Source organism: Vicinamibacterales bacterium, assembly GCA_036496585.1.
In the GTDB taxonomy this organism is placed as follows: Bacteria; Acidobacteriota; Vicinamibacteria; order Vicinamibacterales; family 2-12-FULL-66-21; genus JAICSD01.
Genome location: DASXLB010000009.1, coordinates 1 through 57,671, shown reverse-complemented (window position 1 = coordinate 57,671; position 57,671 = coordinate 1). Strand labels below are relative to the sequence as shown.

At 67.5% G+C, this 57,671-nt stretch carries 46 protein-coding genes (1 of these 46 running past the window's edge); 22 read left to right on the top strand and 24 right to left on the bottom strand.

The annotated features are described in order from the left end of the window. Nucleotides 1-890: the final stretch of an ADOP family duplicated permease gene (locus VGI12_03005; protein ID HEY2431615.1), read on the top strand. Its footprint begins 1,519 nt before the window's first position; only the last 890 of its 2,409 coding nucleotides appear in the window; its start codon lies off the left edge, out of view; its stop codon occupies nucleotides 888-890. A 37-nt stretch (nucleotides 891-927) separates the two neighbouring features. Here VGI12_03005 and VGI12_03000 read toward each other — a convergent pair whose 3' ends face one another. The 3 genes from VGI12_03000 to VGI12_02990 are packed head-to-tail and all read right to left on the bottom strand — an operon-like array spanning nucleotide 928 to nucleotide 4,498. Further along, nucleotides 928-1,854, bottom strand: coding sequence for an orotidine 5'-phosphate decarboxylase / HUMPS family protein (locus tag VGI12_03000; GenBank protein ID HEY2431614.1), 927 nt, complete (start codon nucleotides 1,852-1,854; stop codon nucleotides 928-930). An 8-nt stretch (nucleotides 1,855-1,862) separates the two neighbouring features. Continuing rightward, nucleotides 1,863-2,921: a glycosyltransferase gene (locus tag VGI12_02995; protein HEY2431613.1), complete on the bottom strand. Its 1,059-nt coding sequence runs from the start codon at nucleotides 2,919-2,921 to the stop codon at nucleotides 1,863-1,865. 5 nt (nucleotides 2,922-2,926) lie between these two features. After that, on the bottom strand, nucleotides 2,927-4,498 hold the full coding sequence (locus tag VGI12_02990) for an NAD(P)/FAD-dependent oxidoreductase (protein HEY2431612.1): 1,572 nt from the start codon (nucleotides 4,496-4,498) through the stop codon (nucleotides 2,927-2,929). Between the two features lie 258 nt (nucleotides 4,499-4,756). Here VGI12_02990 and VGI12_02985 point away from each other — a divergent pair, with 258 nt between their 5' ends. The 4 genes from VGI12_02985 to VGI12_02970 all read left to right on the top strand — a co-directional run bounded on the left by VGI12_02985 (nucleotide 4,757) and on the right by VGI12_02970 (nucleotide 9,247). Continuing rightward, nucleotides 4,757-6,421, top strand: coding sequence for a glycosyltransferase family 39 protein (locus tag VGI12_02985; GenBank protein HEY2431611.1), 1,665 nt, complete (start codon nucleotides 4,757-4,759; stop codon nucleotides 6,419-6,421). Nucleotides 6,422-6,425: 4 nt separating this feature from the next. Continuing rightward, entirely contained in the window at nucleotides 6,426-7,292 is an 867-nt protein-coding gene (locus VGI12_02980) for a glycosyltransferase (protein HEY2431610.1), read from the top strand. A 14-nt stretch (nucleotides 7,293-7,306) separates the two neighbouring features. Further along, the gene (locus tag VGI12_02975; GenBank protein ID HEY2431609.1) at nucleotides 7,307-8,803 is read left to right on the top strand and encodes a lipopolysaccharide biosynthesis protein; all 1,497 of its coding nucleotides are present in this window, start codon (nucleotides 7,307-7,309) and stop codon (nucleotides 8,801-8,803) included. 147 nt (nucleotides 8,804-8,950) lie between these two features. After that, on the top strand, nucleotides 8,951-9,247 hold the full coding sequence (locus VGI12_02970) for a DUF5658 family protein (protein ID HEY2431608.1): 297 nt from the start codon (nucleotides 8,951-8,953) through the stop codon (nucleotides 9,245-9,247). Nucleotides 9,248-9,336: 89 nt separating this feature from the next. On the opposite strand, the gene VGI12_02965 is transcribed toward VGI12_02970, so the two are convergent. After that, complete coding sequence (locus tag VGI12_02965; GenBank protein HEY2431607.1) at nucleotides 9,337-9,516, bottom strand: hypothetical protein; 180 nt, start codon at nucleotides 9,514-9,516, stop codon at nucleotides 9,337-9,339. 385 nt (nucleotides 9,517-9,901) lie between these two features. On the opposite strand from VGI12_02965, the gene VGI12_02960 reads away from it, so the two are divergent. From VGI12_02960 to VGI12_02950, 3 genes are all read left to right on the top strand, one after another. Continuing rightward, entirely contained in the window at nucleotides 9,902-11,212 is a 1,311-nt protein-coding gene (locus VGI12_02960; protein HEY2431606.1) for a phospholipase D-like domain-containing protein, read from the top strand. A gap of 54 nt (nucleotides 11,213-11,266) precedes the next feature. Further along, nucleotides 11,267-12,595 carry a glutamate--tRNA ligase gene (gene gltX / locus VGI12_02955; protein ID HEY2431605.1) on the top strand — a complete coding sequence of 443 codons (1,329 nt, stop codon included), beginning with the start codon at nucleotides 11,267-11,269 and terminating at the stop codon, nucleotides 12,593-12,595. 239 nt (nucleotides 12,596-12,834) lie between these two features. Continuing rightward, nucleotides 12,835-13,149, top strand: a complete 315-nt coding sequence (locus tag VGI12_02950; protein ID HEY2431604.1) for a KGG domain-containing protein — start codon at nucleotides 12,835-12,837, stop codon at nucleotides 13,147-13,149. A gap of 4 nt (nucleotides 13,150-13,153) precedes the next feature. Here VGI12_02950 and dinB read toward each other — a convergent pair whose 3' ends face one another. The 5 genes from dinB to VGI12_02925 are packed head-to-tail and all read right to left on the bottom strand — an operon-like array spanning nucleotide 13,154 to nucleotide 16,580. Continuing rightward, nucleotides 13,154-14,266, bottom strand: a complete 1,113-nt coding sequence (gene dinB, locus VGI12_02945) for a DNA polymerase IV (protein ID HEY2431603.1) — start codon at nucleotides 14,264-14,266, stop codon at nucleotides 13,154-13,156. Nucleotides 14,267-14,323: 57 nt separating this feature from the next. After that, on the bottom strand, nucleotides 14,324-14,539 hold the full coding sequence (locus VGI12_02940) for a hypothetical protein (GenBank protein HEY2431602.1): 216 nt from the start codon (nucleotides 14,537-14,539) through the stop codon (nucleotides 14,324-14,326). A gap of 11 nt (nucleotides 14,540-14,550) precedes the next feature. After that, nucleotides 14,551-15,264: a peptidase inhibitor family I36 protein gene (locus VGI12_02935; GenBank protein HEY2431601.1), complete on the bottom strand. Its 714-nt coding sequence runs from the start codon at nucleotides 15,262-15,264 to the stop codon at nucleotides 14,551-14,553. A 25-nt stretch (nucleotides 15,265-15,289) separates the two neighbouring features. Next, nucleotides 15,290-16,180, bottom strand: coding sequence for a DUF1684 domain-containing protein (locus tag VGI12_02930; protein ID HEY2431600.1), 891 nt, complete (start codon nucleotides 16,178-16,180; stop codon nucleotides 15,290-15,292). Further along, nucleotides 16,134-16,580, bottom strand: coding sequence for a cupin domain-containing protein (locus VGI12_02925; GenBank protein HEY2431599.1), 447 nt, complete (start codon nucleotides 16,578-16,580; stop codon nucleotides 16,134-16,136). Before VGI12_02925 ends, VGI12_02930 begins: the two co-directional genes overlap by 47 nt. 24 nt (nucleotides 16,581-16,604) lie before the next feature. On the opposite strand from VGI12_02925, the gene VGI12_02920 reads away from it, so the two are divergent. Beyond that, entirely contained in the window at nucleotides 16,605-17,585 is a 981-nt protein-coding gene (locus VGI12_02920; GenBank protein HEY2431598.1) for an aldo/keto reductase, read from the top strand. 11 nt (nucleotides 17,586-17,596) lie between these two features. Here VGI12_02920 and VGI12_02915 read toward each other — a convergent pair whose 3' ends face one another. Both VGI12_02915 and VGI12_02910 read right to left on the bottom strand, forming a co-directional pair. Next, nucleotides 17,597-20,344 (bottom strand): ADOP family duplicated permease, encoded by a 2,748-nt coding sequence (locus VGI12_02915; protein ID HEY2431597.1) that lies wholly within the window; start codon nucleotides 20,342-20,344, stop codon nucleotides 17,597-17,599. A 25-nt stretch (nucleotides 20,345-20,369) separates the two neighbouring features. Then, on the bottom strand, nucleotides 20,370-20,708 hold the full coding sequence (locus tag VGI12_02910; protein HEY2431596.1) for a PadR family transcriptional regulator: 339 nt from the start codon (nucleotides 20,706-20,708) through the stop codon (nucleotides 20,370-20,372). 94 nt (nucleotides 20,709-20,802) lie between these two features. Between VGI12_02910 and VGI12_02905 the strand changes: the two genes are divergently transcribed. After that, on the top strand, nucleotides 20,803-21,597 hold the full coding sequence (locus VGI12_02905; protein ID HEY2431595.1) for a cyanophycinase: 795 nt from the start codon (nucleotides 20,803-20,805) through the stop codon (nucleotides 21,595-21,597). A gap of 23 nt (nucleotides 21,598-21,620) precedes the next feature. On the opposite strand, the gene VGI12_02900 is transcribed toward VGI12_02905, so the two are convergent. Next, entirely contained in the window at nucleotides 21,621-21,974 is a 354-nt protein-coding gene (locus VGI12_02900; protein HEY2431594.1) for a helix-turn-helix transcriptional regulator, read from the bottom strand. 108 nt (nucleotides 21,975-22,082) lie between these two features. On the opposite strand from VGI12_02900, the gene VGI12_02895 reads away from it, so the two are divergent. Further along, nucleotides 22,083-24,269, top strand: coding sequence for a glutamine synthetase III (locus tag VGI12_02895; GenBank protein HEY2431593.1), 2,187 nt, complete (start codon nucleotides 22,083-22,085; stop codon nucleotides 24,267-24,269). A gap of 3 nt (nucleotides 24,270-24,272) precedes the next feature. On the opposite strand, the gene VGI12_02890 is transcribed toward VGI12_02895, so the two are convergent. Further along, nucleotides 24,273-24,830 (bottom strand): YetF domain-containing protein, encoded by a 558-nt coding sequence (locus VGI12_02890; GenBank protein ID HEY2431592.1) that lies wholly within the window; start codon nucleotides 24,828-24,830, stop codon nucleotides 24,273-24,275. 195 nt (nucleotides 24,831-25,025) lie between these two features. Here VGI12_02890 and VGI12_02885 point away from each other — a divergent pair, with 195 nt between their 5' ends. Further along, the gene (locus VGI12_02885; protein ID HEY2431591.1) at nucleotides 25,026-27,395 is read left to right on the top strand and encodes a DNA topoisomerase IV subunit A; all 2,370 of its coding nucleotides are present in this window, start codon (nucleotides 25,026-25,028) and stop codon (nucleotides 27,393-27,395) included. A 52-nt stretch (nucleotides 27,396-27,447) separates the two neighbouring features. Next, nucleotides 27,448-28,395, top strand: a complete 948-nt coding sequence (locus VGI12_02880; GenBank protein ID HEY2431590.1) for an NmrA/HSCARG family protein — start codon at nucleotides 27,448-27,450, stop codon at nucleotides 28,393-28,395. A 49-nt stretch (nucleotides 28,396-28,444) separates the two neighbouring features. Here VGI12_02880 and VGI12_02875 read toward each other — a convergent pair whose 3' ends face one another. Next, the gene (locus tag VGI12_02875; GenBank protein ID HEY2431589.1) at nucleotides 28,445-29,221 is read right to left on the bottom strand and encodes a glycoside hydrolase family 16 protein; all 777 of its coding nucleotides are present in this window, start codon (nucleotides 29,219-29,221) and stop codon (nucleotides 28,445-28,447) included. Nucleotides 29,222-29,363: 142 nt separating this feature from the next. On the opposite strand from VGI12_02875, the gene VGI12_02870 reads away from it, so the two are divergent. The 5 genes from VGI12_02870 (at nucleotide 29,364) to VGI12_02850 (ending at nucleotide 38,891) form a co-directional block, all read left to right on the top strand. After that, the gene (locus VGI12_02870) at nucleotides 29,364-32,183 is read left to right on the top strand and encodes a 2-oxoglutarate dehydrogenase E1 component (protein HEY2431588.1); all 2,820 of its coding nucleotides are present in this window, start codon (nucleotides 29,364-29,366) and stop codon (nucleotides 32,181-32,183) included. A 100-nt stretch (nucleotides 32,184-32,283) separates the two neighbouring features. Continuing rightward, complete coding sequence (gene odhB, locus VGI12_02865; protein ID HEY2431587.1) at nucleotides 32,284-33,528, top strand: 2-oxoglutarate dehydrogenase complex dihydrolipoyllysine-residue succinyltransferase; 1,245 nt, start codon at nucleotides 32,284-32,286, stop codon at nucleotides 33,526-33,528. Then, entirely contained in the window at nucleotides 33,529-34,002 is a 474-nt protein-coding gene (locus VGI12_02860; protein HEY2431586.1) for a DinB family protein, read from the top strand. A gap of 25 nt (nucleotides 34,003-34,027) precedes the next feature. After that, nucleotides 34,028-36,976 carry a protein kinase gene (locus tag VGI12_02855; protein ID HEY2431585.1) on the top strand — a complete coding sequence of 983 codons (2,949 nt, stop codon included), beginning with the start codon at nucleotides 34,028-34,030 and terminating at the stop codon, nucleotides 36,974-36,976. 10 nt (nucleotides 36,977-36,986) lie between these two features. Next, the gene (locus VGI12_02850; GenBank protein ID HEY2431584.1) at nucleotides 36,987-38,891 is read left to right on the top strand and encodes a DNA topoisomerase IV subunit B; all 1,905 of its coding nucleotides are present in this window, start codon (nucleotides 36,987-36,989) and stop codon (nucleotides 38,889-38,891) included. A 214-nt stretch (nucleotides 38,892-39,105) separates the two neighbouring features. Here the strand turns inward: VGI12_02850 and VGI12_02845 are convergent, their stop codons facing one another. From VGI12_02845 to VGI12_02835, 3 genes are all read right to left on the bottom strand, one after another. Continuing rightward, on the bottom strand, nucleotides 39,106-39,699 hold the full coding sequence (locus VGI12_02845) for an outer membrane beta-barrel protein (protein ID HEY2431583.1): 594 nt from the start codon (nucleotides 39,697-39,699) through the stop codon (nucleotides 39,106-39,108). Between the two features lie 15 nt (nucleotides 39,700-39,714). Beyond that, entirely contained in the window at nucleotides 39,715-43,686 is a 3,972-nt protein-coding gene (locus VGI12_02840; GenBank protein ID HEY2431582.1) for a TonB-dependent receptor, read from the bottom strand. Between the two features lie 121 nt (nucleotides 43,687-43,807). Then, the gene (locus tag VGI12_02835; protein HEY2431581.1) at nucleotides 43,808-45,589 is read right to left on the bottom strand and encodes a glycosyltransferase family 39 protein; all 1,782 of its coding nucleotides are present in this window, start codon (nucleotides 45,587-45,589) and stop codon (nucleotides 43,808-43,810) included. Nucleotides 45,590-45,647: 58 nt separating this feature from the next. Here VGI12_02835 and VGI12_02830 point away from each other — a divergent pair, with 58 nt between their 5' ends. Then, nucleotides 45,648-46,763, top strand: coding sequence for a DUF763 domain-containing protein (locus VGI12_02830; protein HEY2431580.1), 1,116 nt, complete (start codon nucleotides 45,648-45,650; stop codon nucleotides 46,761-46,763). A 175-nt stretch (nucleotides 46,764-46,938) separates the two neighbouring features. On the opposite strand, the gene VGI12_02825 is transcribed toward VGI12_02830, so the two are convergent. The 4 genes from VGI12_02825 to VGI12_02810 all read right to left on the bottom strand — a co-directional run bounded on the left by VGI12_02825 (nucleotide 46,939) and on the right by VGI12_02810 (nucleotide 50,933). Next, entirely contained in the window at nucleotides 46,939-47,922 is a 984-nt protein-coding gene (locus VGI12_02825; GenBank protein HEY2431579.1) for an NAD(P)H-quinone oxidoreductase, read from the bottom strand. An 85-nt stretch (nucleotides 47,923-48,007) separates the two neighbouring features. Next, nucleotides 48,008-48,460 (bottom strand): hypothetical protein, encoded by a 453-nt coding sequence (locus tag VGI12_02820; protein HEY2431578.1) that lies wholly within the window; start codon nucleotides 48,458-48,460, stop codon nucleotides 48,008-48,010. Then, complete coding sequence (locus VGI12_02815; protein ID HEY2431577.1) at nucleotides 48,457-49,719, bottom strand: hypothetical protein; 1,263 nt, start codon at nucleotides 49,717-49,719, stop codon at nucleotides 48,457-48,459. Before VGI12_02815 ends, VGI12_02820 begins: the two co-directional genes overlap by 4 nt. Continuing rightward, on the bottom strand, nucleotides 49,716-50,933 hold the full coding sequence (locus VGI12_02810) for a hypothetical protein (GenBank protein ID HEY2431576.1): 1,218 nt from the start codon (nucleotides 50,931-50,933) through the stop codon (nucleotides 49,716-49,718). Before VGI12_02810 ends, VGI12_02815 begins: the two co-directional genes overlap by 4 nt. Before the next feature lie 93 nt (nucleotides 50,934-51,026). Between VGI12_02810 and VGI12_02805 the strand changes: the two genes are divergently transcribed. Together VGI12_02805 and VGI12_02800 are read left to right on the top strand one after the other, a co-directional pair. Then, entirely contained in the window at nucleotides 51,027-51,653 is a 627-nt protein-coding gene (locus VGI12_02805) for a VTT domain-containing protein (protein ID HEY2431575.1), read from the top strand. Nucleotides 51,654-51,746: 93 nt separating this feature from the next. After that, nucleotides 51,747-52,964 carry an FAD-dependent oxidoreductase gene (locus tag VGI12_02800; protein ID HEY2431574.1) on the top strand — a complete coding sequence of 406 codons (1,218 nt, stop codon included), beginning with the start codon at nucleotides 51,747-51,749 and terminating at the stop codon, nucleotides 52,962-52,964. Nucleotides 52,965-53,004: 40 nt separating this feature from the next. On the opposite strand, the gene VGI12_02795 is transcribed toward VGI12_02800, so the two are convergent. Then, nucleotides 53,005-53,940, bottom strand: coding sequence for a TIGR01777 family oxidoreductase (locus VGI12_02795; protein ID HEY2431573.1), 936 nt, complete (start codon nucleotides 53,938-53,940; stop codon nucleotides 53,005-53,007). Between the two features lie 64 nt (nucleotides 53,941-54,004). Here VGI12_02795 and VGI12_02790 point away from each other — a divergent pair, with 64 nt between their 5' ends. Continuing rightward, the gene (locus VGI12_02790) at nucleotides 54,005-55,963 is read left to right on the top strand and encodes a prolyl oligopeptidase family serine peptidase (GenBank protein ID HEY2431572.1); all 1,959 of its coding nucleotides are present in this window, start codon (nucleotides 54,005-54,007) and stop codon (nucleotides 55,961-55,963) included. 527 nt (nucleotides 55,964-56,490) lie between these two features. Here VGI12_02790 and VGI12_02785 read toward each other — a convergent pair. Both VGI12_02785 and VGI12_02780 read right to left on the bottom strand, forming a co-directional pair. After that, the gene (locus VGI12_02785) at nucleotides 56,491-57,009 is read right to left on the bottom strand and encodes a hypothetical protein (GenBank protein ID HEY2431571.1); all 519 of its coding nucleotides are present in this window, start codon (nucleotides 57,007-57,009) and stop codon (nucleotides 56,491-56,493) included. Nucleotides 57,010-57,017: 8 nt separating this feature from the next. Beyond that, entirely contained in the window at nucleotides 57,018-57,554 is a 537-nt protein-coding gene (locus tag VGI12_02780; protein HEY2431570.1) for a hypothetical protein, read from the bottom strand. Between the last annotated feature and the right edge of the window lie 117 nt (nucleotides 57,555-57,671).

The window sequence follows — 57,671 nt, the reverse complement described above, 5'->3', positions numbered from 1 at the left end:
CGCATCCAGACGTGCCCGTGGACCGGCGCCCGAACGCCCGGCTTCGTCTGGTGACGCCTGACTTCTTCCAGACGATGGGCATCCGCATGCTCGACGGGAGACCGCTCACGCGCGCCGACGACACGCATTCCCAGATCATCGGCGTAGTCAACGAGGCGTTCGCCAGGCGCAATCTCGGCGGCGCAAGCCCGATCGGCGAGCAAATCAAGGGCCTGCACGGGCATCGTGAGGGGAACGGGTTCGTCGACGACTACGTCCGCGTCGTGGGTGTGGTGCGCGACGTGAAGTATTCGGCCCTTTCGGGTCCGACCGAGCCCGTTCTCTACGTCCCGTTCGCGCAGTTCGTGGCGGCACGCGCGTCGATCGTGATCGCGACCGCCGACAACGCTCCCGAGCGGCACGCCGCCGGGTTCGTAGCGGCGCTGCGCAAAGTCGAGCCACGCCTGGCGATCGAAGCCACGCCTCTCTCGGCCATTGTCGCGGCGTCGCTCGATCGCGAACGTCTCGGCATGTGGCTGATGCTCGGGTTCGGCGTCGCGGCGCTGTTGCTCGCGGCCGTGGGGATGTTCGGCGTCATCGCCTATGTCGTGTCGCAGCAGACCGCCGAGATGGCGGTCCGCCAGGCGCTTGGCGCCACACGGGGACACGTCGTGCGGAGGGTGATGCGGGAGGGCGCAGGTGTCGCGTCGATCGGCCTGGCGGTCGGCGTAGGGGTTGCGTGGTGGACAGGCCGGCTGGTCGCCGGGTATGTGTTCGGCGTCAGCGCGCGGGATCCGGTGGTGCTCGGCGTAAGCGCCGCCAGTGTCGGCTGCCTGGCGTTGGCGGCGACGTGGCTGCCGGCGCGGCGGGCCGCCGCGCTGGAGCTGGCCCGCGCGCTGCGTGAAACGTGACGACGACCGACGGCGATCCCGCGGCGAGCGTCGCGGTCTACCTGGCGCCTGAGACTTCGGCGATGAAGCCGGCCACCTTGCCTTGGATCTGATCCGGCGGCAAGTCGTAGCGGGCGCGGGAGTCCGGTTCACCGAGATTGCCGCTGATCACGAAGCACCGCAGCCCCGCCTGTGCCAGGCCTTTGGCTTGAGGGCCGGTCAGTCCGCCGACGATCTGCACCGGAGCCGCGCCGTTGACGCGCTCGAAAATGGCGCGGGCCATGTCGTCGAGATAGTGGCGGGCGAGGAGCGACGGATCGGCGCGTCGCGCGTCGGCCTGCAGGTGCACGCCAATTCCGTCGACGCCGGCCTCGATCATGCGGAGCGCGACCTCGCCGGCCTGCTTGGCCGGGCCCTCGTGCGGCACCATGATGTCGGTGAAGACGAGCCGCGGCAGATCGCGATCGCTGCGCCTGAACTCATCGCGTACGCCACAGATCGCCTTCGCGGTATCGACGCCAGCCAGTGCGAGGAAGTCGAAGATGTTGCCGCCGCCCGCGTAGACGGCCCGCGCCTCGAACGCGCCACCATCCATCGTCTTCATGTCGGCCAGGAGCAGCGCGTCAGGGAATTTCCTGCGGAAGGCCGGTACGACATTGGCCACCCCCTGGTTCTTGAGCAGCGGCGTCCCCATCTCGACGATGTCGACGCCGCCGGCCAGCGCGGCGGCAGCGACGCTGAGCCCCAGCTCGATGGTGCCCACGTCGACCGAGATCTGGAACATGAAACGGCTCTTGAGTCGATCGAGCACGCGGGCGGACGCCGGGTGAGCCGTGTTCGTCGCGTCCTGCGCCCAGGCCGCGTCGAGCCGCAGCCCGTCCGAGATCGCCCCGAGCGACAGCGCGCCCGCGGCGAGCCTGCCGGCCGTGTCGAGGAACGATCGCCGGTCGATGTGATCCAAGCGGTCCGCCTTTCCGCGCGCCATGAGGAATCTTACACGCCCGCCACGCTGCCGGCTTTGTCCACCGGGGGAGGCCACGGATCGAGAGGCAGCGCGACGAGCAGGCGTCCGTCGCACAGCCGGTTCGCCAGGTACAAGGCTGTGCCGACGGCGAACGAAAGACCGTTGAAGAGATGGTGCAGTACGTGAACGGGAAACACCCGGATCGCGAACAGGACGCCGCGCTTTCGGCTGAAGAACGAGTAGTACTGACGACCGAGCGCGGCCTGGCCCGCGAACAAGATCGCCGCGATCCAGGCGAACCGGATGTCGACGAATGCCAGCGCCAGCGCGGCGACCGCCGCGTACGCGAGCCCGACCGCCAGACGATACCCGTGACGGAGATTCAGGTCATCGTGCATCCCGCCGTATCGGTGCAGCAGCTGCGTCCATGGAATCCCGCGATCGCGGACATCGGAGACCACCATGGAGGCGAAGGTCCAGCGCTTCAGATGCGAGGCGCTCAGTGCCGGATCGAGCACGACGCGGTGCCCCGCCGCCGTCAGGCGGTATCCGAAATCGATGTCCTCGACCGACGGGCGCCCGAAGCGCTCGTCGAAGCCGCCGACCGCCAGCAGACTCGCGCGGCGCACGGCACCGAAGCCCGCCCAGAACGTGCGCGTGGACGTCGCCGAGGTCCGATGCACGAACGCGTGCGCGAGGTTCTTGTACTGCGAGAAGAAGCCGGGATCCCACGGGTGGTCGTCGTAGGCGCCGAACACGGCGGACGTCGACGGCTGCCGGTCGAACGTGTCGACGATCCGGTCGAGCGCGCCGGGCGAAATGACCACGTCGGCGTCCACGAAGACCAGCACGTCTCCGGCGGCGGCACGCGCGGCCGCGTTGCGCGCGACGGCGGGGCCCGCCGGTCCCGGGACTTCGATCACCTTTGCGTCGTGGCGGAGCGCCGCCGGATGGCAGTCCTCAATCGCCCCGTCGGCCGCCACGATCACCTCGGCATCGGCGGGCCGCGCCGTCAACGCCTCGAGGCACCGCTCCAGCGAGCCGAGATCCTTGTGAAAGGGGACGATGATCGAGAGACGAACCGGCACGGTGATCAGGTGACGGTGACGCGCGGTTCGGTGTAGCCCTGCCGCGCGAGGACTTCCGGCAGGAGGGGCTGCGTCGAAGCCAGCTGGCGCGCGTCGAATCCGCCCGGTCGTGCGCTGTCGGCCTGGTCCTCGAGATACTCGTCTTCCGAATTGACGGTCCAGAGATCGTGCCGCTCGCCCATCAGCGTGCGCGCGGCAAGCATCCCCATCACCATCGAATGATCCTGATTGTTGTAGGTGTGGGTTCCGTTACGACCGATGGTCAGGAGGTTCTCGAAGCGCGTCAGATACCCTCGAATCTCGAGGACGGCTGCGGCGTAGGCGTCGTCGTAGACCGGGTACGCTTTCGGCGCGCGGACCACGGTGCCGTCGACGACGCGTGCGACGTCGACCAGACCGATCTGCCCGAGCTCTTCGGTCGCCAGCCGAATCAGCTCGCGATCGGACAACCCGCTGAGCGCATCGCCAGCCGTGAAGAAGTACTCGAGCCCCAGGCATGTCTGCGACTGGTCCGGCACCATGTCGGGACTCCAGTTCTTGAAGTTCTGGATGCGGCCGACCTTCACTGTCGAATCGTGGATGTAGATCCAGTTGTCGGGGAAGACGTCGGCCTGATCGACGATCAACGCCACCGTCAGGAAGTCGCGGTAGGTGAGAGAGCGGGCCGCCTCGCGCACGGTCGATGGCGGCGCCGTCCCGAGGCCTTCGACGAGATGACTGAGCGGCATCGTGGAAATCACGCTCGACGCAGGCTGGTCCCATTGCCTGCCTTCGGATTCGAGCCTGACGCCGCCGACCGTTCGTCCGTCGTTGACGATCGCGCTGACGCGGGTCTTGAGTTGCACGCGTCCGCCCAGACGCTCGATCTCGCTGGCGAAAGCCTCCCACATCATGCCCGGACCCAGCCGCGGGTATTCGAACTCCTCGATCAGCGTCGTCACGACCGACCCCGAGCGGCGGCCGCGCCACGGCGTCAGCATCCGCGCGATCGCGGTGCCGAGCGAGAAGTTGCGGATGCGCTGCGCGGCCCACCGCGCGCTGATGTTCCGTCCGGGAATACCCCACACCTTTTCGGTGTACGTCTCGAAGAACGTCCTATACAGGCGCCGGCCGAAACGGTTGCAGATCCAGTCCTCGAAGCTCTCCTCTGGGTGGATGGGACGCAGCCGCGCACGCGCATAGCTGGCGAGGATCGCCAGGCTGCGAGATGGACCAAGATTTCGCAGCGCGTTCAGGGGCTTGAGCGGGTAGTTGTAGAACGCTCGATCGTAGAAGATGCGCGACAGCCGCGGCCGCCGAAGCAGATCCGGCCCCAGCATCGCTCGCCACATCTGCTGGACGGCGGGCATCTTGGTGAAGAAGCGGTGGCCGCCGATATCGAACCGAAAGCCCTTGTATTCGACCGTACGGGCGAGGCCGCCGACGCAATCGTCAGCCTCGACCACGAGGACCGGGATCGACAGGCGGCACAGCTCGAGCGCCGCCGTCAGGCCTGCCGGACCGGCGCCAATGATGACGACGGGCGCGTCAGCAGTCGTATGCTGGGGGCGTTTTCGCGGTTCGGTTTCGGATGTCATCGACTCGCAAGACGCGCGTCTGGCCCGGCGCGCGTAGTTTCAGATGTCTGACTCGTTGGCGGCCGACAGAGACCAAGGATCGTGCCGGATGCCCCGTTGCCAGATAAGAGGATCCGCCTAAAGAAATCGCATGAGCTTGAAACGAGGGCCTGAAACGCGGCCAGAGAAGACCATGAGATGGCAGACAAAAGTCCATGATTATCGAGACAAATGTCCTCTGTGTAGAAGTTTCACGGAGCCTCTAAGCTGCTGAAACCGATGACACGTCAGGCGAACGGCAGCTCGCCGGATTCCGCAGGATCGACGGCGACCGAATGGGCGGTCAGCGGTCGCACTCCACAGGCGTCAGTGGTGATGGCTGCCGTCGCCATGGTCGTCGTGCTCCATGCGCAGGGCGATGGTCTGTGGTTCCAGGGAGACGCTCCCCGGCACGCGATGAACGGCGTCTTCTGGTGGGACCTCCTGCGCGCCATGCCGGTGCATCCCCTGACGTTCGGGTTGCGCTACTTCGCGCGCTATCCGGTCATCTCACCGGCGACATATCCACCGCTCTTCTATGTCGTCGAAGGGGCGATGTTCCAGATCTTCGGCACGTCTCCCCACGTCGTGAAGCTGCTCCTCGCGGCGTGCAGCGCCATAACCGGCCTCTACGTGACGGCGTGGGCTCGCCGATGGATCGGTCCCAGGGCGGGCTGGGCCGGCGCATTCGTCGTCCTCCTGCCCGCGATGGTGCTCTGGACGAGCACCGTGATGTTGAACGTCCCGGCAGCGGCGCTCGGGATGGGGTGCTTGTACCACATGCGGCGGTGGCTGGAGTCGGGCGACCGCCGGCAGCTCCTCGCGACGGTGGGGTTCGTCGTGGGAGTGATCCTGACCTACTACCAGGGCGGTCTCGTCGTCCCGATCTGTATCCTGTGGGCCCTCGTGGTGCAACCAGATGCGTCGCGGCGCCGCGGTCGGCTGAAGTGGATGGGGTTCGTGATCGTCGGGGCGATCGTCCCGCTCGCGCTGGCGGCGTACCTCGCGCCGGTTCAATTCGCGCGCCACGCTCCGTCTCTTCAATCTCTGCTGCGACTCCGGACCTTGACGCTGTACTGGACGCTGCTACCGGGAGTCGTGGGCGTTGTCTTCCTGATCGCCGGAGCCGTCAGTCTCGCGATCGCGTGGCGCGTGACACGTCTCAAGCCGGAGGTGGCGTTCGTCGCAAGCTGGATCGTCACGGTGATCCTCTGCGTGTCGGTACTGCCCGCCAAGGACGCCCGCTACATCCTTCTCGTGGCGCCGGCGTTCGTGCTCGCGGCGGCGCTCGGCGTCGCCGCGGTCTTCGACGGCAGGGCTGCGCCACGCTCCGGACGGCAGCTCATGTGGCTTGCCGGATCGCTGGCGCTGATGGCTTGGTCCGCCACGCGCGTCGTCGTTCCCGACGTGTCGGGGTTTCGCGACGTCGCCGCGTTCACCCGCGACGCGGCGCCGTCGGGTGCGGTCCTGTACGACGGACGATACGAGGGCGTTTTTGGCTTTTACGCGCGCGCGCTGGATCCTGGTTTGGAGCGCCGTCTCGTTCGCGGAGACAAGCTGCTCTACGAGTACGGTCCGACGACGACGTTTCGTGGCGTCGAGATTACCCACGCGGCGACGGCCGACGCCGTGGTCGATTTGATCGAGCACCGGTGCGGGTGCCGCTGGATCGCCGTCGAGATGGGACGGGCGGCGCTGATGCATCCGGCGCAGCAGGTGCTGCGCGCGGCTCTTCAGCGTCCGGCGTTCGCCTTCGTGCGATCGTTCCCGATCCGGGCGACTGGGGTCGACCGCATTGACGTGTTCAAGGTCGTGGCGCCGGTCGACCGTGTCGACTCCATGGATCTCGCGTTCCCCGCGTTCACGACGCGCGTGTTCTTCGACGTGACGCCGATCACTCGCTGACGCCATGGACATCTCAGTCGTCGTCCCGTTCCACAACGAGCAGGCCTACATCACGCGCTGCGTCGAGGCGCTGCTGTCGCAGGACTATCCGAGAGACCGCTACGAAATCGTGCTGGTGGACAGCAACTCGACCGACCGGTCCGCGGACATCGTCCGGCAGTATTCCGACGTGCGGCTGCTTTCGGAATCGACGCCCGGCTCCTATGCCGCGCGAAACCGGGGGGTCGCCGCGAGCGGCGGCGCGACCATCGCGTTTACCGATTCGGACTGCGCACCAGACCGGACCTGGCTGTCGACCATTCACGAAGAACTGTCGGTGCCCGGCACACAGGTCGTACTCGGCCGGGCCCGCTACGCAACCGAGTCGCTCACGCTCTCGATGCTGGCCAACTACGAGACCGCCAAAGCGGCCTACGTCTTTTCCAGCCGCAACGGCGAGATCTATTACGGGTACACCAACAACATGGCGGTGCGCCGCCCGGCGTTCGACGCCGTCGGACCCTTCGAGGCGTGGATGCGTGGAGCCGACACCATCTTCGTCTGTCGCCTGGCGGAAGCCTTCTCGGCGGATGCGGTCAGATACTCGCCGCAGATGAACATCCAGCATCTGGAGATGACGAGCGCGTGGACGTGGCTTGGAAAGAAGCACTTGTACGGACGAAGCGCGCAGCGTTCCAGGGCGTTTGCGCGGCGCCGTCCGCTGACGCGTGACGAACGCCTGACGATTTACAAGGAGACGATCCGCGCGCACCGCTATTCCGTTCCCCAATCGATGCTGCTGACCGCGCTGCTCGGCGCCGGCTGGCTTTCGTACGAGCTGGGACAACGCCGCCCTGGCCGGCCGGCGATTCCGGAAGCGGCGTCGCGGTGACCTCGGGTGATTCGATGGCGCCGACCCTCAGCCTGACCGAGCGAACGGCAGGCGCCGTGCAGTGGCGATTCGCCGGCTCGGCGCTGAACGTCCTGTCGCAGCTCGCCATCGGCGTCGTCCTGGCGCGGCTGCTCACGCCGGCCGACTTCGGCGTGATCGCGCTGGCCGCCATCGTGCTCGGTGTGGCACGGCCGTTTGGCGAGCTTGGCATCGGCAACGCCCTCGTGCAGCGGGCCCGCGTGACCGACCGTCACCTTCGATCCGCGTTCACGTTCTCGACGCTCCTGAGCCTTGTCGTGACCGCGGCCATCGCGGCCGGCGCGACGAGGATCGCGCGGCTGCTCGGCGATGTGCACGCGGCGGGCATCCTCCGGCTGCTGGTGATCGGCTTCGCCTTTCAGGGGATGTCCGTCGTGTCGTCGTCGCTGCTCCGCCGCGACCTCGACTTCAGGAAGCAGTTCTTCATCGACACCGCCAGTTTCGTCGTCGGCTACGGCGGCGTGGCGATCGTGCTGGCGCTGCTTGGCTACGGCGTCTGGAGTCTGGCGTGGGGCAGCACGGCGCAACTGGCCATTGCGGCGACCGCCCGCTTCGCGGTGGTCCGCCATCCCACGAGTCCGCTGCTCGCACCGCGGGAGCTCGGGGAGTTGCTGACGTTCGGACTCGGCGCGGCCGGAGTCAGCGTCGTGAGCTATGTGGCGCTCAACGGCGACAATTACGTCGTCGGCCGCTGGATGGGCACGGGCAGCCTCGGTCTGTACGGCCGGGCGTATGCGCTGATGAACACGCCCTACCTGAGCGCGGCCAACGTGATGTCGGGCGTGCTCTTTCCGGCATTCTCACGCGTCCAGCACGAGCCCGCGCGACTCCGGCGCGCCTATCTGGTGGCGACGCGGCTCACCGCGACGATTGCGGCTCCCATTCTGGCGGCGCTGGCGATTGCGGCTCCGCATCTGATCCTCGGGATTTACGGACCGCAGTGGCGCGGCACGGTGGCGCCGCTTCAGATTCTGTGCGTCGCCGGTTACTTTCGCGCGCTCTACCACCTCGGCGGCATCGTCTCGCAGAGCGCGGGCCGCGTCTACAGCGAGCTCTGGCGACAAGCCCTCTACGCCTGTCTGGTGGTCGCCGGCGCGATCGTCGGCTCGCGCTTCGACATCAGCGGGGTGGCGGCAGGGGTCGGCATGGCGATCCTCTACATGTTCATCGCGACCGGGCACCTGGCGCTGAAGACGACCCAGACGTCGTGGCGGACGTATTTCGCGGCGCAGCGAACGGCGGGAATCGCCGCCGTCGTGACCGCCGGTGTGGCGCTGACGGTCCGCCTGGCACTCGAGGCGGCGCGGATTCCGAGTGTGTGGATCACCGCGGCGATCGTGGTGTCGGCTGCAGTGCCGTTCGCCCTGGCGGTACTGAGCGCGTTGGGGGAGCCCGATCTCGAGCCGCTGCGTACGCAGCTGCCGCGCTGGTGCGTCCAACTTGTCGATCTCGTCGGGTCTCGAACGCCCTGACGACGGGGAAGGCGCGCCGCGACGCAGACATTGGCGGCGCGACGTCGCAGAGCGCAGACGAAAGACATCCGTCAGGCAGACCCGACGCGCGTTCTCCGGCGCAATTGACTGAATTGGATTGGCAACAGACGTGAATCCCACCCGGGTGTGGGCACCTCGCGTTTCGTGCTGACGATTTTCGTGATTCTTCAGGTCGCCGACGGACTGATGACCTTCGGGGCAGTGCGCGTGTTCGGCCCGGCGGCCGAAGGCAATCCGGTCTTACAGATGTGGATCCAACTGCTCGGACCGGGGATCACACTCCTGACCGCCAAGATGCTGGCGTGCGCCGCCGCGTCGCTGCTCTACGTCTCGGGCCGGCGGCGTACGCTCGTCGCGCTCACGACGCTGCTCGTGTTTTCCGCCGTCGGTCCGTGGCTCGCGCTGCTCGGCGAGCTGTCGTGACCGCTCGGGTCGCGCCATTGCGACTCGGCTATCCGCGGCCGCCGTCGGGCCGATCATCCATACCGCGCAATCGCATGAGAAGCTGATCCCTAGCGGTGATCGGTGCGCAGCCGTTGCGCATGGATACGGCGCAGTTCATCGTTGAGCCGCTCCGCCAACTGGCCAAACGCGTTGGCGGCAAGCCGCAGTTGTCGGTTCTCTTCCGCGAGCGCCTCGAGCTGGGCGCGGTTGTCCTCGTGGGTTTGCACCGTTTTCTCCAGTTGTTTCATGGCGCCGCCTGCGCTGCCTTAACGTGCCCTGCCTGTCGGATCGCCCGGGCTCGTCCCTGCCATGTCTCAAAATGTCACAGCGTGACTACCAAAATTTGTCCCAATTGCCTCAATTTGTCCTATCGCAGACCACTCGTAAGTCAGTTATTGTCCTATATATGCGCATACCAAACATCTGGTTCGCCCATTGGTGCAATCGCGTATGTTCCATGTAACTTGTTGATTAAACAATGCTTATGTTCTGTGTCCGCGATTGGATCCGCCACTTCGCAACGTGTGTCCACTGCGTCCTACTGCAAGCGGAGTGACAAGCTCGAGCGGGTTTGGGGCCCTCTGCGGGTCGCCCGCGTGTTGGTCCGGCGTCCCGTTTGCAGAATTGCGGCAGGTGCTGCAGACGCGCCGACATCGCCTGGATCGTCTTGCCGGCCTTCGCTATCACCACAAGCTGGTGCTCTCGCTCCTCGTCGTGTTCGGCATCCTTCTGCTCGTCGTGCTGCTGGCGAAGGATCGCGAGAACATCAAGCTCGAGAGTGCCTACGGCGCGAGTGACGCCAGGTTTCCTGCCTATATCGCTGCGCTGGCCGGCGCGGCTCCCACGAGCGGCAACCGCTTCGACGTGCTGCAGAACGGCGACGTCTTCTTTCCGGCGATGCTCGACGCGATCGTCCGCGCGCGCCGCAGAATCGACTTCGAGACCTACATCTATGAGAAGGGCATCGCCGGCGATCGATTCACCGCGGCGCTCGAAGCCGCGGCCCGCCGCCGGGTCGACGTGAACCTGGTGGTGGACGCCGTCGGTTCAAAGCAAATGTCGTCCGACGACGCGACGCGATTGCGGGCGGCTGGAGTGCGGCTGGGGACATTCGGCGCGCCGCGCTGGTTCAAGCTGCAGGAGATCAACTACCGGACGCATCGCAAGCTCCTCGTGATCGACGGCGCCGTGGCGTTCACCGGCGGGGCGGGCGTCGCCGACCAGTGGCTCGGCAACGCGCAGGATTCCGATCACTGGCGCGACATGATGGTGCGGATCGACGGCCCGCTGGCGCGCTTGCTCGAGGGTGCGTTCAACGCCTCGTTCGTCAGCACGGTCGCGCCGGTGGAGCCGCGGGTGACGCCGGCGTCGATCGCCCTCGACGTCGCGTCGCACGACAGCGCGTTCGTCATCCGCAGCGCCGCAACCGGCGGCAGCAACGACATGAAGCGCGTCTACATGCTCGCGATCGCCGCGGCGCGGCGGACGCTCGACATCACGAGTCCGTACTTCCTGATGGACGCCTCGAGCAAGTGGGCGCTCGCGCAGGCGGCCGCCCGCGGCGTCCGGGTGCGCATCCTGGTCGAAGGCGACGATACTGACGCGCGAATCGTCAAGTACGCCAGCCGCGAGGAGTACCGCCGGCTGATGGCCGAAGGGATCGCGATCTACGAGTACCAGTCGACGATGATGCACACCAAGTCGTTGGTGGTCGACGGCACCTGGAGCATGTTCGGGTCGGCGAACTTCGACAACCGGTCGCTGGAGCTGAACGACGAGCTCAACGTGGCGGTCAGCGATGCGGACCTGGCGGCGAGGCTGACGTCGGCATTCGATCGCGATCTCCAGCGCGCCAGAAAACTCGATCTCGTGTCGTGGCGGCGCCGCCCGGCGCTCGAGAAGGGTCGCGAGTTTTTCTGGAGCTACTTCAGCGAAGTCTTCTAGAACCGCAGGAATTCCTCCTTCGCTTCTTCCAGTCGTCGCACCTACAATCGTCGGATGCCGCCGCGCGTCCGCTTCGCCCCGTCGCCGACCGGATACCTGCACGTCGGCGGAGCGCGAACGGCGCTGTTCAACTGGTTGTTCGCCCGCCGCCACGGCGGCATCTTCGTCCTGCGTATCGAGGACACCGATACGGAACGCTCCTCCTGGGACATGGTCGCCGGCATCGTCGACGGCCTGCGCTGGCTGGGCCTCGACTGGGACGAGGGACCCGATGTGGGGGGACCGCACGCGCCCTATTTCCAGTCGCAGCGGTTGGACAAGTATCGGGATCAGGCGCACCGCCTGGTCGCTGCGGGGCAAGCCTATGCCGATGCCGGGGCGATTCGATTCAAGGTCCCTCCGGGCCAGACGCGGTTCGACGACCTGGTGCACGGGACGGTGAAGTTCGAGAATGAGCACATCGAGAACTTCGTCATCTTGCGCTCTGACGGGCATCCGACCTACCACCTGTCGGTGGTCGTCGACGACATCGACATGCAGATCACGCACGTGGTCCGCGGCGACGATCACATCTCGAACACGCCGAAGCAGGTGCTCCTCTACCAGGCGTTCGGGGCGGCAATCCCGCAGTTCGCGCACGTGCCGCTCATTCTCGGCCCCGACAAGAAGCGCCTGAGCAAGCGGCACGGCGCCACGTCGGTGATGGAGTATCCCAGGCTCGGCTATCTGCCGGAGGCGATGGTCAACTTTCTGGCGCTCCTCGGGTGGAATCCGGGTGGCGATCGGGAGCTGCTGACGCGCAACGAGCTCGTGTCGCTCTTCACCCTCGAAGGGATCAGCGGCGGCAACGCCGTGTTCAGCCCCGACAAGCTCGACTGGTTCAACCAGCAGTACATCGCGCGGCTGGCGCCCAACGTCCTGCTCGACCGGATCGAATCCCGCCTGCGCGAAGCCGGGCTCTGGCGCGACACGCTTCGAACGACCGAGGCTGGGTGGACTGACGCCGTCCTGGAGCTCCTCAAGCCGCGTGTCAAGAAGCTCGATCAGCTCGTTGACGAGCTCAGCCCTTTCCTCGTCGAAGACCCGCCGCTTGATCCGGCCGCGGTCGCGAAACATCTCGACGCCGGCATCCGGCCCGTGCTCATCGAACTCGCCGGCCGGGTGGGCGATGGTGCGTTCGATCCCGCGGCGATCGAGATGATAATCAGGGCGCTTGCCGAGGAGCGGGGACTGAAGGCCGGGGCCCTCATTCACGCGACCAGGGTCAGCGTCACCGGGCGGGCGGTCAGCGCCGGCCTCTTCGACGTCCTCAGCTTGTTGGGCCCAGCCCGTGTGTCACGGAGACTCCGTCGCGCGGCAGGTCACGCCACACTCGAGCCCTAACTCTTACATACGCTCGCCAACGCTGAGCGGCAGCCAACTTCCGCTTCAGGCGAATCCGCGCTCCACTCGCGCCGCGTTGTCTGGCGAAAAGGGTGCCGCCCTACCGGATCGTGGAAAAAGATCTCCCTTTATTGCTCAGCGATTGCAGATAGATAAGTTCTGACGTCTCAATCAATTATGGGGCACATCCGTTGCAGTCCACCTCTCCTGAACTCTCGACCTGCGGGAGGAGGACCAAGGTGGCAAAGGAAGATCGCGGATTCGCATCGATGGATCGAGCCAAGCAGCGGGAAATCGCGAGCAAGGGGGGCAAGGCCGCGCATCAGAAGGGCAGCGCCCACGAGTGGACGAGCGAGGAGGCGCGCGACGCCGGCCGCAAGGGGGGCATCGCCAGCCATCGCCGCCGCAGAGAGCAGGCCGGCGGGCCGCCGGAAGGCCCTGATGGCAACGACGGCAACGACGGCAACGACGCCCCGATCGGCATGGTCCGCAGCGATCGCACCGATGAGGTCGCCGGCCCCGGTCCGGCCCGGACGCCGAACGAGGATCAGTAAGTCGCTAGCGCGGCCCCCAATCGTCTTCCTGCTTCGAGTCCGGGTCGAAGGGCAAGAGCGGCTCTTCCGGCTGAAACGGCGACGACGGATCGTCGAGGTTGTGGACGCTGACCCCGAGCAGCCGGACCGCCCGCGCGGCGGCGTCGGTCCGATCGAGCAGCGCGACTGCGCGCCGCGCGATGTCTTCCGGCTCGCGCGTCGGTGGTGATTTCGAGTGGCTCCGCGTGATCGTCGTGAAGTCCGCGTACCGCACCTTGATCGTCACCGTGCGGCAGAGTAGCTGCTTGCGGGCCAGCCACGACGCCGCGTCGCGGGCCATCTCGTCGATCTCCTGACGGATCTCGAGGATGTCGGTCAGATCCTGCGAATAGGTGTTCTCGCTCCCCGAGGACTTCGTTTCGCGATTTGGCTCGACTGCGCGATCGTCGACGCCGTTGGCGAGCTGGCGCAGCCAGTCGCTCCAGCTGCCGACCGCGTCGCGCAGGACCGTTTCCTGGGCCGTACGCACGTCGACCAGCCGTTCGATGCCGCGCTCGCGCAGCCGCGCCGCCGTCACCGGTCCGACCCCCCAGAGGGCGTCGACGGGCAGCTTCTGGAGAAAATGCTCGACGCGTGACGGCGCGATCACTGTCAAGCCGTCGGGCTTCCGCCACGCCGATGCGATCTTCGCGAGGAACTTGTTCGGCGCGACACCGGCCGAGGCCGTCAGATTCGTACGCGTCCGGATCTCGGTCTTCAGCCGCTGCGCGACCGTCCTGCCAAGCGCTTCCCCCCACGCGTTCTCGGTGACGTCGAGGTACGCCTCGTCGAGCGAGAGCGGCTCGACCAGCGGCGTCACCGAGCGGAAGATCTCGAACACCTGGTTCGACGCCGCGCGGTACTTCTGAAAGTCCGGCCTGACGATCGCCAGATGAGGGCAGAGCCGGACGGCGCGCGCCATCGGGATCGCTGATCGCACGCCGAACGCGCGCGCCTCGTAGCTGGCCGCCGCCACTACGCCGCGGCGGTTCGGATCACCGCCGACCGCGACCGGCCTGCCGCGCAGCGCCGGGTCGTCGCGCTGTTCGACCGACGCGTAGAACGCATCCATGTCGACGTGGAGAATGCGGCGAACCACGCCTGCATTGTACGAGGCGCCCTTCCCCTGGCGTCGATAAGCAGGCCATCGCGCGCGTCACCCCTTCAGCGTCTGACGCACCGGGTCAGGCAGCAGCCGGGTGCCCAGCTTCCAGCAGGTATTGCAGGCCGGACAGTCGTAATAGTGGATTGGCATCAGCGGCATCGACGCCGCCTGGGTGCGGAACGCGCCGGACGAGATCTGCGTCTCGACGTGCACGAGCGATGTTCCGCACGAGGGACACGCGACGTCCGGCGGCAGCGAGGCGTTCACCGGCGTGATCCCTACCGGTGGTTCCGGTACTCAGGACTCTTGCGGAGCTCGCGCTCGACGTCGGCCTCTGTCCAGTGATCCCTCATCACGTGGTTCACGTACCCCGACGCGCCCTGATCGGGCTCGCGCTTGAGGACGTTGAGATAGGCGCGGCGGACGACGTCTTGTGCCTTCGGGTAGGTCATCGTCATCTTTTCCCGGTATTCGGGGCTGGCGCGCAGCGCGTCGCGCACCCGGACCTCCGACCAGCCGTCGTGGATGACGTGCGAGCGGTAGACGCGCATCCCCTCCGTGTCAGGACTGCGGGCTAGGACCTCCTGGTAGGCATGCGTGACGATGCGCTCGGCGTCTTGCGGGGAGACGGACGAGCGGGCGGGGACGACCTGGATCGACGAGATGGTGTCGTTCCAGTTCTGGTTCTTCAGGTTGACCACGTCGCGATCGAAACGCGCCGAGCGGCCGGTGAGGTTCCGATCACGATAGACGTTCACTTCGGTACGGCCGAAGACCCGGATCGACGAGATCTGGTCGTTCATGTCGCTCGCCATCGACCCCACCATCTCGCCGGCGGCAATGCAGAAATACTCGCCGTGGAAGTCGGCATCGCGATAGAAGCAGGCGCCGTCGTGCGGCGCGCGCTCGTGCCCCCAGCGCTGCGCGAACGCGGCCGGTGCGGACGCGGCGACCATGGCGCCCGTGATGATCAGCGTTCTGGCAAAAGGCATGGCATTGTCTCCTCTCAACCGCCCGTCACCGCGACGAGCGTCCGTCATGTCCCGCCCAGCGCCGTTCACCCGCCGGGATCCGCACCTGCAGCTGGTTCCCCTTGATCGGGAGAGGGCAGGTCGCAAAATCTGTGAACGCGCACGGCGGATTGTAGGCGAGATTGAAATCGAGATCGACCCCGCCGTCCTTCGGCAGCGGCGTGTGGAGGAAACGTCCGGCGGCGTAGGTCTCGGCGCGGCTCGTCAGATCCCTGAAGATGAAGAACAGGTCCTCATGCTTGGCCGTCTCGTAGACGGGCTCGAGGCTGTACGGCTGGCCGTCGATCGTGAACTCGACTGTGCCCGGACTCTCCATCGGCACCAGCTGCCCAAGCACGTTCGGTACCAGCACGGTCTTGGCCTTTTCATAGGGGACCCACTTCGCCTGCACATGGTATTTCGTGCCGAGCGGAAAGTAGGTCAGGCCGTCGAAATGCCGGCGGGCGTCGCTCTCCGGATCGAGCATCCGCAGGCCGATTTTGTCGGCGCGGCGGATCGCGAACAGGCTGACGCCATTGACCGTCACCGCCGCCGCTTCTCCCTTGCGCGCGTCGAGCGTCACCGTCTCGACCGGCTTGCCGGCCGAGGTTACGCCGGCGCGGGGATCCGCGGTGAACGTGACGGCGTTGTCCTTGAGGGTGAACACGCCGATCTTCCCCGGCGTGCGCGCCGGCAGTCTGATCTCGGCGGACGGATCGCTGCCGGCGCCGTTCGCGCCGTCGTGCAGCCAGAAGAGGCCCCGCACGGCCAGCCAGCCGCTCGGCGCGGTCAATTCCTTGACGCGATCGGCACGGTGTTTCTCGATCGTCGCCCTGTAGGCGGGTGAGACGTCAGCCGCGGCGGCGGCCAGGGTCAGAGTCAGAATCAGGGCGCGCATATGGAATGATCCTGTCCCATTCGTCGGCGCTCGAGCGCGCGACGACCGCGACCACCGGCTCGGTGTCGCTCAGGTTGAATACTTCGTGAGGCACGCCTGGCGCGATGAAGATGAAGTCGCCGGCCTGGTGATCGACGTGCTCCGCCAGGCTCTCGCCGTATTCGTGACGCACGCGCCCCTCGAGGATGTAGAGCATGACTTCGAAGCCGACGTGGATGTGCGCGCCGGCGACGCCGCCCGGCGGGATCGTCGCGACGTTCATCGACAGCTGCTGTGCGCCGACGTTCTTCCCGGAGAGGCCGCGCTTGTAGCGGATGCCGTTCCAGTCGCGGCACACGCCGCTGCCGCGGATCCACATCAGGCCGTCGTGCCCTTCGGCCTCCGGCGGTGCGTCGCTCACAGCGGAAGCATATAGGATCGGCGGATGGAGTACGTCCGCTTCGGCTCGACTGGCCTGACCGTGTCCCGCCTCTGTCTGGGTGCGATGACCTATGGCGATCCGGCGTGGCGGTCGTGGGTGCTCTCCGAGGAAGAGGGCCGGCCGTTCATCAAGCGCGCCCTCGAATACGGCATCAATTTCTTCGATACCGCCGACATGTACTCGCTCGGCCGGAGCGAGGAGGTGCTCGGCCGCGCGCTCGCCGACTTCGCCCGGCGCGATCGCGTCGTGATCGCGACGAAGGTGTTCAACCCGATGAGCGACGATCCGAACGACCGAGGTCTCTCACGCAAGCACGTCATGGCGTCGATCGACGCGTCATTGAAACGGCTCGGCACGGACTACGTCGATCTGTATCAGATCCACCGCTGGGATCCCGCGACCCCGATCGAGGAAACGCTCCGCGCGCTCGACGACATCGTGCGCGCCGGCAAGGCGCTGTACATCGGCGCCTCGAGCTCGTATGCGTGGCAATTCGCCAAGGCCCTCTATCTCGCCGATCGGAACGGCTGGACGCGGTTCGTCTCGATGCAGAACCACTACAACCTCGTCTACCGCGAGGAGGAGCGCGAGATGATGCCGCTATGCCGGCAGGAAGGGATTGCGGTGATTCCCTGGAGCCCGCTGGCCCGCGGCTTTCTCGCCGGGACCAGACGCCGCGGCGCGCCGCGCCAGGCCACCGAGCGCGAACGCACCGACCGTTACGCCCACGACCTCTACTACAGCGACGCCGACTACGACGTCGCCGAGGCGGTGTCGGCAGTGGCCACGGAAAAAGGCATCACGCCCGCGCAAGTCGCCCTCGCCTGGCTCCTCCGGCAGCCTGGCGTGACGGCCCCGATCATCGGCGCTTCGAAGATGGCACACCTCGATCAGGCCGTGAGCGCTGTCGGCGTCACGCTCAGCGACGACGAGACGCGGCGTCTCGAAGCTCCCTACATCCCGCACCGGGTGCTGGGAATTTGAGGTGACCGGCCTCAATTCCGGATCGCGACCAGGGGGTCCACCGACGACGCGCGGCGGGCGGGGATGAAGCCGGCCGCCACCGACGCCGCGAGCATCGTGGCGGCCGCGCCGGCGAGCGAGAGCGGATCGCGCGACGCCAGCCCGAACAGCATCGAATCCAGCACGCGCGTGCCGGCGAGCGCGAGCGGCACGCCGGCCAGGAGTCCCAAGCCGGCGAGCGTCAAGGACTCGCGCAGCACCATCCACAACACCCGGCCGCGCGCGGCTCCCAGCGCCATCCGCACGCCGATCTCGGGTGTGCGTCGCGCCACGGTATAGGCCAGCAGGCCGTAGAGTCCGATCGCCGAGAGCAGCACCGCCACCACGCCGAGCAGCGCCGCGAGCCGTGCAAAGAGCCGCTCCTGCCTGAGCGAGGTCGCGATCTGATCCGCCTGCGTCATCACGCCGTAGACCGGAAGGGTCGCGTCGACGCCGCGCACCACGTCACGCGCGGTTGCGGCGGCCGCCGCCGGTGGCCCGGCCGTGCGGACCTCGAAGGTGGCGGCGTTCGTCCTCGCCATCGGCTGACGGTAGAACAGGTACATGGTCGGCGGCGGGCTGTCGCGCACCGACGCCAGACGCGCGTTGTCGACGACACCGACGATCCGCACGGGATGGCGCTGACCGACCGCGCCCGGGTTGAACTCTCGGCCGACGACGTCGTCGGTCTGAAAGAGCTGCCGCGCGAGCGCGCGGTTGACCAGAACACTGGACGGATCCGCGGCGTCGGCCGGGACGAACACGCGGCCCCGGAACAGCCGCATGCGCAGCGTCGCGAAGAACTGCTCGTCCACGCCGAGCTGCCAGGCCAGATGCTGCTTCGAGAAACGCTGCATCTCGGCCTCGTCCGGCTGCGGCATGTGCTCGTCGAGTCGCGACACCACGCCGACGGACGAAGAGTTGCTGATCAACGTGTGGCTGGAGAGGGAAGCCGACACCACGCCGGGCGCGGCCCGCAGGCGCTCGAGCACGTCGGCGTAGAACGCCGGGATCCGTGCCGGGTCGTAGCCGTTGCCGGCCGGATCGAGCCGGAAGATCAGGAGGTTGCCGGCGTCGAAGCCGAGATCGACCTGCTGCAGATTGCTGACCGAGCGCACGAGCAGCGTCGCCCCCGCGAGGAGCAGCAGCGAGAGCGCCATCTGTCCGACGACGAGCGCCGAGGAGAGCCGGCGGCGCCCGCTGCCGGGAAGGGTGCCCCGGCCGGCCTCCTGCAGCGAGGCGGTCACCGGCAGATCGGTCACGCGCAGCGAGGGGATCACACCGAACAGGGCGGCACACGCGCAGGCAAGCGCGATCGCGAACGCCAGCACGCGCGCGTCGACGCCGGTCAGCAGGTCGCCGGGCGCGAGCGACGTGCTCAGCGCCGGCGCGAGCGCCGCGCTCAGCCACTGCGCGATGCCGACGCCCAGCACGCAGCCGACCACGCCGAGGATCAGCGCTTCGGTGAGCAGTTGCCGGACGACGCGCCGGCGCGGCGCGCCGATCGCGACCCGGATCGACAGCTCGCGGGTCCGCGCGCGTCCGCGCGCCAGGAGCAGTCCGGCAACGTTGGCGCACCCGACCAGCAGTACGGCGAGGGTCACCCACCCCATCGTCCACAGCGGGTCGTGCATCCCGTCCCGCTCTTCGACCTGGCCGCGTCCGCCCGGCACGAGCTCGAGCCGAGGATAGTCCTTCGCCGCGAGCGACGGCCTGGCGGCGGCGACGCTGCGCTTCAGCAGCAGGTCGAGCGCCGTCTGCGCATCGGCGGCCCGTACCCCCGGCTTGACGCGTCCCAGCATCAGCACCCACCAGAAGTTCGGATCGTCTGGGCGATCGTCGTCCGCGACCACCCGGGCCCGCAGCGCGAGCGGCACGAACACGTCTGGATCGGTGCCGACCTGGCCCGTTCCGTGAAATCCGGCTGGCGCGATGCCGACGACGGTGCAGAGGATCTTGTTGACGACGAGCGTGTGTCCGACGGCCGTCTCGGCGCCGCCGAACCGCTGTCTCCAGAAGCGATCGCTGATGACCGCGGCCGGCGGCGCCGGGGTCGCGTCGTCGATCGTCCCGAGCGTTCGCCCGCGCGCCGCGGGCACGCCGAGCATGTCGAAATAATTGCCCGATACCGCGTGCGCCGTCCCGATCTCGGCGCGGCCGTCGACGGCAAGGCTCACCTGGTAGAGATCAGCGAAGCCGAGGACGTCGAGCCGGTCTGACGCGTCGGTCCGGAACGAGTCATAAGCGGCCTGTGAGAAAGAGGTGCTGCCGACGCCCGAGTCGGTCTGACCGGAGGAGCCGTTCAGCGAGTTGAATGGATAGACCGGTCCCGACCACCAGCGCATCACGAACAGGCTGGCGGGATCGCGGACCGCCATCGTGCGGAGCAGCACGGCGTCGGCGAGGCTGAAGACCGCCGCGCCGGCGCCGATGCCGATGGCCAGCGAGGCGATGGCGACGGCGCTGACGGCGGGTGTGCGGGCGATCTGCCGGACGCCGTAGCGAATGTCCTGCGCGACGCTGTCGAGGGCCGGGAAGCCCCAGATGGCGCGCGCGTCTTCGCGCAGGCGCGCGGCGCCGCCGATGGCGATCGCGGCCTGACGGCGGGCCTCCGCGGACGGCAGTCCGTCCGCCTCGAGCGCCGCGGCCTTCCACGCCGCGTGCTGCGCCAGCTCTTCGCGCATCTCGTCGTCGAGGCGGCCGCGCCGCAGCCACGCCCACAGGTGCCTGATCAACCGCATCTCCGGCCTCCCTCCCATCGAATGACTATGTGGGCCGCATGACGCGGCCGATCGCCGCAATCAGCCGGTCGAAGTTCGACTCCACGTCGCCGAGCGCCCGCCGTCCGTTCCGGGTCAGGCGGTAGTAGCGCGCGCGCCGGTTGTTGGCCGAGTGCCCCCATTCGGACGCGACCAGCCCCTGCAGCTGCAGGCGCTGCAGCGCCGGATAGAGCGAGCCTTCCTCGACGCGCAGGACTTCGCCCGACACGGTTTTGATGTGTTGAGAGATGCCGTAGCCGTGCATGACGCCGATCGACAGCGTCTTGAGGATCAGCATGTCGAGGGTGCCGGGCAGGAGCTCCTGCCGCGCCGTCTTCTTTCCCATAGACTGTCTATTAGACCATGCGAAGGCCGGTTTGGTTGGGGTGCCGCCGCTTCCCGCCGCCGCCCACTGCCACACTGCGTCTAAGATGCAGGCTATGCGCACGACGCTCGCCCTGCTGGTGTGGTTGCTCGAGGCCGCCTGCGTCTTCGCGCAGGGGCCGGTGGTCGTCGTCGGGGGCGGCAGCACCGTTCCCGAGATCGTCGCCAGGACGCTGGATCTCGCCGGCGGCAAGGGGGCCGCGGTCGTTGCCGTGCTGCCGCAGTCGTCGGCGGAGCCGGACGCGGGCGTCGATTCCGTGAAGATGTGGCGCGAGGCGGGCGCGAAGGAAGCGGTGAACGTCTCGTTCGCGGATCGGGCCGCCGCCAAGGCGGTGCTCGAGCGCGCAACGCTCATCTGGATGCCGGGCGGCGATCAGAACCGGTTCATGAAGGCCATCGAGGGCACCGGCCTCGACGACGTGATCCGCTCGCGTCACGCGGCCGGCGTCGTCGTCGGCGGCACCAGCGCCGGTGCGGCGGTGCTGGCGAGCGAGATGTTCACCGGGGACGCCGATCTGAAGGCGTTGACCGCCGGCGCGACCATCACCGCCCGAGGGCTGGGCCTCGTGCCGGATCTCCTCATCGATCAGCACTTCCTGAAGCGCCAGCGCGACAACCGGCTGATCAGCGCGGTCTTCGACCATCCGTCCCTGGTTGGCGTCGGCATCGACGAATCGACGGCGGTGATCGTGCGCGGCGCCTCGCTCGACGTGATCGGCCGCAGTTCCGTCGTGGTGATCGACGCGCGCGCCGCGCGGGTCCAGCCGGCCGCGGCGGGGCAGCTCGTGTCGGGGAGCGGCGTGACGCTCAGCGTGCTTCGCGCCGGGCAGTCGTTCTCGCTGGCGCGATAGCGCGGAGGGCGGCGGCCGCCGGGTCAGAGCGCGGCGAGTTTGTCCTCCAGGCCGTCGGCCATGAGGCGCAGCGCCCGCCAGGCGCGGCCGAGCGCCAGTTCTCCGTCCTTGTCGATCAGATAGTGGCGGCGGCGCCGGCCGCCGCGCTGCGGCGTCGGCAGACCGAGGTAGGAGGCGACCATCTTCTTCGCCTCCAGCCGCGACAGCGTCATGTAGACCGATCCTTCGGCGACCTCGCGGCGCGTGCGTTCGTGAATCTCCCTGAGGATCGACGCGCCGTAGGCCCCATTGCCGAGGCGAATAAGAGCCAGAAGGACAAGTTGTTCGAGCTCGCCGATGATCGGCGCGAAATAGTCCGTGTTCTTGATATTACTCACTTCGTTAAGTATATAGCAGCATTTTTCGTGAAAATGCCCTTGCGGCGTCGGGTGCGGCCGACCATAATCAGGCTTTGCCGCTCGCCGCGCAGAAAGGACACACACGCCATGGGTTCCCTATCCTCGAGTGAGGCCGTCAGAAACATCACCGCGTTCGGCGCCGCCGTCCGCAACCAGGTCCCGGGGACGCTCCGCAAGGCGACCGAAGAATTCGGTTCGCTGACGTTCAACGAAGAGACCCAGCGCGCGCGGCTGCCGAAGGACGTCTTCCGGGCGCTGCGGCGTTCGGCCGCGCACGGCGAGTCGCTCGATCCGTCGATCGCCGACATCGTCGCCAGCGCGCTCAAGGACTGGGCGGTCGAGCACGGCGCCACGCACTACACCCACTGGTTCCAGCCGATGACCGGCATCACCGCGGAGAAGCACGACGCCTTCCTGAACCCGACCGCCGACGGCCGCGCCGTCGCCGAGTTCAGCGGCAAGGAGCTCGTCAAGGGCGAGCCCGACGCGTCGAGCTTCCCCTCGGGCGGCATGCGCAGCACGTTCGAGGCGCGCGGCTACACCGCCTGGGATCCGACCAGCCCGCCGTGGCTGCTGGTGACCCCGCAGGGCACGACGCTGGTGATTCCGACCGCGTTCGTGAGCTGGACCGGCGAGGCGCTCGACAAGAAGACGCCGCTGCTGCGCTCGCAGGAGGCGCTGTCGAAGCAGGCCGTCCGCATCCTCAAGCTATTCGGCTCGAAGGCGCAGCGCGTCATCACCACCTGCGGCCCCGAGCAGGAATACTTCCTGATCGATCGCCAGTTCTATTTCAACCGCCCCGACCTGATCAACGCGGGTCGCACGCTGTTCGGCGCCAAGCCGCCGAAGGGGCAGGAGATGGAGGACCATTACTTCGGTGCCATCCCCGATCGCGTGCTGGCCTTCATGATGGAAGTCGAGCGCGAGCTCTACCGGGTCGGCGTGCCGCTCAAGACGCGCCACAACGAGGTCGCGCCGAGCCAGTACGAAGTGGCGCCCATCTTCGAGAACGCCAACGTCGCCACCGATCACCAGATGATGACGATGGAGATGCTGCGGCGGGTCGCGCCGAAGTACGGGCTCGCCTGCCTGCTCCATGAAAAGCCGTTCGCCGGCGTCAACGGTTCAGGCAAGCATCTGAACTGGTCGATGGGCGACGACCTCGGCAACAACCTGCTGAATCCCGGCGAGACGCCGCACGACAACGTCCAGTTCCTGGTGTTCTGCGCCGCGGTGCTGCGCGCCGTCAACAAGTATCAGGGCCTGCTCCGCTTCTCGATCGCCAGCGCCGGAAACGATCACCGGCTCGGCGCCAACGAAGCGCCGCCGGCGATCATCTCGATCTTCCTCGGCGACATGCTGACCGACATCTTCCAGCAGCTGGAGAAGGCCGGCAGCGCCAAGACGACCAAGAGCGGCGGCATCCTCGACATCGGGGTCGGCGTGCTGCCGAAGCTGCCGCGCGACGCCGGCGACCGCAACCGCACCAGCCCGTTTGCCTTCACCGGCAACAAGTTCGAGTTCCGCGCCGTGTCGGCCAATCAGAGCATCGCGCTGCCGAACGTCTGCCTCAACGTCGCGGTGACGGAATCGCTCGATCACGTCGCCAGCGAGCTCGAGAAGAGCCTGAAGAGCGGCGAAAAACTGCAGTCGGCCGTCAAGACGCTGCTGACCAAGCTGATCAAGGAGAACAAGCGGATCATCTTCAATGGCAACGGCTATTCCGACGACTGGCAGAAGGAGGCCGCGAAGCGCGGACTACTGAACCTCCGCACCTCGGTCGACGCCTATGGCGAGGCGCTCAAGCCCGACGTCGTCAAGGCGTTCGAGAAATACGGCGTGCTCAACGAACGCGAGCTGCACGCGCGCGTCGACGTCGCCATCGAGCAGTACAACAAGTCCGTCAACGTCGAAGCGCAGCTGATGGTGCTGATGGCCAACCGCTACATCCTGCCCGCCGGCTTCCGCTACCAGGGACAGCTCGCCGCGAGCGTCGCCGCGGTCAAGTCGGCCGGCACCACCGCCAGGGAGACGCGGCGGACGCTCGATCAGGTGACCGCGATCATCGACGACATGAAGACCCGCGTCGAGAAGCTCCAGCAGCTGCTCGAACACGAGTCGAACGGCGAGGCGGACAAGCACGCGAAGTACTTCCGCGACCGGGTCATTCCGGCGATGAACGTGCTGCGCGAGAGCGGCGACGCGCTCGAATGCCTGGTCCCGCAGGACCTCTGGCCGCTGCCGACCTACCGCGAAATGCTCTTCGTCAAATAGCGGTCAGCCGCGCCCCGCGAGGAGCGCCTCGATCCGATCGAGGCGCTCCATCACCGCCTGCTGCCGCATGTCGTCGGACGTCGGCTTGCGGCCGAACATCGCCAGCGTTCCACCCGGCTCGAGGATGCACTTGTCCACATCGCCGAGCGACTCGAACCCCTGTCTGTGCGCGGCGGCGAGGAGCTCGTGCTGCGTGATGACCTCCTTGTCGAGCGCCGTCTGAATCACGCAGCCGTTCTCGACCAACACCGTCGCATCCCCCTCGATCATCTCGTCGATCTCGTGATGCCGATGCAGGAAACGCACGACGAACCAGTTGAACACCAGCAGCGTCAGCGCGCCCACCAGCCCGCCGAGCACGGAGTTGTCGTTGCCGATGATCGCGTTCTGTACCGTGTTCGAGATCATCAGCAGGACGACGAGGTCGTAGGGATTGAGCTGCGCCAGCTGCCGCTTGCCGAACAGGCGCAGGAGCACGAGCAACGCGGCGTAGACCAGCAGGGGACGGACGATTTTCTCGAGCCACGGAACGCCAGGAATCAAAAGGTCGGACCAGAACATGAGAGCTGCCTCCAGCTGACAGGTAGGATACTCAACCTGCCGCCGCCGCACGCGCCAAACTCACACGCGAGGCGGCTGACGGACGCCGCCGTCCGCACGTTCATCCGGCTGTAGATCTGGGGGTCAGCGAACCCGTCGTAGGGAGGTAGCGGCAGGTGTGACTCATGTGAGGCACCTGATATCCTGCTCCCATCCATGGCGAAACGTCCCAAGAAAGAAGCCTCCCTGTTCGACGCCGACGTCGACAACGGCGCGCCGGCAGGCCCGATCGACGAGAGCGTCACGCTGCACGAGGCTGCGCAGACCCGGTATCTCAACTACGCCCTCTCCGTTATCACCTCGCGCGCGCTGCCCGACGTGCGCGACGGCCTGAAGCCCGTTCAGCGCCGCATCCTATTCACGATGTGGCAGCAGAACATGACCGCCGACGCCAAGCACCGCAAGTGCGCCAAGGTCGTCGGCGACGTGATGGGCAGCTATCACCCGCACGGCGACATCGCCCTCTACGAGACGCTGGTGCGCATGGCGCAGCCGTTCTCGCTGCGCTATCCGCTCGTCGACGGCCAGGGAAACTTCGGATCGCTCGACGGCGACAGCGCCGCGGCCATGCGCTACACCGAGTGCCGCCTGTCGCGCATCTCCGACGAAATGCTTTCCGAGATCGACCAGAGCACCGTGCCGTTCCGGGCCAACTACGACGGCACCCGGACGGAGCCGGTCGTGCTGCCGGCGCGGCTGCCGAACCTGCTGATCAACGGCGCCACCGGCATCGCGGTCGGCATGGCCACCAACATCCCGCCGCACAACCTGGGCGAAGTGTGCACCGCGCTGGTCAAGCTGCTCGACGACCCCGATCTGACCAGCGTGCGGCTCTGCAAGTGGATCAAGGGCCCCGACTTCCCGACCGGCGGCGAGATGCTGAATTCGCCGGACGAACTGAAGGAAATCTACAAGACCGGTTCCGGCGCCATCCGCCTGCGCGGCACGTGGGAGATGGGCCCGGAGACGCGCGCCGCCAAGACCGTCTACATCACCAGCATTCCCTACACGGTCAACAAGGCCACTCTCACCGAGCGCATCGGCGAGATCGCCGCCGGCCGCAAGCTGCCGCCGCTCCTCGACGTCAAGGATCTCTCGACCGAAGACGTTCGCATCGCGCTCGAGCTCAAGCGCGACGCCGACGAGAAGATGGTCATGGCGTACCTGTTCAAGCACACGCCGCTGCAAACCAACTTCCTCGTCAATCTCACCTGCCTGATCCCGACGGAGAACCCGGAAGCCGGACGGCCCGAGCGGCTCGACCTGCACGCCATGCTCTGGCACTTCCTGCATTTCCGGCTGGATGTCGTGACCAAGCGGCTCGAGCACGAGCTCGAGGCGCTGAAGAAGCGCATCCACATCCTCGAGGGATTCGAGAAGGTCTTCGACGCGCTCGACGACATCCTGAAGATCGTCAGGAAGTCGGAGGGCAAGGCCGACGCCGCGCAGCAGATCATCCGCAAGTACTCGCTCGATGCCGAGCAGACCGACGCGATCCTCGAGCTCAAGCTGTACCGCCTGGCCCGGCTCGAGATCCTGATCATCCGCAAGGAGCTCGACGAGAAGCGCAAGCGGGCCCGCCAGATCGGCGGACTCCTGAAGGACGAAAAGAGCCGCTGGGCGATGGTCCGCGACGAGATCGAAGAGATTCAGAAGAAGTACGGCGATCCCCGCCGGACCAGGATCTCGAGCGATGCCGGCGAGGCAGAGTACACGGCCGAAGACTTCATCGTCGAAGAAGACAACGTGGTGATCGTGTCGCGGGACGGCTGGGTGAAGCGGCAGAAAGAGGTGAAGGACCTCGCGACGACGCGCCTGCGCGAGGGAGACCACGTGCTGGCGGTGTTGCAGGGGAGCACGCGCGCGACCGCCGTATTCTTCAGCAACTTCGGCGTCGCCTACACGGCGCGGATCGCCGACGTGCCGGCCTCGACGGGCTACGGCGAACCGATCCAGCGCCTGTTCAAGCTGAAGGACGGTGAACGGATCGTCGACGCTCTGAGCCTCGACCCGCGGGTCGCGCCGCGGATCAAGGCCACCAAAGAAGGCGAAGAGCCGAGGGAGCATGCCGTGGCGGTGACGAGCGACGGCTACGCGCTTCGATTCTCGCTGGAGCCGTTCCTGGAACCAAGCACCCGCGCCGGGCGTCGATATGCCAGGACGGCAGAGGCCGCCGAGGTGGTCGGGATGGCGCGCCTGACGGGCGGGGAGGTGCTGATTGTCGCGACGCGCGACGCACGTGCGTTGCTCACCAAGGCCGTGGAGGTCAATTTTCTCTCGGGGCCCGGCCGCGGCGTCATCCTGATCAAGCTGGCCTCAGGCGACGATCGCGTGCTGGGTTTCATCGCATCGACCGGGGATCGCGATCTGCTGACCGTCGAAACGAGCCGCGGCGCCGAGCAGACGATCAGCACGACGAAGTACGAGATTACCGGCCGTGGCGGCAAGGGACGCGAGCTGCTGCAGCGCGGCCAGTTCACGCGCGTGATCTGGCCGGCGCCCGACGCGCCGCAGCCACTGTCGTAGCGACGGCCGCAAGCGCCCTCGGGTCTTGGATCGACGAAAGGACACGAACGAAATGGCTGACAAGAAGATCATCGCGGTCGTCGGTGCGACGGGCGCGCAGGGCAACGGGCTCGTGCGGGCGATTCTGGCCGACCGCAGCGGGCAGTTCGCGGTGCGGGCCATCACCCGCAATCCCGATTCCGAGAAGGCGAAAGCGCTCGCCGCCGCGGGCGCCGAGGTGGTGGCGGCGAACGTCGACGACGAGGCGAGCCTGAGCCGCGCGTTCGCCGGGGCGTTCGGCGCATTCTGCGTGACCTTCTTCTGGGATCACTTCTCGGCCGAAAAGGAAGTCGAGGAGGCGGGCAACATGGCCCGCGCCGCCAAGACCGCCGGCGTGAAGCACGTCGTCTGGTCAACCCTCGACGACACGCGCCGATTCATGTCGCTCGACGACCCGCGCATGCCGACCCTTGGCGGCAAGTACAAGGTGCCGCACTTCGACGGCAAGGGGGAGGCCGATCAGCAGTTCCGCGACGCCGGCGTGCCGACCACGTTCCTGCTGACGGTGTTCTACTGGGAGAACTTCATCTCCTTCGGCGCGGGTCCGCAGCCGGCAGGTGATGGCAGCTACCTGCTGACGATGCCGATGGGGAAGGGGAAGCTGCCGGCGATCGGCGTCGACGACATCGGCAAGTGCGCACTCGGCGTATTCAAGCGCCCCGATCTCATCGGCCGGACGATTGGCATCGCCGGCGGCGCGCCGACCGGCGAGGAAATGGCGGCCGCCATGAGCAAGGCCCTCGGCGTCCCGGTGAAATACAACGACGTGCCGCCCGAGGTCTATCGCGGGTTCGGATTCCCCGGCGCCGACGACATGGGGAACATGTTCCAGTTCAAGCGCGACTTCAACGATGTCTACGTGAAGTCGCGGAGCGTCGAGCTGGCGCGTGAGCTGAATCCCGAGCTGCAGTCGTTCGACCAGTGGCTGGCGACGCACGCGAGCGCCATTCCGCTCAAGTAGCAGTGATCTGGTCGTTCTCGAGACGTGTTACCGCGGCGGCAGACTGCGGCTACGGCTGCGTCACGCGGACCCAGTCGACGAGCGTGTCGGCTTTGCCGGCCTTGACCGCGTCGACCGTTGTTTGCGGCAGGCCGAAGTAGGGCTGTTCGACGTGATTGACGCCGTGCGGGTAGCCGCCGCCGAGCGCGAGGTTGACGATCAGGTGCTTCGGGTTGTCGTACGCCCAGCGTCCGTACTTCTCGACGTCGGCCCTCGAGGCGCGGTAGATCTCCTTGCCGTCGATGCGGAAGACCAGGAGATCCGCCGTCCAGTCGACTGAATAGACGTGCCACTGTGAGATATCGACGGTGGCGTGCTTGACGAGTGGCGTGTTGCCGAAGTAACCGGGACCGTGCAGCGCCACGCTCGTCCACGTCGCCTCGCCGACGTTTTCCATCACGTCGATCTCGCCGGTGTCGGGCCAGCGGCCGTTCCCGAGCGCCCAGAACGCCGGCCAGAGCCCCGCACCTGGCGCGAGCTTCATCCGCGCGGCGGCCGTGCCGTAGACGAACTCGAACTTGCCGCGCGTGTCGATCCGTCCCGACAGGAAATCGGCGGTCTTTCCGTCGGGCGTTGCGAATGCGGGATGGAGCCGCGGGTGGATGGTCAGGAGGCCGTCGCGGACCTCGAGCACGTCCGGCGCATCGACGTAGGCCTGCTGCTCGTTGTTGACCGTGCGCCAGCTGCTGCCGGTCACGATCACGTTCCACTTCGCGCGGTCCAGCGACGGGCCGGAGAATTCGTCTTCGAACAACGTCCGATCGGCACTGCCCGCCGCGGGGGCCATGACCAATGACGCGAAAACGGCAGCGAGCGCGGCGCGTCGCCATGAAGGACGCGACCGAGCGATAGCGAGAGAGCGTGCAGGGGAGTTCGAGGGGCGACGCCCCTCGAATGACATCAGACGCATGCGGTAGGATTATACGGATATGGGTCCGTGGGAGGGGTTTTCGGGCGTCAACAGCGGCTACGTGCTCGAGCTGTACGAGCGCTTCCGGACCGATCCCTCCTCGGTTGACCCCGCGACCCGCGCGATTTTCGAGGAGTGGTCTCCGCCGGCGGCTGTGGCGGCCGATCCAATTACGTCGGACGGCGTAACGGCGCGCGTCGCCGTCGATGCCGTGCACCTGGCGCAGTCGATCCGGCGCTACGGGCACCTGGCTGCCCAGCTCGATCCGCTCGGCACCAGGCCTCCGGGCGATCCGTCGCTGCTGGCGGAGACGCACGGCGTCACCGACACGGACCTGCGCCGCCTGCCGGCCACGCTGATGTCGTCGGCTCTCGCCGATGGCGCTGCGTCGATGCAGGAACTGGTCGACGCCTTCCGTCAGGTCTACTGCTCGACGACCGGCTACGACTTCTCGCACATCTTCGTGCCGGAGGAGCGGCGCTGGCTGCGCCAGGCGGTGGAAGGAGGGCGGTTCCGCGCGCCGGCCGACCCGATCAACCCGGTCGCTCTGCTCGAGCGGCTCACCCAGGTCGAGACGTTCGAGCGTTTCCTGCATCGCACGTTCCCCGGCAAGACGCGGTTCTCGATCGAGGGTCTCGACATGCTGGTGCCGATCCTCGACGAGGTCATCGGCGAAGCGGCGGAAGCGGGCACCGGCCACGCGCTCATCGGCATGGCCCACCGCGGCCGTCTCAACGTGATGGCGCACGTGCTCTGCAAGCCGTACGAGCAGATCCTCGCAGAGTTCAAGGACCCGGTGAGCTCGCGCAGCTTCCGCGAAGACATGGCGTGGAGCGGCGACGTCAAGTATCACGCCGGCGCCACCCGCGCGATCGAGGACGGCCGCGAGATCGGTATGGAGGTGTCGATGCCGCCCAACCCGAGCCATCTCGAGGCGGTCGACCCGGTGGTCGAGGGGATGGCGCGTGCCGCCGGGACTGTCGCCGATCGCGGCGGCGCCCCGCGCTTCGATCCGGCGCGCAGCATACCGATTCTCATCCACGGCGACGCCGCGTTCCCCGGTCAGGGCATCGTCGCGGAGACGCTGAACCTGGGCCGTCTCGCCGGCTACGACACCGGCGGCACCATCCACATCATCGTCAACAATCAGCTCGGGTTCACGGCCGACTCACGGGATTCCTACAGCACGTCCTATGCGAGCGGACTGGCGCGGGGCTTCAAGATTCCGATCGTCCACGTCAATGCCGACGATCCGGCCGCCTGCGTGGCGGCCGCGCGTCTGGCGTTCGCGTATCGGTCGAGATTCCAGCGCGACTTCCTGATCGATCTCATCGGCTACCGGCGCTGGGGCCACAACGAGGGGGACGAGCCCGCGTTCACGCAGCCGCTGATGTACCAGACGGTGGCATCGCACCCGACCGTACGGGAGATCTGGGCCCGAACGCTGGTGGCCCGGGGGGAGATTGAGGAAGGGCTGCCGGATCAGCTGAGCCGGAGGTACTTCGACGAGCTGCAGCACGCGCTGGACACGCTCGAGCCCGAGAAGGATTTCATCGAGCCGACACCTGACGCGCCGCCGCCAGGCGCCGCGGCGCGCGCGCAGACGGCGGTGCCGCTCGAGCAGCTGGCCGACCTCAATGCCTCGCTGCTGCTGATGCCCGACGGCTTCGCGGTGCACAAGAAGCTGGAACGGCTGCGCGAGAAGCGCGGCCACGTGTTCGACGCGCCCGATGAGCGTACCGTCGACTGGTCGGTCGCCGAGGAGCTCGCCTTGGCGTCGATCCTCGCAGACGGTACGAGCATCCGGCTGACCGGTGAGGACGTGGAGCGAGGCACCTTCAGCCATCGCCACGCGGTACTGCACGACATCCGCAGCGGCGCCATCCACCTGCCGCTGCAGGGCCTGCCGCAGGCGAAGGCGGGATTCGAGATCCACAACAGCCCGCTGTCGGAGAACGCCGCGCTCGGCTTTGAGTACGGCTACAGCGTACAGGCGCCCTCGCGCCTGGTGATCTGGGAGGCGCAGTACGGCGATTTCGTCAACGGCGCGCAGGTGATCATCGACGAGTTCCTGACCTCCGCGCGCAGCAAGTGGGGGCAGGAGCCGTCGCTCGTCCTGCTGCTGCCGCACGCCCACGAGGGGCAGGGGCCGGATCACGCCAGCGCCCGCCCGGAGCGGTTTCTGCAACTTGCCGCCGACGTCAACATGCGGATCGCCAACTGCACGACGGCCGCGCAGTACTTCCACCTGCTGCGCCGGCAGGCCGCGCTGCTGCTCACCGATCCGCTGCCGCTCGTGGTCCTGACCCCCAAGGGCCTGCTGCGCCATCCGCTGGTGGCCTCGACGCCGCGCGATCTCGCCGAGGGACGCTTCCGCACGGTGATCGACGACGATGAAGTGCGCGCCAGCGCAGCCGACGTCCGCCGGGTGCTCGTGTGTTCCGGCAAGGTGTATGTGGATCTCGTCGGCGGCGACAAGCGCGCCGCGGTCAGAGATGTCGCGGTCGTCCGCCTCGAGCAGTTGTATCCGGTCCCGGCGCAGAACCTGCGCGCCACGCTCGACGCCTACAATCACGCCGACGACATCGTCTGGATGCAGGAGGAGCCCGAGAACATGGGGGCATGGGAGTTCATCCGTCCTCACCTCGCCGAGGCGGCCGGCGGCCGTCCGGTCCGCGTGATCGCGCGACCGCGCAGTGCGAGCCCGGCGGAGGGGTCCGCGGCGCGCCATGGCCGCCAGCAGCAGCTCCTCATCGACCAGGCCTTCGCGCCGTCGGGCACCGGGCAGGGGCGCGCGAAACCTGGAGCCAAGCCTGCGCCGCAGCATGTTGCGGGCTGAGACGCGCCCAGCAGCAACTCTGGTTTCCAGACCGAAGCACGTCCGAGATTGGGAGTCGGTAATCTTCATAACCGGAAACCCACACCGCCAGGAGCCCTGAATGTCGGCGAACGTCGTAGTACCCGAAGTTGGTGAATCGATCGTCGATGCGCGCGTCGCCCGCTGGCTGAAGCGCGAAGGCGACCAGGTGTCGGCTGGAGAACCGCTCGTCGAGCTCGAGACCGACAAGATCGATCTCGAAGTGGCCGCGCCGAAGGCGGGCGTGCTCAGCCGCATCGCGCATGGCGACGGCGCCGACGTCAAGGTCGGGGAAGTGCTCGGCGTGATCGAAGAGGGGGGAACGGGCGAGGAGAAGCCAGAGGCCGAGAGTCCGCGGCCGGACGCCGGCAGCCGGCAGCCGGCAGCCGACCGGAAGCGCGCCACCCCCGCGGCGAAGAATGTCGCCGATCGGAATCAGGTCGACCTGAAGACGGTCGAGGGTACCGGCGTCGCGGGCCGCGTGATGCGACGCGACGTGGAGTCCGCCTCCACGCGTGGGGCCGCGGCGGAGCCGCCGGCGGTCGCGCCTCCCGCGGCGAAGGCCGAGCCGGTGGTTGCCGGCACGCGGCCGGCCACGCCCATCCGCGAGGAACGGCGACAGAGCGGCGACCGCTCCGAAGAGCGCGTGCGGATGTCGAAGCGTCGCGCCACCATCGCCAGGCGGCTCGTCGAGGCGCAGAGCACCGCCGCGATGCTCACGACCTTCAACGAAGTCGACATGTCGGCGATCCAGGCGGTTCGCGAGCGGCACAAACAATCGTTCAAAGAGAAGCATGGCGTCGGCCTCGGGCTGACCTCGTTCTTCGTCAAAACGGTGATCGGCGCGCTGCGCGAATTCCCGCGGATCAATGCCGAGATCCAGGGCGACGAGATGGTGCTGAAGCACTACTACGACATCGGTATTGCGGTCGGCGCCAGCGAGGGGCTCGTCGTGCCGGTGCTGCGCGACGCCGATCGGATGTCGTTCGCTCAGATCGAAGGCAGGATTCGTGAGTTCGCCAAGGCGGCGGAGGATGGAACGCTCTCGCTCGCCGATCTGCGTGGCGGGACGTTCACCATCACCAACGGCGGCGTGTTCGGATCGCTGCTCAGCACACCCATCCTCAATCCGCCGCAGGTCGCCATTCTCGGTCTGCACGCCATCAAGGATCGTCCCGTCGTCGTGAGCGGCCAGGTAGTGATCCGGCCGATGATGTACACCGCGCTGACCTACGACCACCGGATCGTGGACGGTTCGGAAGCAGTCCAGTTCCTCGTGCGGGTCAAGCAGCTCGTCGAGGATCCGGGCGCCCTGCTGCTCGAGTAAATGGAAGCCGTCCGGCTTGCCGATCAACTCGTGCGCGCCCACCACGGCGATCCGTGGCACGGCTCGGCGCTGAGGACGATCCTGCAGGGCGTCTCGGCGTCACAGGCGGCGCGCCGGCCGGCAGCGGAGGCGCACTCGATCTGGGAGATTGTGCTCCATCTGGCCGGCTGGCGGAACGAGGTGGCGCGCCGCGCGGGCGGAGCGCCGGCGGCTGAGCCTGAAGGGGGTGACTGGCCCCCGGTTGGCGACCCCTCGCCGGACCGCTGGGCCGCGGCGCTGGCGGCTCTCGACGCCGCGCACGAGCGGTTGCTGGCGGCCGTCGGCGGCCTGACCGACGAGGCGCTGGCCGCTCCGTCCGTCGATCCGCGCGATCGGTCGCTTGGCGCCGGCGTCACCTATCGCGAGTTGTTCCACGGCATCGTCCAGCACGATGCCTATCACGCGGGACAGATCGCGCTGCTCAAGAAACTCTGACGAACCTTCACAGACGACTTTCCGGATGAGCCCCGACCGGCCCGACGACACGCGCACCGATCACGATTTCGCGGCCGCGTGGTCGTCGGAGGCGCTGACGCGCTCCTTCGCCCCCTCGGGCAGCGGCATGCCCGTCGATCTGCCGTTCCTCTTCGCGGCGGGCCAGCAGTTCGGCCGCTATCACATCGTCCGTCCCATCGGGAAAGGCGGCATGGGGCAGGTGTACGAAGCGGAGGAGCTCGACAGCGGCCGGCGCGTCGCGATCAAAATCCTGAGCCGCGGCATCGGCGACGACGAGGAGCGCGAGCGGTTTCTGCAGGAAGGCCGGCTGGCGGCGTCGCTGAGCCACCCCAACACCGTCTACGTGTTCGGCACCACCGAGGTACAGGGCTTCCTGGTCATCGCGATGGAGCTCGCGCCGTCGGGCACGCTGAAGGACCTCGTCATACCGGGAGAGCCGATGGCACCGCCGGCAGCGGTCGACGCCGTGCTGCAGGTGATTGCCGGGCTCGAGGCCGCGGCGTCGATCGGCATCCTGCATCGCGACGTCAAGCCGTCGAACTGCTTCGTCGCCGCGGACGGACGGGTGCTGGTCGGCGATTTCGGGCTGTCGATCGGCGCGGTGCACGGAAGCGGTGATCGCGGCACCATTCTCGGCACGCCCGGGTTCGCGTCGCCTGAACAGCTGCGCGGCGACGCGCTGGATCTGCGCTCCGATATCTATTCGGTCGGCGCGACGCTCTTCTACCTCCTCGCCGGCCGCGCCCCGTTCGAGGATCAGAGCACGACCGGTCTGCTGGCGCGTGTGGCGTCAGAGCCACCACCGTCCATTGCGACGCTGCGCGCCGACGTGCCGCATCGGCTCGCGCAGGCGATCATGCGCTGCCTCGAGAAGGATCCGTCGGCGCGTTTCGCGAACTACACCATGCTGCACGCGGCGCTCGAGCCGTTCGGTTCGGCCAGTCAGCCGCCCGCACCGCTCGTTCGCCGGCTGACGGCCGGGGCCGTCGACGCGTGGATCACCAGCATTCCCGCCGGGCTGCTGACGCCACTGCTCGGGCTCTTTCCACTCAGCCCGTCTCATCGCATCGACGGGGTCATCGTGGCCGCGATCGCCGTGGCGACGACTGCGCTCTATTACGGGCTGCTCGAAGGACACTGGGGGGCGGCGGCCGGCAAGGCGCTGCTGGGCCTGCGTGTCGTCGATCGGTCGCAGGCGACACCAGGCATCCGGCGCGGCGTCGAACGGGCGCTCGCGTTCGCTGTCCCCTGGCAGATGGTGGTCCTGATCGTGACCTGGCTCGTCGTGCGGCGGGTTCCCGAGATTGCGGTGAGCGCGCTCGACGCCGTCGCCGGCGCGGCGGCGTTCGTGCTCCTGTTCTGTGTCGCGCGCCCGTCGAGCGGCTTTCTCGGCCTGCACGATCGCCTCAGCGGAACCCGCGTGGTTCGACGGCGGGCCCGACGCGAGGCCCGCGATCGGGCGACCGCGATTCGTCAGGTTTCAGACGCGCCATTCGACGGCGGCGAAGCCGTCGGGCCGTACCGGCTTTCCCCTGGAACGGCGTGGTCCACCGGATCCGCCCTGACGGTTCCCGGCTTCGACGAGCGGCTGCACCGCCGCGTCCGGATCGATCTGCTGCCGCCGGCCACGCCACCGCTCGATGCGGTGCGTCGCGATCTCGATCGGCCGGGCCGGGCGCGATGGCTCGGCGGCCGCCGCGGCGAGCAGAGCTGGGACGCCTACGAAGCGCTCGAGGGCGCCCCGCTCGCCGACGTCGCTGCGGCCCGGCAGTCCTGGTCGCGCGTCCGCTACTGGCTCGAGGATCTGACGAGTGAAGTCGTCGCCGGCCTCAAGGACGGCACGCTGCCGCCGCTCGATCCGGGACTGGTGCTCCTCTGCCACGACGGCCGCGCGCGGCTGCTCGACGCTCCGCAGCCGGCGGCTGTCGGCCCGACGGCGGATGTCGCCTCCACGCAGCAGTTCCTCTATACGGTGGCCGCATCCGCGCTTCTCGGCGTTCCGGCCGGCGGCGCCGCGGCGCTGCCGCCGAACACGCCGCTGCCGCTCGCGGCGCGCAAGGCGCTGCTCGCGCTGCGGACGTCAACCTTTGCCTCGCCCGAGGACTTGCGCGACGGCGTACGCGCTGCGCTCGCGGGTCCCGCGGTCCTGCCGCGCCAGCGCCGGCTCGTCCAGGTGGCCGCCAGCGCTGCGCTGCCGATCGCCCTCACCATCAGTTCACTCGGCACGATCGTCGCGCTCAACCGGCAGAAGGTGGACCGGGAGGAGATCCTCGCACTGCAGACCTGCCTCGGGGCGATCGAGCAGGCCGAAAAGGGGTCGCGCCGCAGCGATGCCACGGCGCAGACGCGCAAGACCGCCGCCGAGATCTACATCGCGGAACATCTCGCCACCGAAGTACGCGCTCCGGATACCTGGGCGCGCTCGTATCCGAACCTTGGCGCGCGCGGCGGACGCGACCGCGCCTACCTGGCCCTCGACGCGCATCGAGATCGAACGCCAGACGAGGTCCGCCGCGCCGACGAGACTGTCGAGGCCCTGATCGCGAAGGAGCGGTCGGGTCTCGCGCGTCTCACGACCTTCGCCGGGCTGCTGACGACGGCGCTGGCGATCGCCGCCGGTACCAGCGCCATTCCGGCGCTGCTCGCCCTGATCGGCGCGCTGGTGACGGGCAGCGGCTTCACGTTCCGTCCGTGCCGCGCGGCGCTGGTCAACAGGCGCGGCCAACCCGTGTCGCGCCTCCGCGCCCTCTGGCGTGCGGTCGTCTGCTGGTCGCCGATTGCCGCGATGCTCGTCTCTTATGTGTTCAGGAGCGACGGCACGAGCTCGCCCGCGCTGATTGCCGTGCAGTCGATGCTGCTCCTGGCGGCGATCGCCGCGGCGCTGTGGGCGATCGCGCGGCCGACGCGCGGGCTGCAGGACCGCCTGGCCGGCACCTGGATCGTCCCGCGGTAAGATGGCCTCCTTGGCGACCTACACAGCAAAAGACATCACGGTTCTCGAGGGGCTCGAGCCGGTTCGCAAGCGCCCCGGCATGTATATCGGCGGCGTCGGCAGCACCGGCCTCCATCACCTCGTCTGGGAGATCCTCGACAACGCGATCGACGAGGCGATGAACGGCCACGCCTCCAATATCCGCGTCACGCTGCACGCCGACGGCGCGTCGCTCACGGTGGAAGACGACGGGCGCGGCATTCCGGTCGACAAGCATCCGAAGACGAAGCAGAGCGCGCTCGAGGTGGTGTTTACCACGCTGCACGCCGGCGGCAAGTTCGAGGCCGGCAGCTACAAGACGGCCGGTGGGCTCCACGGCGTCGGCGCCAGCGTCGTCAACGCACTGTCGAAGGAGCTGGTCGCCACCGTCAAGCGCGACGGCGCCGTCTGGGAGCAGCGCTTCGCGCAGGGGCATCCGGTCGGTCCGGTGAAGAAGCTCGGCCCGGCCCGCGGCACCGGCACGACGGTGTTCTTCCGTCCCGACTCCACGATCTTTCCGAAGGTCGAGTTCGACGCCGAGGTCATCAAGCAGCGTCTCGAGATCTCGAGCTACCTCCACAAGGGCATCAAGGTTTCGTTCGAGAACGAGGAGACCGGCGACAAGGCCGCCTACCAGCACACCGAGGGGCTGGTCGACTACCTGCGCACGATCATCGCCGAGCGCAGCGCCACACCCGTCCACGACGTGCCGTTCACGCTCACGCGCGAGGACGGCCTGCGCATGGACGTCGTACTGCAGTGGACGCAGTCGACCGACGAACACGTCCGGAGCTACGTCAACGGCATCCCGACCGGCTCGGGCGGTACCCACGAGAACGGCTTTCGCGCCGGGCTCGGTAAAGCCGTGCGGAACTTCATCGACACGCACAACCTTTCGCCGAAAGGCGTCACGCTGACGGCGGAGGACATCCGCGAAGGTCTGGTCGCGGTGCTGAGCGTGTTCATCCAGGAGCCGCAGTTCCAGGGTCAGACCAAGGACCGGTTGAACAACCCGGAAATGACCGCCGCCATCGACTCGCAGGTGCGGCCGCCGCTCGAGCACTGGCTCAACACCAACATCTCGGTCGCCGAGTCGATCGTGGCGCGCATCATCCTGGCCGCGCGCGCCCGCGAGGCGAGCCGGGCCGCGCAGCAGGAGGTGACGCGCAAGTCGGCGACGTCGGGCCGCCTGACGCTGCCAGGCAAGCTGAGCGACTGCTCGTCGCCCGGACGCGACGACAGCGAGATCTTCATCGTCGAAGGGGACTCGGCCGGCGGCTCCGCCAAGCAGGGGCGCGATCGCACGAAACAGGCGATCCTGCCGCTGCGCGGCAAGGTCCTGAACACCGAGAGCGCGTCGCTCGCCAAGGTGTTGGAGAACAAGGAGCTCACCGATCTGGTCACCGCGCTCGGCTGCGGGCTCGGCAAGAACTTCGATGCGAGCCGGACGCGCTACGGCAAGATCATCATCCTCGCCGACGCCGACTCCGACGGCCACCACATCGCGACGCTGCTGCTGACGTTCATCTACCGGCACATGCCGCAGCTCATCACGCTGGGCCGGGTTTTCCTCGCGCAGCCGCCCCTCTACCGCATCGACATCGGCAAGGAAACCTACTGGGCGCTCGACGAGGCCCACAAGGCGCGGCTGCTGAAGGCGCACGGCAACGGCCGCGGCACACCCGAGATCACGCGGTTCAAGGGGCTCGGCGAGATGATGCCGAAGGTGCTGTGGGAGACGACGCTCAATCCTCGCACCCGGCGCCTGCTGCGCGTCGAGATCGGGGACCAGATCGTCACCGACCGCGTGATCAACGAGCTGATGGGGAAGGACCCGTCCGCGCGCTTCCGCTTCATCATGGAACGGGCGGAAGAGGCCGTCGAACTGGACGTTTAAATCCGAGGGGCGTTGCCCCTCGGACTCCCCGGCAGCGTCACTCGCTCGCCGCTTCGCCGGCTCGCTCCGTGCCGCTGGCTCGTTCGCGGCGCTCACTCGCGCGGCGGACTCGGCTTGCCCGTCGGACTCCCCGGCACGCGGCGCTCACTCGCGCGGAACCACACCCATTGGTGCGGTTCCGCCTCAAGGGGGAAAGGACGCGCGCTCGGCGCCGCTACCGCGTGCCGACCGGCACCGAGATCCCGAGCGCCAGACGCGCGCCCTTGTGCACGTCGCCGAACGTCGCGTAGAGCGGGAAGTCCAGCTTGACGCGCGCCGCCAGGTGCTCGGCCAGCCGGAAGTCGGCGCCGCCGCCCGGCGTCACCACCGGGTAGTGATTGGTGGTGCCGTCGGTGGTGAGGTTGTCCAGACCGGTTCCCATCAGGATCGTCGCGAACGGACGCACCTTCGCGGCGCGCGACCCTGACTGGAAACGCACACCGCCAGAGAACGTCGTGATGTGCTGGCTGGTGCCGTTGTCGTCGCGATAGTCGGCGGTGGCCTCACCGGTCACGCTGACGACGTGCGTGATGCGATAGGACGCGCCGGCAAACCATCCTGGTTGATAGGTCGTCGACTCGCCGCGGTTGAGGACGCGGTTCACCACGTCGATGCCGCCGAAGTAGTCGCCGTGATCGTCGCTCCCTGAAGGAGTCGACTTCGCGGGTGTGGTGGTCGGCTGGCCGCTGGCCGCCTGCGCCGCGGCGGGGGCGGGCAGGAGGGCTGCGGTCAGCAGCAGCGTTGCGATGGGAGCGAACCGGATACGCATCGTCAATCGTCGCCTCTACCAGTTGACCCGGAATACGAGCTGGCCGATACGGCCGCCGGGATCGTAGGTGTTGTTGATGTCGGCGTACGCCGTGGTCACGCGATAGGTATCGCCGCTGGCGAAGCCTGCGTTGGTCGTCGGGAACACCGAGTTGTAGTCGATCGCGTTGAAGACGTTCAGCAGGCCGATCTCGAAGTCGAAGCTGGCGCGGCCGCCGAGCGGGAACCGCTTCTTGGCGCTGAAGTCGAAGCGGCTGAACAGCGGCGCGTTGATCAGCTGCTGGCGGACGTTGCAGTCGCCCGTGATGATCGTCGTGCAGCTCGCGTCGCTCGCCGGCGCGATGTACGGCTTGGTCGTGTCGGGGCCGCCGCAGGTCGCGGCGTTCGAGCCGGTGCAGAGCGGGTGGCCGGTGGGGCTGCTGACGTCGATCGCCCAGGCCTTGATGGTGTTCGCCATCAAATCCTGCGGCAGGTTATAGACGAAGCCGTCGGCCGCCGTGTAGTAATTGAACTCCTTCTGCAGGTCCGACAGGGTCATGTTGACCAGCTTGACGTCGCCGATGTCGATCAGGCGTCCCGTCTCGACGCGCCCGGTCAGGTTCACCTGCCAGTTGCCGACGATCCCGTCGAGCCACTTGTTCATGTCGGAGCCGAAGCGCTCCCCGTGGCCGACCGGGACCTCGTAGTTTGCCGTCATCTTGAACGCGTGCGGCGGCGCCGACGCCGAACGCAGCACCGAGCGCTCACGGAAGAGCGTGTCGAGTTGCGAGGCCCACTGCACCTGATAGGCGTAGTTGGCGCTGAACGCCAGGCCCTTGGTCAGGCGATGGTTCAGCAGCAGCTGCAGGGTGTGGTAGCGGGTGAAGTTTTCCGCCGTGCGAAGGTTCGCAGCCAGAACGTCCGGATTCATGACCCAGAAGTTCGTCGGCATGCCGGCCGCGACGCCGTTGGCGCGGAAGGTCCCGTTGGCGAACAGGCCGTTCGTGGTGTTGGCGGTGTTGTTCGGGAGGATGACCGACCCGAACGTGCCGATGTTCGGCGTCAGTAACGAGAGCGACGGAATCGTCGCGGTGTTCGACCACTGCGTCCCGGTGTAGGCGGCCGGATTGCCAGCGGCGGCGGCTCCCTGCCCCGTGTAACTGGCCAGGAAGATCGGCAGCGGCGCCGTGCCCGGAGCGCCGGTATACGCGAACGTGGCGCCGCGTCCGGCGGCGACGTTGGCCGCCAGGTTCTGCTGCGCCTTCCTGAACTCTTCGACGAAGTTCGCGCTCGAACCGAATCCGGCGTTGTAGATGTCGCCCTCGTTGTAGTTGACCGTCGTCGAGATCCCCTCGGTGCGGTTGCCGATGTAGCGGACCTCGATGGCGGTGTCCTTGCCGAGCGCGCGCTGGAAGCCGGCGCTCCACGAGTCGGTGTACGACGTCTGGTAGTTCGGATCGAACACCGCCATGCCGGTCGTGAAATTGATCGGCTGCGGGAATACGGCGCTGGTCGGGATGCAGCCGACCGTCTGTCCCGAGGGGCACGTCGCCGGCGGTCCCAGGCGCGACGTCTGGCTGAGGAGGATCGGCCACTGCTCGCCCGCCAGCACCAGGTTGCCGTTGGTCGTGTTGCGGTTGGCGTTGACGGTGAGGCCGGGGCCGGTGCGCAGCGTCCCGAGGTAGTCGCTGGTGCCCGGCTGGTTGAAGGCGCGGCCGTAGCTGGCGCGCAGCGTTGCGAAACCCGGATCGCCGAGGATCTTCCGCAGCCACCCGCCCTCGACGTTCGGCTGCCATGCCACGCCGACGCTTGGCGCGAAGTTGTTCTTGTCGAGACTGTAGCCGGGTGTTCCCGCCGTGTACTGCTTGTAGGTCGGCGCCGCGCCGGTGAGCGGCACGCCCGGCATGCCGAACTGGCAGCCGATCGTCGCCAGCGGCGCGTTGCTCGCCGCCGCACCGGTACCGGCCCGTCCGCACAGGTCGTTCACGTCGTTGCGCGAGTAGGTGTTCTCCGCGGACCGAATCGGGTACTGCAGCTCATAGCGCAGGCCGGCATTGACGGTGACAGTCGGCTTCAGCCGCCACTGATCCTGCAGGAACAGCCCGACCTCGGGCTGGTGAATCAGCTCGGTCGGATCGGCGCGGTAGACGTAGCTGCCGTCAGGCTGCAGCACGGCATTGCCGGTCACTTGGCTCACACGGCCGGTCAGGAGCGCATAGAGGTTTCGCGCGTTGGTCAGATCGGTGGCTGTCGCGCCGGGGAAGGTCGTCGTATTGAACAGCCCGGCGGTCGGATCGTTGGTCGTGTCGTAGCCGAGCGTCAGCGCCTGGACGATGCTGTGCGACTGTTCGAGGTCGCTGACGTTGGTGTAAACACCGCCGAACGACAGGCTGTGGCGCCCTTTCAGCCAGTTGACCGTGTCGTGGAAGTTGTAATTCGAGCCGTTGCGGTTCTGCGCGGCGCCGGTGACGTTGAACGGTGTCAGATTGGTGCCGGTCGGCAGCTGCGGGAACGTCAGGTTGTAGCCGCCCAGGTAGCGATCGGGTGTGACGTTCGCCGAGAAGTAGACCGGCGACCAGATCGTCCCCCAGCCGCCTTCGTTGACCATGTTGTGCGACAGCGTCGAGCGCAGCGACGCCGTGCCGGTGTAGCGGAACGAATACTGCGTGCTGTCGACCGCGAAGCCAGGGAAGCTCGGATAGCCGTTGTTGATGATGTCGGGATCCGAGTTCACCTTCTGATAGATCTGGGTCACCGTCAGGCGGTGGTTTTTCGTGAGGTTGACGTCGAGGCGGCCGCCCGGCAGGTGCTCGGCACGGAACAGGTTCGGCTGCCACGTGTAGGCGAGCGTATTGCGATCGACGTTCGACTGAATCGCCCCCTGCGTGAGCGTCGCAGCATTGATCTGCGAGAGCATCGACGCGACCGTCGGATCGGCGGAGCCGCCGATGACCTGGAACAGATTCTTCGAGCTCGCGCAGCCGGACGCCGTGCAGCCGTACTGGAAGAGGCCGCCGGCCGCCGCCGGCGACACGTACTGGCGCGTCGTCTGCGAGGTAATCGGCAGGCGGAACTCCTCGTAGTTGACGAAGTAGAACGCCTTGTTGTGGCCGTCGTAGAGCCCCGGGATCACGATTGGTCCGCCGACCCGGAAGCCGAACTGGTTCCAATTGATCTCGTTCTTCGGCAGGCCGCGCGACGAGTTGGCCCATGAGTTCGAGTTGAGCACGCTGTCGCGCAGGTACTCATAGGCGCTGCCGGTGAACGTGTTGGAGCCGGAGCGCGTCACGAACTTGACCTGCACCGACCCCTGGCCCGACGAGTCGGCGGAGCCGGTCGCCTGCGTGACGCTGACCTGCTCGACGAGGTCGTTCTGCGGCCGGATGTCTGGATAGAAGCCGTCGGTCGACTTGACGCTCTGGTCCTGGATGTTGACGCCGTCGATGACGATAGCGATGGCACTCTGCGGCAGGCCGAGCGCCGTCGAGTTGCGCTGCACGTGCGTGCTGTTGGCGTTGATGCCAGGCAGGAACGTCACGATCTGCATCGCGCTCTTGGTGACGACCGGAAGGTTCTGGATCTGATCCGAGCTGATCGTCGCCGACACCGTCGTCGACGTGGTGTCGATCAACTCGCTGCGCGCGACGACGGTCACCGATTCCTCGGTGCCGCCCACCTCGAGCTTGGCTGTGACGTTGGCCGTGGCGCCAGGTGTCAGAACGATTTTTTCAGCCTTGAAGGTCTTGAACCCCTGCAGCGACACCGTGGCTTCGTAGGTGCCCGTATCGAGCGCGGCGACGGCAAAGGCGCCCGTCTCGTTCGAAATGGTCTCGTTGACGACGCCGGTGGCGGTGTTGCGTACCGTCACTGAAGCGCCGGGCACCACTCCGCCCGACGCGTCCTGGACGACGCCGGTCAACGTGGCCTTGGTGTTGGATCCCTGTGCGAACGCGCGAGGTGCGCCGGCCGCCATGCAGACGACGACCAGCAGCCGCAGAACGACTTTCATGTGAGACTCCTCCCTTGAAGTCCGTCCCGCAGACCTTACTGTGGATGCGTTCGGTATTTCAACCGTATACAACACTGAGATGGGTTGGATGCCGTGATGAGCTGGGCGAACGGCAGAGTCGCTAGGTCAAGGGAATGACGCGGACCATCCAGATGCGCACTCCAAGGCGTTGATCGGGCCGCAGCCAGCTGAATCGTGAATCCGCGGTGGCGGCGGCAACCGTGGGCGTTGGCACGATCACCAGATCGTTGCGCCCCGTTCGCATCCATTCGATCGGCACGTGCAGGCGGTACGCGCCGACGCGCTGCGCGTTCCAGTCGAGGGTCGTGCTCAGCACGATCTGCTGGTTGAAGAGCACCGTCATCGACTGGCCGTCCGCCGGCGCGGCGGGGTCGAGGCGGAGGACGAGATCGTAGGCGCGGCGAACCGGCAGCGGAATGCTGACGGCGGCGCGCGGCGCGATCGACACCCGCACTGTGACGATGCCTTCGCTGTGCGCGCGGGACCATCCCGACCGATAGAACGCGCGATCGCGACCCCCGGTGCCGATGCTGACCGAGTCCCCCTTGCCGATGGCCTCACTGGCGACGAACCACGGCAGCACCCCGACGTAGACCACGACCGCCGCGGCTACGAGCGCGCAGACGATGCCGGCGCGCACGCCTAGCCACATCGCGCGCGCACGCCACGACGCGGGCTGCGTCACGAGTGCCCTGATCAGCCTCGCAACACCCGCGACGGCGAAGCACGCCGCGACGACGTAGAAGGGATAGGCGTGCATCGTGAAGCGCCATTCGCCTCCCGCCGCGATGTTCCAGGTGAAGACATACGGCAACAGCGAGCCCAGCAGCATCAGGAGCAGCAGGCGGCCGTCTGCCGTGAACGGCAGCATCAGCAATCCCAGCAACGCGGCGGCAGCCGTGGCTGCCGGCAGCCACGCGGCCCAGATGCGCAGGCCGTTCCATTTGATCGTGAACGGACGGACGAACTCGCCGGTGATCCCGGCGTCAAGCGTGCCGAGCGGGTGCGCCGCGAACTTGCCCCACAGGTACTCTCCGGCACTCATCGGCGTGCTGACCGACAGACCATCGGCGGCGCGGTAGTACACGGTGTGATAGTCAATCGCGTAGAGCGGATCGCCGGTCGCGATGGCGCAGCTCAGGAGGAATGGGCCGACGATCGCGGCGAGCACGACGAGGGCGACCGCCGCGTACTCGAGGCGCGGCCGCACCGCGCCCGGGCCCGCCGCGCTCACCCACAGCAGCGCTGGCAGCGCGAACGACACCGCGGTGATGCGGGTCAGGCAGGCGGCGCCGGAAGTGAATCCGACGAGCAGCGCGTTGCCGAACGACGGATGCCGGCGAAAACGCACGAACGCCCACGCGGCGAGCGCCACGGTTGCCGAGAACATGTCGTCGCGCCAGCCGTCCGGTGCCCAGGTGACGAGGTCGTAGTCGATGGCCATCACCGCTGCCGAAGCGAGGCCGGCGAGCGGCGAGATCAGCTCCGCGCCGAGCAGGTAGGCGCCGACGATCAGCAGCAGCGATCCCGCCGCCGAGGCGAGGCTGACGGCGGCGTCCTGATCGTCGAGGAGCGCCAGCGCGATTCGCGTCACCGCGAGAAAGACCGGCTCGCGCACGTGCGGCTGGTAAAACGTGCGCATCTCGCGGGCGAACTTCAGGTAATTGATGGGGTCGCCGCCGACGTAAGGGTCGGCGATCGGCGCCCATGCGACGCTGCCGGGCCGCACGCGCCGCGCCGCCGGCGCAATGTCGCGCGTGGCCACCCGCGCCCACGCCGGATGCTCGAGCGTGCCGTAGTGTCCGGTGAAAGCGTCGAGCCTCAGCAGTGCTCCGAGACCGACAAGCGCGACGAGCGCTCCGATCGAAATCCTGCTCGACACCGACGGTGAGCATACCTTGCGTCTGCTATGCTCGAATCGGCAATCGCGCCATCCCGCCATGCGTACCGGTTCCGCACAACTTCCTCTGCACGGCGGACGCGCGCCGGCCTGGCTGTTCTCGCGAATGGTCAGGCTGGCGCGCGAGATCACCGCCAACGTCGTCCAGGACTACGGCAGCGACGAAATGCTACGCCGTCTCTCGGATCCGTTCTGGTTCCAGGCGTTCGGCTGCGTGCTCGGCTTCGACTGGCACTCGAGCGGCGTCACCACGACGGTCACGGGCGCGCTGAAGGAAGGGCTGCGCGGCACTGAAAAGGACCTCGGCATCTACGTCGGCGGCGGCAAGGGCGCCGTGTCGCGCCGGACACCCGGCGAGATCGTCGCCTTTTGCGATCGCCTCTCGATCGACGCGGCGCCGCTCGTCTACGCCAGCCGCATGGCGGCCAAGGTCGACAGCGCGGCGGTCCAGGACGGCTATCAGCTATACCACCACGCGTTCTTTTTCACGCCGACCGCCGGCTGGTGCGTGGTGCAGCAGGGGATGGACGAGCACAGCCGGATGGCGCGGCGATATCACTGGCTCGCCTCACGTCTGGAGAGCTTCGTCAACGAGCCGCACGCGGCCGTGTGTGCGGAGCAGGAGGCGCCGACTCTGAACCTGGTCGCGGCGGAGAGCGAAGCCGCACGCGGAGCCTCGGCGGCCCTGGCGCGCGAGAAGCCGCAGGTCGTGCTCTCGGCGATCAAGGACCGTCCGCTGCTGGACATGCCGCGGCGCCACGCGGTGCTGCTGGCCGATGTCAATCCGCAGCACCTCGATCGCATTCTGCTCAAGACCTACGAGCGCGCGCCGGCAGACTTCGAGAGCCTGCTCGGCATGGAGGGTGTCGGCGCGAAGACGCTGCGCGCGCTGGCCCTCGCAGCCGAGATCATCCACGGCACGCCGGCCAGCACGCGCGACCCGGCTCGATTCTCGTTCGCGCACGGCGGCAAGGACGGCTTTCCCTATCCCGTCGACCTCGGGACCTACGACAAGACCATCGAGACACTTCGCGCGGCGGTGAACAAGGCCGGCATCGATCGCTCCGAACGCGTGAAGGCGCTGAAGCGGCTGGCCGAATACGGACGGCAGAGGGTCAGCGCCCGCCTGGCGAGTCAGGACCCCGCGCCCGAGTAGGCGGGGAACGAGAGCGCCTACCGGAAGCCCGAGCGCGGACAGGCGCGTCCGAGGGGCGACGTTTGAGAACAAGGTGCCAAGGGTGCAAAGGGGGCCAAAGGTGCTAACGGGGCTGGTGCAAAAGGCGCCAAGGGTGCTAATGGTGCTGGTGCAGCACCCTTGGCACGGACACGAACTAGATAATCAGCAACAGCTTGCCGATGACCCGCCCAGATTCGAGGTCGCGGTGCGCCTCTGCGGCGCGCGCGAGCGGATACTCGGCGTCGACGATCGGCTTCACCGCGCCGCTCTCGAGCAGCGGCCACACCTCGCGCTCGAGCGCCCGCGCGATCGAGCCTTTCTCGGCCACGCCGCGCGGCCGCAGCGTCGATCCGGTGATCGTCAGCCGCCGCTGGAGCACCGGACGCAGATCGACGAGCGACTTCGATCCGGCGATCAGCCCGATCTGCACCAGCCGTCCGTGCATCCGCAGGCACTCGAGATTGCGCGGCAGGTAGTCGCCGCCGACGATGTCGAGCACGACGTCGACGCCTTCACCGTCTGTCGCAACCTTCACCGCCGCGACGAAATCGCCGGTGCGGTAGTTGAACGCGTCCGCTGCGCCGAGGCGGCGGCAGGCGGCGGCTTTCTCATCGGACCCGGCGGTTGCCAGCACCCACGCACCGCGGGCGCACGCGAGTTGAATGGCCGTCGTGCCGATGCCGCTCGTGCCGCCGTGCACGAGCAGGCGATCGCCACGTTTCAAGCCAGCCCGCTCGAACAGGTTCGTCCACACCGTGAAGAAAGTTTCGGGGATGGCGGCCGCGTGCGTGAGCGGGAGCGCCGCCGGCGCGGGCAGGCACTGTTCGAGCGGCGCGACGCAGTATTCGGCGTAGCCGCCGCCGCTGACCAGCGCGCAGACGCGGCGGCCGGCCCAATCGTGGCCGCCGACGATCTCTCCCGAGATTTCCAGGCCGGGAATGTCCGAGGCGCCCGGCGGCGGCGGATACTTCCCCAGGCGCTGCATGATGTCGGGCCGGTTCACGCCGGCGGCGGCCACACGGATCAGGACCTCACCCGCGCCAGGCGCCGGGACCGGACGCTCGACGAGGCGGAGCACGTCGGGGCCGCCCGGTGAGCCGATCTCGACCACGCGCATCATGTGTGGGACTGGCGTCATGGACATCGCAGGCAGGACCGCATCGCCAGCAGATAGTAGCGTGTCGGCCGTCGCGGCGTGCGGCGCCGCCGAAATGCCGGGCTGGTCAGCGAGGAAAACCCGCGGCCAGTCGCGGCGGGAACTCGAGCGCCCCGACGCGGACGCCGTAGGAGGTATCCCGGGTCACGTTCGTCCGCAGGTCGATCCGCCGCACCCTTCGCCCACCCGGCGGCGGCAGCACGACATGAATGCGCGTCCACGACGGGTCGGTCAGTACCGCGCGCACCGCCAGCTGGCCGTCGACGTCGACGCTGACCAGCATCGGCTGGCTGTCCGGCGCGTCGAACGTCGTCGACACCGGGACGTCGAACGCGCCCGCCCCGGCCTCGACGAAGAACGACGCGTGGCCCGTCGACCACCGGTAGCGGGGCTGCCCTGCCGGATGCTCCCACTGGCGCAGTCCTGACGCCTGGTTGACGAGCCACGGCGGGTCGCGGAGGTAGGCGAGCAGCGCCAACGCGGCGACGATCGCGAGCACGAGCGGGACGCGCCGGCTCACCACCATCCCCTGAGGAACGCCCCTCGGTACTGTGCCCAGGTGGTGTCGCTCATCGGCATCACGCCGTGCCAGTACTGCAGCATCTGGAAGATCGACAGCGCGCAGAGCAGTACTACGGCGACCGTGGTCACGGCACGAAGCGAGGGGCGGACGGCCGCGCGGCTGAAAACCGCGGCGAGCCCGGGCGACAGCAGCGGATACACGTCGACGAACCCTCGATGTCCGAAGCTGGCGCCGAACTGCCAGTCCCACCAGCTCGCGATGAGATACGTGTGGATCACCAGGATGGCGGCGATGGCCGGCCGCCAGCGACGGAGGGACGCGGGAAGAACGCCCAGCCCGGCGACTGCCGCGAGCAGTAGCGGCGCCCAGAAGAACAGGCCCTTGGCAGGGCTGACCAGGACGCCGGCGATGTGCGGCGAGCGCCAGGTGAACCCCATGTCGCCATAGGCGCTGACGAACCAGTGGTTGGTGGCCCGGTGATACAGCCACGCCTGCGGAATGAGCGACGCCGCCGCCACCGCGATCACGACAGGGAGCGCCGCGCGGAAGCTCCTGCTTCGGACGACCAGCGTCAGGCCCAGCGCGGCGGCAATCACGGCGTTGGTATGTCGAACGAGGACCATCAAGCCGGCGATCGCGCCGATCGCGGCGGCGTCTGCAGTCCCCGCCTCGTCGTGCCAGCCGTCGAGGCGCTCGAACAAGGCCGCGCAGAGCACGAACGAGAATGCGTGGCTCCAGGTGCTGTCGAACGTGGCGTAGTGATAGAGGCTGGTGCCCGCGAGCAGCGCCACGAGTGATGCGTCGGCGGTCGCGTCGCTGAAATGACGGCGGAGGAGCCGGCGCAGAAACCAGAGGCCGGCGATCACGCAGGTCAGGCCGGCGAGCCCTGCGCCGTGCTGATAGTAGGGCGTGAAGCCGTCCGGAGACAGGTTCGTCCAGCGGGTCAGCAGGTGCGCCGCCACAAAGAACGGCGCCGTCATCACGGCGACGCCGATCGGATGCGCGTCGACCCAGCGCCGCGTCCCGCGCCAGCGACTGATGGCCGTCCATGCCGGAAACGTCCCGCCGCAGCAGTCGTCGGCGACTGCCTGCAGCGATGGATCGTGATACAGCGCCAGCGCCGGCAGGTAGACGTAGTAGGAGTAGGCGTCGGAGCGGATCGGCAGGCCTGCCCGGCCCGACGTATACGCGTAGGTGTAGCCCGCCAGGCATGCGGCCGTCGCGCACAGGATGAGATGGCGGCGGACGAACGTCACCGCAGACCGGAAGGCAGTCGCGGCGACGAGAGGAGCAGCTCGAACTGCCGCCACCGTTCGTCGGGACGATCGGCCGTGCCGCCGCGCGATTCGATGAACCGGCGGACGAGGTCCTTGCCGTAGTTGTAGTTGATGACGTAGCTGCGGTACTGGTCGAAGAAGCGCACGCGCTGGAGGGCGCGCTCGTGCGGCATCAGCGCGTAGCGCTCGAGCCATGCCGCGGCGCCGTCGCGATCGACCGCGCCGTCGTGATACCGGCGAGCCGCCTCGTTGCCGGCGTACGACAGGTCGTCGACGAGCGCTTGCACCTCGTAGTACTCCGCCGCTCGGGCCGGGTCGAGACCGGCGAGCGGAAACAGCGTCGACTCCTCGAAATCGACGCGCCCACCGCCGGGGAACGCCACCTCGATCCCGAAGTTGGCCGTGCCCTCCGCCACCAGTGACTGCGGCGAGAACAGCGGATAGACCGTGAACTCGATCCACCCGCGCTCGATGACGAGGCGCTGCTCGAGCAGCGCGTTATAGAGGTGATGCCCCGGATAGCCTTCGTGGCCGGCCAGATCGACAGCGCGGTCGATGTAGATCGGCAGATCGATGTTGAGCTGGATCACGCTCCTGAAGCCGCCCTGATACCAGTTGTAGCCGCTCCACGCCTTGCCGGTGACGTATTCGACCGTGAACGACTCGTGCGCCGGCAGCCCGACGTGCTCGATGGTCCGCTGCCGGCACGCGGCGATCGCCGCTCTGAAGACACGATCGACGCGGTCGTGGGGAATGACGAAGGCTCGGCGCCAGGCGTCGTAGCGGTCTGCGAGCAGTCCCTTTCCAGGGAAGCGCGTCTCGAGCCGGTCGAGCACTTCCTGGAAATGTGATTCCGGGTAGATCGGCGCTACGGCGTCGTACAGGGCCGCCGACTCCGCATCGAACGACAGGTGCTCGCCTTTCAGGATGCGCACGCGCGCCTGCATCGACGACAACTGCTTCTGCAGATACTGGTGTCGAAGCCGCGAGAGTTCGTCGCTCGCCGCGCCCGTCGTTTCGCCGAGCGACGCGGCAACGGCGGCGGCCGCATCGCCGATTTCGTCGAGTGTCAGCGCGGCTGCCTCCACTTCCGCCTTGATGTCCAGAGGACCGTAGTAGGCGTCGACATAATCGTCATCATGGCGTCCCAGCGCCAGGACCAGCCTGACGTACTCGTGTGAGATCTGCGGCATCAAAACGGGTTCCCGGCGAGAACCCCGCTGGGGGGTCAATTATTCCAAATCACTGCCGCTGCGCTGCGGCGTTCGATTTGCTTATGGCCGGTCGTGCGGCGTCTCTTCTTCCAATTGCTGAGCTACTTCCTCACTCCCGCCGGCATCGTGTCGATGGGGATCCTCGACGCCTCGATGGTGTTCTTCCTGCCGCTCGGTATCGACTTCGTGGTCATCATCATGGCCGCACGCACGCCCCGCCTCTCGTGGCTGTACGTGATCCTCGCGACCGTGGGGTCGACGATAGGATCGGCGGGCACGTTCTGGATTGGCAGAAAAGCCGGCGATGGCGGTCTCGCCCATTTCGTCAGTCCTCAGCGGCTGGAGCGGGTCAAGGTCCGCGTGGAACGCGGTGCCGTGGTCGTCGCCCTGCTCGCGTTGATTCCACCGCCGTTTCCGTTCACCCCGTTCGTGCTCGTGGCCGGCGCGATTGGCATGCGTCCATGGGCGTTTCTGCTGGCCCTGAGCGCGGTGCGCACGATCCGGTTCGGTGCAGAGGCGGCGCTGGCCGCGCACTACGGCAGTCATATCCTGCATTGGATGCGCGCGCCGCTCTTCACTGACATCGTCGGCGCGTTCAGCGCGCTCGCCGTCATCGGGACGATTGTTTCGGTGATTTCGCTCGCCGGGGGGCCGCGCCGGAAGTCGCGGCCGTTGCGGAGGGCGGCCTGGCGTTCGTGACGCGCGGGCATCCCGGAGCGAAACGGCGCAGACGGAGTGCCCTGCTCCGCCCACACGGTCTCTGACACGGCGTTGAGGTTAGAATCCCGACACGTGCGGCCCGTTCCCTACTTCCTCGACACATTCCCCACGAGCCGGCGTCCCGATTATCCGCGTGCAGCGAAGGAGATCGAGACCCAGGTCGTGATCGTCGGCGGCGGATTGACCGGATGCGCGTGTGCCGCCGCGTTCGCCGCGGCTGACGTCCGGGTCGTGGTGCTCGAGGCGAACCGCGTCGGCGCCGGAGAGACGTCGCGGAGTGCGGGGCTCCTGCGTCAGGACTTCGACGCGTCGTTTCAGGAGAGCGCGGCGCTCCACGGGATGGGGACGGCCCGCCATATCTGGCAGGGCCTGCGTCGAGCGTCGCTTGATTTCGCTGCCGCCGCGCGTCGTTTCGGCGTGCGCGCGGGCCTGGCTCCGCAGGACGCCGTCTACGTCACGCGCGACGGCAACGACGCCGGCCGGCGACTCCAGCGCGAGTACCAGGCCCGCCGCGAAGCCGGCGTCGAATCGACCTGGCTGAGCGAGCGGACGCTGTTGGCGGAGACCGGGCTGGCCGGCGCAGGCGGCATCCGCACCAAAGGGGACGCGCTGGATCCGTACCGGATGTGCCTCGGCCTGGCGAAGGCGGCGGCGGATCGGGGCGCGAGCGTCTACGAGCGATCCCCCGTCCGGAAGATTCGCGCCGGACGAAAGTCGGTGCGGGTCGAGACGGTGGCGGCGAGCGTGACTGCCGAGGCCGTGGTGATTGCCTCGGGTGCGCTGCCGGATGATCTGCGCGCGCTCCGCCGCCACTTCCGGCCGCGGCAGTCGTGCTTCGTCGTGACCGGGACGCTGCCGGCAGCGGTCCGCCGGCAGGTCGGAAGCCGACGCTCGGCGATCCGCGACACGCACGATCCGCCTCACCTGCTGCGGTGGCTGCCAGACGATCGCGTGCTGTTCTCGGGCGCCGCGCAGCCGCCATCGCCGATGCCGCAGCGCAATCGGCAGCTGGTTCCCCGCGCCAACGAGCTGATGTACGAGCTCACGACGCTGTTTCCCGCGATCTCGGGGGTGCCGCCGGAGTGGGCCTGGGAAGCGATCGACTACTGTTCACCCGACGGCCTGCCGGTCGTCGGCCCGCACCGGAATTTCCCGCGTCATCTCTTCGCGCTTGGCCAGGGCCGCCACGGTGCCGGAGTGGCGTGGCTTGCGGCACGGTTGCTGCTGCGAGCCTACCTGGGCGAGCCGGTGAAGGGGGATGACTTGTACGGCTTTGCCCGGGTGCTGTAGCCCGCAGCGTGCGGTTCGCAGGTGCGAGTGGACGCCGGCGCTACGAGTCACCGTAGATGCCGCGCAGCGCGATGTCGATCTCCGGATAGCGGAAGTGATAGCCATGAGCGGCCGCGGCCCCCGGCAGCGCGCGCTGACTGGCGAATAGCGCGCCGGCGAGCTCGCCAAGCGCGAGCGTCAGGGCGGCACGCGGCGCGGGCACCAGCGCGGGGCGGCGCAGCGCCCGGCCCAGCGCGCGGGCGAACTCGGCGTTGGTGATCGGATGCGGCGTCACGACGTTGACCGCGCCGGCGACGCCGGGCGTCTCGACGATCCACCGCACCATCTCGACCCAGTCGCGCCGGTGAATCCACGACATGTACTGCCGCCCCGATCCGATCCGGCCGCCGGCGAACAGGCGGAAGGGCCGCGCCATCTGCGGCAGCGCGCCACCGTCCTTCTCGAGCACGATGCCGGTGCGCAGCCGCACGACGCGCACCCCGGCCTGCTCCGCCTGCCGCGCCTCTGCCTCCCACGCCACGCACAGGTCGGCGAGAAAATCGCGTCCCGGTCCGGATTCCTCGGGCAGCACCTCGCTGCCGCGGTCGCCGTAGAACCCGACGGCACTTCCCGAGACGAACACCGGCGGCGGAACCTGAGCGGCCGCTATCGCGGCGACGAGCGATCGCGTCGCCATCAGTCGGCCCTGGCGCAGGGCAGCCTTGCGCGCCGGCGTCCAGCGCGCGCCGGCGATCGACTCGCCGGCCAGGTTGATGACGGCGGCGGCGCCGTCGACGTCGGTGGCCACCGGTCCGGCCTTGCCGTCGGGCGCCCAGCCGACCCGCGAGATTCCGGGACTGCCCGTCCCGGGCTCGTGACGCGCCTGGCCAGCCGGCAACGCCCGCGTCAGGATGCGGACGTCGTGCCCCTCCTCAGCCCACGTCCAGGCGAGGGGGTTGCCGAGAAATCCCGTGCCGCCGGCGATGACGAACTTCATGGTTCCAGTGTTGGACGGTGGGTACCGGTCCGAAGTTTGGGCCAGCCTCTATAATGTGAGTCCTTTGCGATATCTCGCCGCTGCGGTGCTCGCGCTGTCCGTCCTGGCTCCCGGTGCGCAGATCGAGGAAAAGACCGTCTCGCCTCCGGCCAACGTCAAGATCGACGGGATGCCGCCGATCCCGCAATCCATCGCCGACGGTCTGGCCAGATATGCCCAGTTCCGCCAGGCGCAGATGATGGCCTGGCATCCAACCAAGCGGCAGGTTCTCATCACTACCGCCCTGGGAGCGACGCCTCAGCTCCACCTCGTCGAGGGGCCCGGCCGGAACCGCCGCCAGCTCACGTGGTATCCCGAGGGGCTGCCGGTGTTCGAGAACGTCTCCTTCGATCCAGCCGACGGCAATACCTTCGTCTTTCAGTACGATCCCGGCGGCACCGAGCTGCGCTCCCTCTACCGCTACGACCTGACGACCGGCGAGACGAGCCTGGTCACGGCGTCGAAGACGCGCTTTCTTCACGTCTGGTCGCGTCAGGGAAAATGGCTCGCCTACGACTCCGCGGAACGCGACGGCAAGGATCGCGATCTCTATGTGATTCAGCCGGCGGACCCCCGCACCAAGCGGCGCCTTGCCGAGTTCGACGGCGCCTATGCGGCCGAGGACTGGTCGCCCGACGGCACGGCGCTGCTCGCGAGCGAGAACCTCGGTAATTCGGAATCGTATCTGTGGCGCGTCGACGTGAAGACCGGGGAGAAGAAGGCGATCACTCCGCGCGAGGGCGGGAAGGCGTCGTGGTCCAATCCGCGGTTCTCGCTCGACGGCAAGAAGGTGTACGCGATCAGCGATCGCCAGGGGGGCGATTTCCGCATCTGGCGCTGCGACGTCGCGAACTGCACGTGGTCGCCGGTCACCCCCGAGGGGATGATTGTCGACATCGGCAACGCGAGCAGTACGGCGGGATTCGAGCTCTCCCCGGATGGTACGTCGCTGGCGGTGGTGGTCGACAAGGGCGCCTATACGGATCTGCAGCTGTTCGATCTCACCACGCTGAAGCCGCGCGCGCTGCCGCCGATGCCGAAAGGGGTCGTCACGCAGCTCCAGTGGCGTCCGGGATCGCGCGAGCTCGCTTTTTCGTTCGGGTCGGTCAAGTCGTACTCCGACGTCTATTCGATCGACGCCTCGCTCGGCACGATGACCCGCTGGACGTTCAGCGAGACCACCTTCAACGCCGACGTCCTGCCCGCTCCTGAAGTGGTCGAGTGGAAGAGTTTCGACGGGCAGACGATCTCCGGAATCCTTTATCGCCCGCCCCAGAAATTCACCGGCCCGCGGCCCGTCATGATCCAGATTCACGGCGGCCCCGATCTGCGCGAGCGCGCCACGTTCCGCGGGCGCAGCTACTACCTGCTCAACGAACTGGGCGTCGCCATCGTCTACCCGAACGTCAGGGGCTCTGGCGGATTCGGACGCAAGTTCGCCGAGCTCGACAACGGGCGCGGCCGCGACGGCGCGATCAAGGACATCGGCGCGCTGCTCGACTGGATTGCCGCCCGCCCGGATCTCGACAAGAGCCGCGTCGTCCTGAACGGCGTCAGCTATGGCGGATGGCTGGCGCTCCAGGCCGGCATCGTCTACAACAGCCGCATTCGCGGCATCATCGAAGGCGCCGGCATCACCGACTTCGTGACGTTTCTCGAGCAGACCGACGCGCCGCGCCAGGAGAACCGGCGGATGGAGTACGGCGACGAACGCGATCCGGGGATGCGTCAGTACTTGACGTCGATCTCGCCGCTGGCGCATGCGGCGGAACTGAAGAAGCCGACGCTCATCCTGCAGGCGGGCAAGGACGCGCGCGTTCCGGCGAGCCAGGGGCAGGAGCTGGTCAAGGCGCTGAAGGCCAACAACGCGCCGGTGTGGTACGTCGAATGGCCCGACGCGAACCACGACAACCTTCCCCCGATCGGTGGCGACTTCCTGCTGGATACGTGGATGTGGTTCTTCCGGAGTTTCGTGCTCAACTGAGGGCGGCGTCAGGCGGACCTAAAGGGGCACTGTCTCAGTTTCGATTGCCGTTGACGGTGGGCGCGGTCGGTCCCCATACTGCGAGCATGACCCGACCGAAGCGCCCGCGCGATTCCAACCAGCTTGCGAAGATGATTACCGATCTGACGACGCGGACAGCTACGGAGATCGATCCGGACCAAGGGAAAGATCCAGCAGCGATAGAGAGAGGCCGGCGCGGTGGAATACTAGGTGGATCGGCTAGGGCCGCCAGGCTCAGCCCAGAAGAACGCTCGGCGAGCGCTAAGCGCGCTGCAGAAGCGCGTTGGCTAAAATCGGCGCCGCCTAAAAAAGGAGGACCCCGAAAGCCGTGAGGCCGTCGGGGTCAGGCAGCGTTACCACCCGCCTTACGACTAGTGGCGTCCTTCGTCTGACTAGGTAGCCAGCCGACGCGCTATGGACTCCCGATAAAGTACTAGGCCACAAAAAACACGTCAAGCGCCAAAACAGCGCTAAAACTGTGTGGTTTGGCACAATCGGTTCGCGCGTCAGTTTTCGCCCGTTGTTCGCGCTACCGGAAACCTTGTCGGCTTCATGCGGCAGCGTTCAGAGTATTTGGCTTTCTGCATGGGGAATGATGTCACAACCGTCCAGGCGGTTTTTGGGCCTGGGCGCAGAACGACACACATGTGTCGACCGCATGGCATCGCCTTCCCGTACATGAGACGCGTCGAGTGGGTTGGCGGCCCCGCGCCGGCATGGCAGTGCGTAAAGGACGTGATCGCCGGCAACACGCAGTCCATGAGCCGCGCCCTGTCCAACGAGAATTGCCGGATCTCTTCACGGCCGCCGGACTGCTTCTTTGTTACGAGCTGGTCGGCAGGAATCGCGTCAGTATCCTCAACCTCCTCTGAAAATAGGTGCGTGTTTTCAGCCTCGAAAACGATCACTACCGGCGCCCCGTGACACGTAATCTGATGTGCCCTGACGAGCTTCGACGCGTAGTAGTGACGAGCTTGTGCGAGGTCCGTGATCGCTTCGGCGGCGGAAACGGCAACCGTCTGCATGCCGCCAACTATGCCGATTCGACCAGGAGATCGTCTTGCGTCATCAGCCCCTGACTAATCCGAAACTTCGCACTCGCCCGAATGTGTGCCCACATCGCGCGCCCTGCTGCCGTCAACTGATAAAGGCCGCCATCGACCGCTTCAATCTCACCCTTAGCCTTCAGGTTGCTAATAACAGCAGACACGACGTTGCCAAACCGGCTCGGCCCCTGCTTTTCAAGGCCTCTCTGTCTAAGTGCATTCGCAAGGGCGCCGCTGCCCATTGGGCCGGTCGCCTCTTCCGCTAGGAAGCCCAATACGGCCCACCGTACGCTCATGTTCGCGAAGTTGATGTTGCCTCCGGCTCGCGCTGGTGGGCGCGACGAACTGATCATTTCTGAACGTTCAGCGCTGACGATGGCGACGGCGCTCCCAGATCGAGCCAAGATTCGTTCAATCACGGCAACCGTTGACTCGATCTCGGCCAATTCCTCAGAGATCCGCTTACGCCTAGCGTGGAGATCTGCCAATACAACGCGATATGGATCGTCTACCGGAGTGCTCATATATGTCCTATTCTTGAACATAGAACCCGTGATACTCTACAAAAAGGAGCGGGGTGGAAGACGACGTATACAGGTCGCCTTCCTTGGGCGCGCCTCCCCGCGAGGCGCTACTTATTG

What these genes read in the sequence shown, in the direction of transcription:
- VGI12_02785 (HEY2431571.1), bottom strand. Translation starts at nt 57,009, where the DNA reads ATGCAGACGGTTGCCGTTTCCGCCGCCGAAGCGATCACGGACCTCGCA.
- VGI12_02920 (HEY2431598.1), top strand. Translation starts at nt 16,605, where the DNA reads ATGGAGTACGTCCGCTTCGGCTCGACTGGCCTGACCGTGTCCCGCCTC.
- VGI12_02855 (HEY2431585.1), top strand. Translation starts at nt 34,028, where the DNA reads ATGAGCCCCGACCGGCCCGACGACACGCGCACCGATCACGATTTCGCG.
- VGI12_02825 (HEY2431579.1), bottom strand. Translation starts at nt 47,922, where the DNA reads ATGACGCCAGTCCCACACATGATGCGCGTGGTCGAGATCGGCTCACCG.
- VGI12_02845 (HEY2431583.1), bottom strand. Translation starts at nt 39,699, where the DNA reads ATGCGTATCCGGTTCGCTCCCATCGCAACGCTGCTGCTGACCGCAGCC.
- VGI12_02830 (HEY2431580.1), top strand. Translation starts at nt 45,648, where the DNA reads ATGCGTACCGGTTCCGCACAACTTCCTCTGCACGGCGGACGCGCGCCG.
- VGI12_02935 (HEY2431601.1), bottom strand. Translation starts at nt 15,264, where the DNA reads ATGCCTTTTGCCAGAACGCTGATCATCACGGGCGCCATGGTCGCCGCG.
- VGI12_02980 (HEY2431610.1), top strand. Translation starts at nt 6,426, where the DNA reads ATGGACATCTCAGTCGTCGTCCCGTTCCACAACGAGCAGGCCTACATC.
- VGI12_02975 (HEY2431609.1), top strand. Translation starts at nt 7,307, where the DNA reads ATGGCGCCGACCCTCAGCCTGACCGAGCGAACGGCAGGCGCCGTGCAG.
- VGI12_03000 (HEY2431614.1), bottom strand. Translation starts at nt 1,854, where the DNA reads ATGGCGCGCGGAAAGGCGGACCGCTTGGATCACATCGACCGGCGATCG.
- VGI12_02895 (HEY2431593.1), top strand. Translation starts at nt 22,083, where the DNA reads ATGGGTTCCCTATCCTCGAGTGAGGCCGTCAGAAACATCACCGCGTTC.
- VGI12_02910 (HEY2431596.1), bottom strand. Translation starts at nt 20,708, where the DNA reads ATGGGAAAGAAGACGGCGCGGCAGGAGCTCCTGCCCGGCACCCTCGAC.
- VGI12_02990 (HEY2431612.1), bottom strand. Translation starts at nt 4,498, where the DNA reads ATGACATCCGAAACCGAACCGCGAAAACGCCCCCAGCATACGACTGCT.
- VGI12_02860 (HEY2431586.1), top strand. Translation starts at nt 33,529, where the DNA reads ATGGAAGCCGTCCGGCTTGCCGATCAACTCGTGCGCGCCCACCACGGC.
- VGI12_02965 (HEY2431607.1), bottom strand. Translation starts at nt 9,516, where the DNA reads ATGAAACAACTGGAGAAAACGGTGCAAACCCACGAGGACAACCGCGCC.
- VGI12_02905 (HEY2431595.1), top strand. Translation starts at nt 20,803, where the DNA reads ATGCGCACGACGCTCGCCCTGCTGGTGTGGTTGCTCGAGGCCGCCTGC.
- VGI12_02880 (HEY2431590.1), top strand. Translation starts at nt 27,448, where the DNA reads ATGGCTGACAAGAAGATCATCGCGGTCGTCGGTGCGACGGGCGCGCAG.
- VGI12_02840 (HEY2431582.1), bottom strand. Translation starts at nt 43,686, where the DNA reads ATGAAAGTCGTTCTGCGGCTGCTGGTCGTCGTCTGCATGGCGGCCGGC.
- VGI12_02915 (HEY2431597.1), bottom strand. Translation starts at nt 20,344, where the DNA reads ATGCGGTTGATCAGGCACCTGTGGGCGTGGCTGCGGCGCGGCCGCCTC.
- odhB (HEY2431587.1), top strand. Translation starts at nt 32,284, where the DNA reads ATGTCGGCGAACGTCGTAGTACCCGAAGTTGGTGAATCGATCGTCGAT.
- VGI12_02985 (HEY2431611.1), top strand. Translation starts at nt 4,757, where the DNA reads ATGACACGTCAGGCGAACGGCAGCTCGCCGGATTCCGCAGGATCGACG.
- VGI12_02780 (HEY2431570.1), bottom strand. Translation starts at nt 57,554, where the DNA reads ATGAGCACTCCGGTAGACGATCCATATCGCGTTGTATTGGCAGATCTC.
- VGI12_02810 (HEY2431576.1), bottom strand. Translation starts at nt 50,933, where the DNA reads ATGCCGCAGATCTCACACGAGTACGTCAGGCTGGTCCTGGCGCTGGGA.
- VGI12_02930 (HEY2431600.1), bottom strand. Translation starts at nt 16,180, where the DNA reads ATGCGCGCCCTGATTCTGACTCTGACCCTGGCCGCCGCCGCGGCTGAC.
- VGI12_02795 (HEY2431573.1), bottom strand. Translation starts at nt 53,940, where the DNA reads ATGAAGTTCGTCATCGCCGGCGGCACGGGATTTCTCGGCAACCCCCTC.
- gltX (HEY2431605.1), top strand. Translation starts at nt 11,267, where the DNA reads ATGCCGCCGCGCGTCCGCTTCGCCCCGTCGCCGACCGGATACCTGCAC.
- VGI12_02885 (HEY2431591.1), top strand. Translation starts at nt 25,026, where the DNA reads ATGGCGAAACGTCCCAAGAAAGAAGCCTCCCTGTTCGACGCCGACGTC.
- VGI12_02875 (HEY2431589.1), bottom strand. Translation starts at nt 29,221, where the DNA reads ATGGCCCCCGCGGCGGGCAGTGCCGATCGGACGTTGTTCGAAGACGAA.
- VGI12_02890 (HEY2431592.1), bottom strand. Translation starts at nt 24,830, where the DNA reads ATGTTCTGGTCCGACCTTTTGATTCCTGGCGTTCCGTGGCTCGAGAAA.
- VGI12_02870 (HEY2431588.1), top strand. Translation starts at nt 29,364, where the DNA reads ATGGGTCCGTGGGAGGGGTTTTCGGGCGTCAACAGCGGCTACGTGCTC.